This is a genomic window from Mycobacterium sp. NGS45, assembly GCF_059812645.1.
The window spans coordinates 1-41,218 of sequence record NZ_JCALDB010000031.1 but is presented as its reverse complement, the minus strand read 5'-3'; the positions used below and the strand labels follow the sequence as shown (position 1 = coordinate 41,218).

The following is a 41,218-nucleotide window of genomic DNA, read 5'->3' as shown; positions in this document are numbered from 1 at the left end:
AGCCACCGACCCCGACCGCGACCACCTCAACGAACTCATGCAAATCACCCCCACCCGATAACACGAGACGTGACGAGGGGCGCTGGTCAGGCGCGTCAGTCGTTGGATTTCACCGTCACTGCACCGTTGCCCGAACGCGCGGTGATGGTGGCAACCGCCTCGGCCTGGTCGGTGGTCTGGGGGACCCGCACCCGTGAATTGCCATGCTCGCCACCGGCGCTGGCGTTCACCAGGAACGGCCCGGACCCGGGCAAACCAACCGTCACGCTGCCAGTTTCGCTGCTGACGTCCACGCGTTCCGGCGCGAAATCCCGGAACTCGACATCCACCTCGCCGTGAACCGTGCTCGCCGTGAACGATTCTCGGACCGCCACCGGGTTGAGCGAGCGCACGGTGCCATGGCGGTTGGTGGCTTCCACGGTATCCGCCGAACCGCGCAGCAGCACCGCGCCGTGGTCGGTGCGCGCCACCAAATGCCGCACATCGGTGTCGAGTTCGAACACGCCGAATCGCTGAGTGCTGTGCACGGAGAGGTCTCCGCCCAGGCCCGGCGGCAACACGATGTGCAAATCACCCGCGCGAGCCCAGCGCATCCACCTCGGACGTTCACCGGCGACGTTGATCTGCGCGCCATCGGCGTCCGACGTCACCTCCAGTGAGCGTCGAGAACTCGGAGCCATGCTGACGAAGCGCAGTTCGGCGCGTGGGCTCGCCGCTGCAGAGTCGGTGCTGATCCGGATGCGCATCGGAACGTCGCCGACGTCGATCGTGAGCTTTCGGACCGAACCCGGCAGCTCCACGGAGTCGGCCACCATCCTGGTGTTGCCGACCCCGATGGCCAGGGCCGTCAGACCAGTCAGTGTCAGCACGCCGAGCAATGCGGCGATCACCACCACCGCGACCCGAATCACCGTACTTCCGGCCGGAGATGGCGTAAGTCCGGTGGGAGATGGCGTACGCCCGACCGGAGACGGCGTGTGCCCACCCGGAGATGGCAACGACCTACCCGGGGCGGGCGTGGCTGCGCCCTGGTCTGGAATCGGTGCGGTCATGTCAGTTTCTCCTCACGAGTCCAAATAGCGCAGCACTGCCAGCACCCGGCGGTTCTCGCTCTCGTCGGGGGCAAGGTCGAACTTGGTGAAGATGGAGGCGATGTGCTTTTCGGCCGACCCGGTCGATATCGACAGTTGCGCCGCGATCGCCGAGTTGGTCTTCCCTTCGGCCATCAGTTGCAGCACATCGCGTTCGCGCGGTGTCAGATCGGCCAGCGCACTCCGTCGTTGCGAACGAACCAGCATCTGTGCCACCACCTCAGGGTCGAGCACAGTGCCGCCGGCCCCGACGGTCGCCACCGCATCGAGGAAGGCCGGCACGTCGGCCACCCGGTCCTTGAGCAGATAGCCGAAACCCCGACTGTCGGTGGCGATCAGTTCGGCGGCGTAGCGCTCCTCGACGTAGTGCGACAGCACCAGCACCGGCGACTCCGGGTTCTGGCTGCGCAGCACGGCTGCCGCGCGGATGCCCTCGTCGGTGAACGTCGGCGGCATCCGGACGTCGACGATCACCAAGTCTGGTCGCATGTCGTTGACCACCCGCAACAGTCCGGTGGCGTCCTGCACGCCGGCGAGCACTTCGTGCTCGGCATCGGCCAAGATCCGTTCCAGCCCGGCGCGCAGCAGCGCAGAGTCCTCGGCGATCACGATCCGCATGGCAGCACCGCACTCACGATGGTGGGGCCGGTGACTGGGCTCGACACCGTGAAGGTTCCGCCGGCCGCGCGCACCCGGTCGGCCAGCCCGCGCAGCCCGGTGTTGTCGGTGCCCTCGCAGATCTGCGCGCCACCGCGGCCGTCGTCGAACACCGATACGTGCAGTTGGTTGCTGGCGTCGTCGTTGCGCACCGTGACGACGGCCCGGGCCGCTTCGGCGTGCCGGGCGACGTTGGTCAGCGCCTCGGCGACGACGAAGTAGGCGACGGCTTCGATCTCCTCGGGCAGCCGGCGGGTCAGTTGAATGTCGAGATCGGTCGGCACGCCCGATGTGTCGCTGCGTTGCACGACGGCGGACAGCGCGGCGTCCAAACCGCGATCGGCCAGGATGGTGGGCGCGATTCCGCGCACCACGTTGCGCAGTTCGGCCAACGCCTGCTTGGCCTCGTCGTGCGCCTCGGCGATGAGGGTTCGAGCAGCCGGCGGATCGGACTCGAGTTTGGTCTGCGCCAACCCGATAGTCATGGCCAGGGAGACCAGCCGGGGCTGCACGCTGTCGTGCAGGTCGCGTTCGATGCGTTGGCGTTCGGTCTGTGCGGAGGACACCGCACCCTGGCGAGCTTCGGCCAGCGTGCCCACCTGGCGCTCCAACGTGTCCGTGCGCGACGGTGCCAGCAGCCACCTGTCGATCCGGGCATCCAGTGCCGGCGCGAAGATCAGCAGGGCGATGGCGGCGATCAGGGCGCTGATGGCCAGCAGCCAGGCCAGCCACGGCGGCAGGAAGGTCAACCCGGCCTCGGCGTCACTGCGACGAACCGCGATCGCCGCAGCCGGTCCGAGAAATGCGACAGCCAACAGCGCCAACACGGTCAGGGTGACCACCAAGTCGTAGAACATGCGCAGGTAGTGGTGGCCGAGGGCCTTCCAGAACCAGACGCTGCTGACATCGAGCCACAGCTGGTGCAGCCAACCCTGAAAGCCGGTATGACGCGTTCGGTTCCGCACCGGCGCGGTGATCCCGAGACCGAAGACTGCCTCACTGCGTGCCCGTTCGAAGACATCGATCCCGCGGATCAGGGAGATGAAGACCACCGCAGCCAACACCGAGCCGACCACCGACGGTAACGACGAGACACCAATGATCATGATCGACAACGGAATCCAGAACCAGACCGTGGCTACTGCGCCGTTGGCGAGCATCGACGCGGTGGCGACCACGCCGCGGTGTGACTGGACGGAGCCGGCCGGCGAGCGGGTCAGAAGAGCGTCGGTTGCAACTGCCATGTCTTCAACCTAGGGATCATCGGCGCGCAGCGACACGGCGTTTTCCGGACAACTAACCGGGGGATAACCCCCAGTCACCCGGTGCTAGTAGCGTCCTGGTGATGGTTTCCGGCTCGCCCTCTGATACTCCCGCCCTGCGTCGGCGGGTGGAGGTGCTCGGCAACATCGGCCCAAACTGGTTCGCTTCGGTGATGGGCACCGGGATCGTCGCGATCGCCGGAGCGACGTTGCCACTGCAGCTACCGGGACTGCGTGGCTTCACCGAGGTGGTATGGGTCATCGCGGCCGTTCTGCTGGCGGTGTTGAGCGTCGTCGTCGGCGGACATTGGTTGCGCCACCCGACAGTGGTGCGCGGCCACGCCCGCAACAGCCAGATGGCGCACTTCTACGGCGCTGCACCGATGGCGTTCACCGCGGTGGGTTCGGGCGCGTTGCTGGTCGGCATCGACCTGATCGGTGAAACCGCCGCGGTCAATCTGGCCTGGGTGCTGTGGTGGGTGGGCACCTGCAGCGGCCTGTTCACCGCGGTCAGCATTCCGTACCTGATGTTCACCCAATACCGGGTGGAACCGGACGCCGCGTTCGGCGGTTGGTTGATGCCGGTGGTTCCGCCCATGGTGTCGGCGGCCGGCGGAGCCATGCTGTTGACGCACATGGCACCCGGCACCGGGCGCACCACGATGCTGTACGGCTGCTACGCGATGTTCGGGTTGTCGCTGGTGGCCTCGCTGATCATCATCACGATGATCTGGTCGCGGCTGGCGCTCTACGGCACGTCGGGCACCGCGCGGGTGCCGACGTTGTGGATCGTGCTGGGGCCGTTGGGTCAGTCGATCACTGTGGCCGGGCTGCTGGGGACGTACGCGTCGCTGGCCGTCGATGAGCCGATCGCGACCGCGATGAACGCTTTTGCGGTGCTGTTCGGGGTTCCGGTGTGGGGCTTCGCGGTGTTGTGGATCGGCTTGGCCATGTCGTTGACCATCCGCACCCTGCGCAACGGTATGCCCTTCGCGCTGACCTGGTGGAGTCTGACCTTCCCGGTCGGCACCTTCGTCACCGGAACCGCCCAGTTGGCGTTGCACACCGGGCTGCCGGCCTTCGAAGTCGCCGCCGTGGTCGCCTACGTCGGCCTGCTCGGGACCTGGGTTCTGGTGGCGATCCGGACCGCGGGTGGCAGCATGAGCGGCAGCCTGTTGCAGCTACCGCCCAGCGCCGACCCGGTCCGGGCCTACAAGAGCGACCCCAAGCAGCGACCCAAGGCCGAGCCCGCGCCCGAACCCGATCCGACCGGCGCGCCGGGCTGATCCGGTCCACCCAAGCGACCGGCAAGTCATCCTGGATACCAGCGCAATACGAAAGGGACGACGACGATGACGGTTCCATACGGTGCCTACCAGTACGAGATCTACTTTCAAGGGCTCACCGGTGTGCTGCCCAATCTGCCGATGAGCTACGCCGAACTCGCGCGACGTGCCGAACAGGCGTTGTCGCCGTCGCTGTGGTCCTATGTGGCGGGCGGGGCCGGGGACGAGGCCACCCAGGACGGCAACGTCGCAGCGTTCCGACGTTGGGGGTTGATGCCGCGCATGCTGGTCGGCGCGACCGAACGTGACCTCACCGTCGAACTGTGGGGAAAGCGTTGGCCCGCACCGATCTTCATGGCTCCGGTTGGAGTGCTCGCGTTGTGCAGCCAGGACGGGCACGGGGACCTCGCCGGTGCGCGGGCGGCCGCCCGCACCGGTATCCCGATGTGCGCGTCGACCCTGGTGGAAGATCCACTTGAAGACATCGCCGCCGAATTCGGTGAGACACCGGGCTTCTTCCAGCTGTACTGTCCGAACGACCGTGAGCTGGCCGAGTCGCTGGTGCATCGCGCAGAAGCAGCCGGGTACGCCGGGATCATCGTCACGCTGGATACCTGGATCCCGGGTTGGCGTCCGCGGGATTTGGCGATGTCGAACTTCCCGCAGTTGCGCGGCAAGTGCTTGGCCAATTACACCAGCGACGCGATTTTCCGGGACAAGGCCGGTCTGGCCGCGGGCGCTGATCCACGCGAGGCGGTGACCTACTTCGCGGGCATCTTCGGACATTCGCTGACCTGGGACGACCTCACCTGGTTGCGCTCGTTGACGGATCTGCCGCTGATCCTCAAAGGCATCTGTCATCCCGAGGATGCCCGGCGCGCAATCGATTACGGCGTCGACGGCATCTACTGCAGCAACCACGGTGGCCGCCAGGCCAACGGCGGGTTGCCGGCACTCGATTGTCTGCCCGAGGTGGTTGCCGCGGCCGGTGAGGTGCCGGTGTTGTTCGACTCCGGGGTGCGTTCGGGCGCCGACGTCATCAAGGCGCTCGCGCTGGGTGCGAGTGCAGTCGGGATCGGCCGGCCCTACATCTACGGTTTGGCGCTCGGCGGCGTCGACGGCATCGTGCACGTGCTGCGTTCCGTGCTCGCTGAAGCGGACTTGATCATGGCGGTCGATGGGTACCGCACACGCGCCGACCTGACACCCGACGCGCTGCGTCGGGTGGCGGGGTGAGCTGGTGCAGTGGTGGGAGTCCGCGGTCGTCTACCAGGTCTACATCCGTAGTTTCGCCGACGACGACGGTGACGGCGCCGGTGACATCGCGGGGTTGCGCTCACGGCTGCCATACCTTGCCGAGTTGGGTGTGGACGCGCTGTGGATCAACCCGTGGTATCCGTCGCCGATGGCCGACGGTGGCTACGACGTCGCCGACTATCGAGACATCGAACCGATTTTCGGCACCCTGCAGGATGCCGAAGCGTTCATCGCTGATGCGCACGCGTTGGGACTCGCGGTGTTGTTGGACATCGTGCCCAACCACACCTCAGACCAGCACCGCTGGTTCCAGGCCGCACTGCGCGACGAGTCCGGCGCCCGCGAGCGCTACGTGTTCGCACCCGGGCGCAAGGGGAAGCCACCGAACAACTGGCGCAGCATCTTTGGTGGCCCGGCCTGGACGCAGGTGCCCGACGGCTCCTGGTATCTGCACCTGTTCGCACCCGCCCAACCGGACCTGAACTGGGACCACCCGCAGGTGCGCGCCGAGTTCGAGGACGTCCTGGCGTTCTGGTTCGACAAGGGCGTGGACGGGTTCCGCATCGACGTGGCGCACGGTCTGGTGAAGCAGGCGGGCCTGCCGAACCTGGTCCGCGGCTCCGACACCCACCCGGCCTTCGACCAGGACGGCGTGCACGAGATCTACCGCGGCTGGCGCGCGGTTGCCAACCGATATGCGCCACAACGCATCTTCATCGCCGAGGCGTGGGTGCCCACCGATCGACTGGCCGCCTACCTGCGTCCCGACGAGCTGCACACCGCGTTCCAGTTCGACTTCCTGCGCGCCCCGTGGCACGCGGCGCTGCTGCGCAGCGTGATCGATGACGCGATCAGCAGCGCGGCCACGGTGGGTGCTCCACCCACCTGGGTGCTGTCCAACCATGACGTTCCGCGCGCGGTGACCCGCTATTCACGTTCGCAGCCAACTGGATTGGTGTCCTCGGAGTGGGACCGCAAGCGTTGGGCCGATGAGCCGGCCGACCACGAACTCGGCCGCCGTCGGGCCCGGGCTGCCGCGCTGCTGCAATTGGCGCTGCCGGGTACGGCGTATCTGTATCAGGGCGAGGAACTCGGCCTCGAGGAGGTCGAGGATTTACCCGATGACGTGCGCCAAGATCCGGCTTGGCGGCAGTCCGGGTTCACCGAGATCGGCCGTGACGGCTGCCGGGTGCCGCTGCCGTGGACCGAATCCCGCCCGTCATACGGCTTTTCGCCACCGGATGCTGCGGACAGCTGGTTGCCGCAACCGTCGCATTGGGGGGCCATGTCGGTGGCCGCCCAACAGCGCGACCCGGCCTCGACCTGGCAGCTGTACCGCGCTGCGCTGCGGCTGCGTCGCCGGTTGTGGGTGGACGCCGGTCCGCTGCAGTGGTTGCACAGCTCGGATTCGGTGCTCGCTTTCGCCCGCGGCGACATCCAGTGTTGGGTGAACACCGGTGATCACGCTGTTGCCCTGCCCGACGGGGCCGTCGTGCTGCTGGGTTCGGTGCCCGGCCTGGACGAGAACCTGCCGGCGGACACCGCGGCATGGGTGCGCCTGCCGGACTCGCAGATCACGCGTTGACGAAGCCGGCGTGGGCCTGCGCGGCGCGCGGGATCATCCTGTCGTAGTGGGACGGATCATTGGGCTGCGGTGCCGGCGGTGCCTTCGCTGCCGTTGGGCAGGGCGTCGAGCACGGCTTGCCCGTCGGGGCGAAAGTGCAGGAGAAGAAACACTGCGGAGGAAGTGCGACGAAAGTTGAGGAATGAGAACCGGGAAGTAAGAAGAAAACTGGACGGGGTGAAAAACCCCGTCGGGGCGTGCTGCGTGTGCTGGCTCAGCGGCCGTGCGAACGGCGATGCGCGAAGCGGAACTTCAACCAGCGAACGTCGAGCAACATCTTCGACCACCCCTTACCTGGTTCCGCGCCGACCCATGTCGGCGCAACGTGCCTTTGAAGTTACGGGCGGCGAATAAGGCCACCGGTAGCGATCGATAATGCTTCGCTAAGACTTTTTGCTGAGCGCCACGAACGCTGTCCGGATGTGATGCGCCGGTCCGGTCGGTCCGGCGTGTTGTGGATATGGGACGACTTGCAAGACCTTTTCCGAGCGCCGGAAAACAGTCCGGACTGCAACTGTCCCGAGGCGAATTGGCGCATCCACAGCAATCGTGATGAACGTCACTGAAATGACTGGATGTCTGTTGCGTCTCCAGTCGGCCATGCGTGGGGCTTGCGGGCGCCCGGATTGGTGAGTACTGAGCGGTATTTGCTTCACCGGCCACCGGATGAGACGACGCAGACGCTATAACCGCAGATGAACTGCGGTTATATTGTGCTCGTCATGAGTCTTTGTCGCGCGACGACGAAGCGCCGATTAGCTGCGTCATCTGCCGTTCAGATCCACTTCGCCGCCCGGTAACTCTGCGGTCCGGGGTTCGACGAGGTTCCGGAGCTGGCCACACCAGCAAACATTTGTGAGGCGCGTCGAGGAACCTCGGCAAAGAGCTCTCGGTGGGGTTAGCCTAATTCGCGAACCGGCCATTTGGCGGCCGTCAAAGTCAGGGGACACTTCATGATCAAGGCCAAGCTGATCGCGGCGGCCATTGCAGCGGGCACCATCGGTAGCGCTATTGGATTGGCTGCACCGGCCTCGGCTGACCCGGTGAGCACCATTGGCTGCTCGCCGTGCGAACGCGTGCTCGACGGCGTTGCCAAGGAAATCGTCGAGCAGGTGACCGCGCAGAGCAAGGCCGCCGCTGACGAAGAGACCAGCTTCGCGCAGGAGACGGTCGACAAGTGGACTCAGTTCCCCAGTAAGACCGCGGAGAAGTGGACCAGCTTCCCGAGTAAGACCGCCGAGAAGTGGGGCGGCTTCCCAGGCAAGGTGCTCAAGAAGTGGTCCGGCCTGGGCTGAGTGCCCGGTAGCAAGACAGCGCCCGCGAAACCGTGAGGTTCCGCGGGCGCTGTGCTGTTGATCCGCTGGGTGCTATCCCTCGTCCTCGGCGCCAGTCCACTTGCCGACGACCTTGTCCGGGAAGCCGGTCCACTTGTCGGCCACCTTGCCTGGGGCCTCACCCCACTTGGTGGCCGTCTGCTCCGGGAAGTTCGTCCACTTGTTGACGGTGTCGGCCGGGAGGGTCTCCCACTTGTCCTTCTGGATTTCTGCTGCGCAGGTCCATTTCTCGGTCGTGGTCGGGGCGTAACCGTCCTCGGAGTTGATGGCCGCGACCACTTCGGAGCAATTCGGCGCCGCGATCGCCGATGCCGGGAATGCGATTCCGGCGCAGGCGATTGCAGCCGCAACAGCTGCCGCGATAACTTTGCTCATTTCCCCTCAACTTCCACCCTGGGCTGGTCTTACTGCAATTTTACGCCGCGCGCAGGGTTTGCTGCAAAGGATGGTGAGGCTACCTTTAGAACGTCCTCATTCCAAGCCCATGCCGGTCCATTTCTTGGCCAGTTTGCCCGGGAAGCCGGTCCACTTCTCAACTGTGCGCTGCGGGAAGTTCACCCATTTGTCGGCGGTCTTCCCCGGGAACTGCGCCCACTTCTCCCCGGTGCGCTGTGGGAAACCGGTCCACTTCTCCGCGGTGCGTTGTGGGAAGCCGGTCCACTTCTCAGCAGTCCGGCTCGGGAAGTTCACCCATTTGTCGGCCTGGATGGCGGCTGCGCAGGTCCACTTCTCGGTGGTGGTCGGCGCATAACCTTCTTCGGAGTTGATCGCGTCAACGACCTTTTCGCAATCTGGTGCGGCGGTGGCTGTGGGCGCCAGGACAAGACCTGCACTGAGAGCGCCCGTGGCCAGGGCTGCAGCAATGATTTCTTTCATCATGTGCCCCTGTGACGTACTGCCGTTCCGAGTCTAGACCTCGCCGGCTCTGCTGCCCAGGCCTGAAATCGCAGTTCGGGCGCCGTTTGACGCGCCGCTCGCGCTGATCTCGGAGCCGGGCCGTGCGGATGCCAGAATCGACGGTGTGCAGCTGGGTATGACGATGCCGGTGATGGAGCCCGACCTGGACGCGTCGATCTTGCGAACGTGGGCCAAAACCATTGATGACGGCCCCTTTTCGGCGCTGTGCTGGGGTGAGCGGATTGCCTTCGACAACCCGGACTGCTTGACGCTGCTGGGTGCCCTTGCGGCCTGGACCGAACGGGTCCAGCTGGTCACCACCGTCGTGGTGCCGCAATTGCACGACCCGGTGCTGTGTGCGAAGGCGCTGGCCACCGGTGATCTGCTGTCGAACGGTCGGCTCACGGTCGGCTTCGGCGTCGGGGGCAGGCATGAGGACTATCGGGCGGTCGGTGCGGACCCGGCCACGCAGACCATGCGGGAGATGGCCGAGCGGGTTGGCGTCATCCGCCGGGTCTGGGCGGGAGAGCCGGTCGACACGACGCGATCGATCGGTCCGGCCCCGGTGCAGGCCGGTGGACCGCGGTTGCTGGTGGGGACCATGGGGCCCAAAACCATCCGCAGCTCGGCGGTATGGGCCGACGGATTGGCGGGCACCACATTGGATCTCGACGTCGACCAGCAAGGAGATCTGTTCGACGTGGCGCGCACCGCCTGGGATCGCGCCGGACGCAGCGCACCGCACCTGGCCACGTCGTTCTGGTTCGCGTTGGGACCGCCGGAGGACGCCCGCCGGCAGATACACGAGCATTTGCGGCGTTACCTGACCTGGATCCCGGCGCGATATGTGGACGCGATGGCGCCCACGACGGGCTTCGCCGGCGACGAGGATGCGCTCGCTGCGGTGCTGCAGCGGTTCGCGGCAATCGGCACCGACGAGGTGCATCTGATCCCGACCAGTACCGATCTCGACCAACTGCGGCGCGCGGCCGAGGTGGCCGCAGATTGGCGGTGACGACGACGGGTGAAGCGCTGCTCGGCTAGGTGTCTGACTCCGAGCGGATCGTGCCGGCCTGATCGTCGGCTGAACTGACCCTCACGACGGCGTCGACGACGGCACGAGGATCATCCAGTGGCACAAATGTTCTCGCGCCGGGCACCGCTGTGAACGAGCCGGCCGGGAACAGTGCGGCCAGTCGCCGACCCAGTTGCGGGGTGAAGAACCGGTCCTGGTCACCCCACACCAGGTGGACCGGCTTGCCGAACCGGTGCAACCGCGGCGCGGTGTCGGTCAGGTCGGTGCCGCCGACGCCCCGGCACATGGCCGCCAGATCGCCGGCGATCCGGGCGTTGGTGCGCGCCGGTGTCAACCACGATGCGGTCAGTTCGGGATCGGGACGGTGGGCCAGCATCCCGTAACCCGCGGGGCAGTGTCGCAGCGGTTTGGCGCGCATCAGGGTGAGCAACGTCTTGATCGTGAGCGGACCGCGCAGGATCGCGAAGACCGCGTTGAACGGGAACGGCGGAAACTGGTCGAAGGCGTCGCAGTTGGTCAGCACCACCCGACCGATCCGGCTGGGATCGGCGTCGATCAGGAACTGGCACAGTCCGCCGCCGGTGTCGTTGCCCACCAGGGTGACGTCGGCGAGATCCAGTTCGGTCAGGAACTCGCCGATCAGGCCGGCGAGGCCCTGCGGGGTCAACACCGCGCGGTTGTTCACCGGTGTGGTGTGCGAACCCAGCGGCAACCGCGGCAGCACGCACCGGTAACCGAGGGCCGCCAACGATTCCGCGACCTTGGTCCACAGTCGTTCGTCGACGATCATGCCGTGGATGAACACCACCGGCGGGTACGCGGAACTCGTCGGACCGAGTTCGACGTAGTCGAGTGTCGCGTCGGGCAGTCTGACCTGTGGCATTTCGGTATCCTCTGCGATGGACGCACTTACGGACAGCTAGTATGAAAGTTACGTACAGACAGTATGGAAGTCAAGGGGTCAAATCTGCCGGCCCGCCGTGAGCAGCCTGGCCCGCCGCACGCGGCCGAACCTGCCGCAGTTCGCCGCGCCGGATCCGGTGGCCGCGACGGTGCTGCTCGCACGCGCCGAACGCAGCAGGAACGCACCGCCGCCACCCGGGCGCAGCTGCTCGGTGCAGCCCGAAAACTGTTCGCAGCCAACGGCTTCAGTGCGGTATCAACGCAGGCCATCGTGTCGGCGGCCGGCGTGACCCGGGGTGCGCTCTACCACCAGTTCACCGACAAGGCCGAGTTGTTCGCGGCGCTCTACGAGCTGGTGGAGGCCGAACTGGTGGCCGATGTCGCCGCGATGATCGCCGATGCGCAACCCGACGGGGCGCTGGAGAGCATGCGGTACGGCGCCCGGGCGTTCCTGGAGCGCTGTTCGGCGCCTGATGTGCAGCGCATCGTCCTGGTGGACGCGCCCGCGGTGCTGGGCTGGGATCGGTGGCGCGCGGTGGGCGCCAAGTACGGACTGGGCGTCATCGAAACCATGCTGGCGCAGGCGATCAGCGCGGGGGAGATACCTGATCAGCCGCTGCGGGCCACCGCGCACGTACTGCTCGGCGCGCTCGACGAGGCCGCGCTGTACGTGTCGCGCGCGCCCGACCCGGAGGCCGCGCGAGCCGACATGGGCGTGGTGTGCGACCGGATCATCGCCGGGATCGCGGGGCAGCCCTCAGGGCCAGCCGGCAGTTGAGCTGACGTCGTCGTCGACCGTCGAGGTGCGGGTCTGCCAGCAGCCGGCGACCACGTCGAGCACCACGAACGCAGCCAGGCTGATGCCGAGCAGCGGAATGAACCAGCCGATCGCCGCGGCCGCGACGACGACGGCGGCCGCACTGCCGGTCGGCAGCTCGGTGAGCGCACCGCGCCCTGGTGGGCGGCCCCCTCGTGGTTCGGTTGGTCGGCGGCGCCACCACATCAGATAGCCCCGCACGATCACGGTGCTCAGCGCCACCGCGAGGGTGAGCAACGCCAACTGGTTGACCAGGCCGAACAGCAGCCCCATGTGCAGCTGAATGCCCCACGCGGTCAGCTTGGCGGCCAGCGGCCAGTCCGGGAACCACGATGCGTCGGTCACCACGCCGGTGGCGCCGTCGACCGCGACCGAGTTGTTCGACATCACCCACGGCTGTCGGGTCTGCGTCACCACGAACGCGGTGTCGGGATCGGCGGGAATGGCGATCTCGACGCGGCCGTCGACCCCGGCGGCGTGCGCGGCCGTCAGGACACGATCGAGCTCGTTGACCCGCGGGGCCGTCGCCGGCGCTGTCGAGGGTGCCGATTCGTGGTGTGCGTGCACCGAAGCCGGCGTCTGGTCGGTTGGGCCGGGGGCACCGGGCAGCGTCTTGGAGACGGCGGGCGTGGCCCAGGACAGCGCGGCCCGCAACTCGTCGACGTTCTCGCCGGCGTATTTCGACCAGGTGAGGCCGGTTGCCGAGAGGAACACCAGGCCGACTGCGATCCAAATGCCGGTCACGCCATGCCAACTCAGGGTGCGGCCCCGCCCGCGTGCGCGCGGGTCGAGGCGGAACAGGCGGGCCCGACCGGACCCGTTCGTCTTCATCCGGCGGTACCGGCCAACCCACAGCACCAGGCCACCGAGTGCCACCAGCCATAGCCAGGACGCGGCCAACTCGCTGTAGACACGACCGGCATCGCCGAGGTGCAGACCGCGGTGCAGCTGATCGATCCAGGTGCGTACCGGCAGTGCGCCGGCGTTGCCGTACACGGTGAGTTCGCCCAGGGAACCTGCGGTGGCCGGGTCGATGAACACGGCGTGCCGCTCGGATGGACCCAGCGTGGGGTCCGAGAACATGACCCGGGTGGTCTCGCCCGGTGCGGCGGCGGGGCGCACCGCGGTGACGGTGAGATCGGGCCGAACCGCCTGGGCCGAGCGCACCTGATCGGACAGCGGCAGCGCGACGTCGGTGGCCGGGACCTGCAGCTGATCCCGGTATACCCACTGCTCCAGCGTCGGCGCCACGGCGTACAGCCCACCGGTCACCGCAGCGATCAGTAGGAAGGGGCCCACCAGCAGTCCGGCGTAGAAGTGCAGACGCAGGAAGAAGGCGCGATGGCGCGGCGCCCTGGGGGCAGGGCGCGCGACGTGTTCGGACTCGGTGAGGGACATCGCCGCTGACCGTCGCATACCGGTGCTGGCCTGCGCAAACTCGAATTCTCGGGAACTTTCTCGGCTGCCATCCGACGCTGTGTCAGGTCCGGGCGGGAGTCCCAGCCCGCACTACCGTCTAGGGTCACCGCTGGATGAGTCATCGGGGCTGAATCGTCGGGGTGGTGACAATGCTGGAGATCGAGCTGGGGGACTGGGCGACCTGGGTGGGTTCGCTCGGCACCATCGGGGCGTTCGTGGTGGCGTTCTGGCAGATCCGGCGGGAGCGGGTGGAGCGCCAGAAGCGCGAGCACCGTGAATGGTGGGAGCGCCGCCGGGTGCATGCCGATCGGATCTCGGCCTGGGCCAACGCCGGTGCAATCCAGATCCGCAACGATTCCGGCCACCCCATCCATGACGTGCTGGTGATCTGCAGCAACGACAGCGAACATCGGATTGATCTGGTGCCGCCCGGCGATCACGAGCGAACCGAATCAGGCCTGAGCGTCGGGCCGGTGGTCATCGAGTTCACCGATCAGCGCGGTGAGCGGTGGCGGCGAGAACCCGGGCGCCCGCCGCATCTGGTCTCCGAGACACCTTGATCCAGGCTCCGGCGCGGGCTACAACGAACGTGCGGACTACCGCGAATACGGCTATGACCTGCGTAAAGAGTGCCCCCGGCAGGATTCGAACCTGCGGCCTTCTGCTCCGGAGGCAGACGCTCTATCCCCTGAGCTACGGGGGCGCATGTGCGCCATGTGGGCTTGCACAGAGTAGCGCATCAGAGCCGCAGTTCTGACATCGCCAAACTGATTCGGGGCCCGAGCACCCCAGAACATAGGATGAACCCCCGTGACCCCCGCCGATCTGGCCGACCTGCTCAAGACCACCGCTGCCGCGGTGTTGGCCGCCCACGACCTCGATTCCGCCGCGTTGCCCGAAACCGTGACCGTCGAGCGTCCGCGCAACCCCGAGCACGGCGACTACGCCACCAACTTGGCGTTGCAGCTGGGCAAGAAGGTGGGCGCCAACCCGCGTGAGCTGGCCGGCTGGCTGGCCGAGGCGCTGGCCACGGCCGACGGCATCGCCGCGGCCGAGATCGCCGGTCCGGGTTTCGTCAACCTGCGCCTGGACGCCGACGCGCAGGGCGCCATCGTCGAGAACATCATCGGCGCCGGCGCCGGCTACGGCAGCTCGACCGAACTCGCCGACACCCGGATCAACCTGGAGTTCGTCTCGGCCAACCCCACCGGTCCGATCCACATCGGCGGCACCCGCTGGGCCGCGGTCGGCGACGCGCTGGGCCGGTTGCTCAGCACCCAGGGCGCCGAGGTGGTGCGCGAGTACTACTTCAACGACCACGGCACCCAGATCGACCGCTTCGCGCGGTCCCTGATGGCAGCCGCGCACGGTGAGCCGCCGCCGGAGGACGGGTACGCCGGCGCCTACATCGACGACATCGCTGCCAAGGTGGTCGCGCAGGTACCCGGCATCGCCGAGCTGCCGGCCGCCGAGCAGCAGGAGAAGTTCCGCGAGCTCGGCGTGGACATGATGTTCGGCCACATCAAGGCCTCGCTGCATGAGTTCCGCACCGATTTCGACGTCTTCACCCACGAGGACTCAATGCACACCTCGGGCCGGGTGGAGCAGGCCATCGGCCGGCTACGCGAACAGGGCGCGATCTACGAGAAGGACGGCGCCACCTGGCTGCGCACCACCGAACACGGTGACGACAAGGACCGGGTGGTGATCAAGAGCGACGGGGACCCGGCCTACATCGCCGGTGACATCGCCTATTACGTCGACAAGCGCGAGCGCGGTTTCGACCTGTGCATCTACATGCTCGGCGCCGACCACCACGGCTACATCGCCCGGCTCAAGGCGGTCGCGGCCTCGCTGGGTGAGGACCCGGCCACCGTCGAGGTGCTGATCGGTCAGATGGTCAACCTGGTGCGCGACGGCAAACCGGTCCGGATGAGCAAGCGGGCCGGCACCGTGATCACGCTCGACGACCTGGTCGAGGCCATCGGCGTGGACGCCGCCCGCTACGCGCTGACCCGCTCGTCGGTGGACACCCCGATCGACATCGATCTCGAACTGTGGTCGAGTGCCTCCAACGAAAACCCGGTCTACTACGTGCAATACGCGCACGCCCGGCTCTCGGCGCTGGCCCGCAACGCCGCCGAACTCGGCTTGGTCCCGGACACCGGTCACCTCGGTCTGCTCACCCACGACAAGGAAGGTGCGTTGATCCGCACCCTGGGCGAGTATCCGCGAGTGCTCGAGACCGCAGCCACGTTGCGCGAACCGCATCGGGTATGCCGCTACCTGGAGGATCTGGCCGGCGATTATCACCGGTTCTACGACGCCTGCAGGGTGCTGCCTCAGGGTGACGAACCCGCCGGCGATCTGCATGCAGCCCGCGCCGCGCTGTGCCAGGCCACCCGGCAGGTCATCGCCAACGGTCTGCAGATCCTGGGTGTCACCGCACCGGAGCGGATGTGAACGCGCACCCGGCCGGACCCCGGCACGCCGAAGAGATCCACCACACCGAAGCGCCCGAGCGGCCCGCTTCGGCCGATGACGTGATGCTGCTGGCCCCGAACGTGTGGCCGCGCAACCTGATTCGCGGCCCAGGCGGGGAAGTGAGCATTGCCGGGGTCTCGGTCGGTGAATTGGCCCGCGAGTTCGGTACGCCGCTGTTCGTCATCGACGAGGTCGACTTCCGCTCCCGCTGCCGCGAGATCGCCGACGCCTTCGGCGGTGGGCACAACGTGCACTACGCGTCGAAGGCGTTCCTGTGCACCGAGATTGCCCGCTGGGTCGACGAAGAAGGTTTGGCGTTGGACGTCGCCACCGGCGGCGAGCTGGCGGTGGCGCTGCACGCTGGGTTCCCGCCGGAACGAATTGCCTTGCACGGCAACAACAAGTCGGTCGCCGAGCTGACCACCGCCGTGCAGGCCGGCGTGGGTCACGTGGTGCTGGACTCGATGGTCGAGATCGAACGGCTGGACGCCATCGCCGGTGCCGCCGGTGTGGTTCAGGACGTCTTCCTGCGGGTCACCGTGGGGGTGGAGGCGCACACCCACGAATTCATCTCCACCGCGCACGAGGATCAGAAGTTCGGCCTGTCGCTGGCCAGTGGCGCCGCGATGGCCGGGGTGCGCCGCGTCTTCGAAACCGACAACCTGCGGCTGGTCGGCCTGCACAGTCACATCGGTTCGCAGATCTTCGACGTGGCCGGCTTCGAGATTGCCGCGCATCGGGTGGTCGGTCTGCTGCGTGACGTGGTTGCCGAGTTCGGCGTGCCCAAGACCGCACAGATCTCCACCGTCGATCTGGGTGGCGGACTGGGTATTTCCTATTTGCCGCACCATGACCCGCCGCCGATGGCCGAACTCGCCGGCAAACTGCAGGCCATCATCGAGGCCGAAGCGGCCGCCGTCGGCCTGCCGACGCCGCGGCTGGTGGTCGAACCGGGCCGGGCCATCGCCGGACCCGGAACCATCACGCTCTACGAAGTGGGCACCGTCAAGGACGTCGCGATCAGCGCGTCGGCGCAGCGCCGTTACGTCAGCGTCGACGGCGGCATGAGCGACAACATCCGGACCTCGCTGTACGCCGCGGAGTACGACGCTCGCCTGGTGTCGCGCACCAGCGCGGCCGAGCCGAAGCTGGCGCGCATCGTCGGTAAGCATTGTGAGAGCGGCGATATCGTGGTTCGGGACACCTGGGTTCCGGACGACCTCGAGCCCGGTGATCTGTTGGCCGTCGCCGCCACCGGCGCCTACTGCTATTCCATGTCGAGCCGTTACAACCTGCTGTGTCGTCCTGCCGTGGTGGCCGTGCGCGACGGGCAAGCCCGGCTGATCCTGCGCCGCGAGACCGTCGACGATCTACTGAGTTTGGAAGTGAGGTAGCACCCGTGGCTGATGACGACAAGGCAATCGGCGTAGCCGTATTGGGGCTGGGGAACGTCGGCAGCGAGGTGGTCCGGATTCTCGAGCAGAGCGCCGAGGATCTGGAGGCGCGCATCGGTGCGCCGCTGGTGCTACGCGGTGTCGGGGTGCGTCGGGTCGGTGCGGATCGCGGCGTCCCGGTCGAACTGCTCACCGATGACGTGGAAGCGCTGGTCGCCCGCGACGACGTCGACATCGTGGTCGAATTGATGGGCCCGATCGAGCCCGCGCGCAAGGCCATCCTGGCCGCCCTGGAGGGCGGTAAGTCGGTCGTCACCGCGAACAAGGCGCTGCTGGCCGAATCCGCCGGGAAGCTCGCCGAGGCCGCCGAAAAGGCGCGGGTGGACTTGTATTTCGAGGCGGCCGTGGCCGGCGCGATTCCGGTGATCCGGCCGCTGACCCAGTCGCTGGCCGGGGACACCGTGCTGCGGGTGGCCGGCATCGTCAACGGCACCACCAACTACATCCTGTCGGCCATGCACGACACCGGCGCGGACTACGAGAGCGCGTTGGCCGACGCCAGCGCGCTGGGTTACGCCGAGGCGGACCCGACCGCCGACGTCGAGGGCTACGACGCCGCGGCCAAGGCCGCGATCCTGGCCTCGATCGCCTTCCACACCCGGGTCAGTGACACGGACGTCTACCGCGAGGGCATCACCAAGGTCACCGCCGAGGACTTCGAGTCGGCCAAGGCGCTGGGCTGCACCATCAAACTGTTGGCCATCTGCGAACGACTGAGCACCGCAAAGGGCAAGCAGCGCATCTCGGCCCGGGTCTACCCGGCGTTGGTGCCGTTGGAGCATCCGCTGGCCTCGGTGGGCGGGGCCTTCAACGCCGTGGTGGTGGAATCCGAAGCGGCCGGCCGGCTGATGTTCTACGGCCAGGGCGCCGGTGGCGCTCCGACGGCCTCCGCGGTGCTCGGTGACCTGGTGATGGCCGCCCGCAACCGGGTCCAGGGCGGCCGCGGACCGCGCGAGTCGAAGTACGCCAAGCTGCCCATCGCGCCGATCGGTGTGATCCCGACCCGCTACTACGTCAGCCTCCACGTCGACGATCGGCCCGGCGTGCTCTCGGCGGTGGCCGCCGAGTTCGCCCAGCACGATGTCAGTATCGCCGAGGTACGCCAGGAAGGCGTGGTCAGCGACGAAGGTGAGCGGATCGGTGCCCGTATCGCGGTGCTCACGCACCTGGCCACCGATGCCGCGTTGAGCGAAACCATCAGTGCGCTGGCCGATTTGGACGTGGTGTCCGAGGTGACCAGCGTGCTGCGGATGGAAGGAGCGGGGGAATGACCTCCTCACAAAACCCGGTGCACCGGGTCTGGCCGGGTTTGATCGAGGCCTACCGGCACCGGCTGCCGGCTGCCGCCGACTGGACCGCGGTGACCTTGCTGGAAGGCGGCACGCCGCTGGTGCACGCCAAGCGACTGTCCGAAAAGACCGGTGGCACTGTCCATCTGAAGGTCGAAGGACTCAACCCGACCGGTTCGTTCAAGGACCGCGGGATGACGATGGCGGTCACCGACGCGGTGGCGCGCGGGCAGCAGGCCGTACTGTGCGCGTCCACCGGCAACACCTCGGCGTCGGCTGCGGCGTATGCCGCCCGAGCCGGGATCACCTGCGCGGTGCTGATTCCGCAGGGCAAGATCGCGATGGGCAAGTTGGCCCAGGCCGTCATGCACGGCGCCAAGATCATCCAGATCGACGGCAACTTCGATGATTGTCTTGAGCTGGCCCGCAAGCTGACCGCCGACTACCCGACCATCTCGCTGGTCAACAGCGTGAACCCGGTGCGGATCGAGGGCCAGAAGACCGCAGCGTTCGAGATCGTCGACGTGCTGGGCCGGGCTCCGGATGTGCACTCGTTGCCGGTCGGCAACGCAGGGAACATCACCGCCTACTGGCGCGGTTACTCGGAGTACCACCGCGACGGGGTCTGCGAGCAACTGCCCCGGATGTTGGGCACCCAGGCCGCCGGTGCGGCGCCGCTGGTGCACGGCGCTCCGGTGAAGGACCCCGAAACCATCGCCACCGCAATCCGGATCGGATCGCCGGCGTCGTGGTCGTCGGCGGTGGAAGCCCAGCAGCAGTCCGGCGGACGGTTCCTGGCCGCCACCGACGAGGAGATCCTGGCCGCCTACCACCTGGTGGCCCAATCCGAGGGTGTCTTCGTCGAACCGGCATCGGCGGCCAGCATCGCGGGTCTGCTCAAGTCGGTCGAAGATGGTTGGGTGGCCAAGGGTTCCACTGTGGTGTGCACCGTGACCGGCAACGGTCTCAAGGATCCGGACACCGCGTTGAAGAACATGCCGTCGGTGGCCGCGGTTCCCGTCGACCCGGCGGCCGTGGTCGCCGAGCTCGGACTGGGTTGAGGATGACCCGACTGCTGCCTGCCGGACTGTCGGCTGGTTCTTCGGTTGCCGCCTCCAGCGCAAACCTGGGCCCCGGCTTCGACAGCCTCGGTATTGCCGTCGGCCTCTACGACGAGATCGACGTGCAGACAACCGATTCCGGCCTGAGTGTGGATGTGGTCGGGGAGGGCGCCGGTGAGGTTTCGGTCGGGCCGGATCACCTCGTGGTGCGGGCCGTCGAGGCCGGATTGGCCGCCCTCGGGCTCTCGGCGGCCGGGCTGACCGTGCGCTGCCGCAACGCCATCCCGCATTCGCGTGGTCTGGGTTCCTCGGCAGCGGCCGTGGTCGGCGGCCTGGCTGCCGCCAATGGGCTTGCGGTGCAAGTAGATTCGGAGCCACTGTCACAAGCCCAGCTGGTTCAGTTGGCCTCGGAGTTCGAAGGGCACCCGGACAACGCTGCCGCTTCGGTACTCGGTGGCGCGGTGGTGTCGTGGACCGAGGGCGACGACACCGGGACCCGCTATGCCGCCGCACCGATTCGGGTGCATCCGGACATCCACGTCTTCGCGGCCATCCCGCAGGTGCAGTCCTCCACCGCCGAGACTCGGGTGCTGTTGCCCGAACAGGTCAGTCATCGCGATGCCCGGTTCAACCTGAGTCGCGCAGCGCTGCTGGTGGTTGCGCTGTCGGAGCGGCCGGACCTGCTGATGGTGGCCACCGAAGACGTGCTGCACCAGCCCCAGCGGGCTCCGGCCATGCCGGCTTCGGCGGAATACCTGCGCTTGCTGCGCTGTTGTGGCATTGCAGCGGTGCTTTCCGGGGCCGGACCCTCGGTACTGGCATTGAGTACCGAACCGGAACTGCCGGAAAACGTCACCGCACTGGGCGCCGAGCACGGTTTCAGTGTTCGCCGGCTACCAGTGGGTAGGTCGGTGCGCTGGACCGCGGGCGTGACCGCCGGAGTTTGACAACCGGCACCACGCCGTACCGGGCTTTCTTGCTTCCCAAACCGATGCGAGATATCCTCGGTCCCGTCCCGGCAATCGCAGGCTCTTCTGCGCCGACATTAGGACGACCACTTACTCTTCGTATCTTGTTCGTGCTATCGACGGTTCTGCACCCAGCCGCGAATCCCGGCGATCACCGTTGCTGAGACGACGGTGGGACTTGGTGTCCAGAGGTAACTGGACACACCGACCCCTCGCACGCACACAGGGCGGGGGAAGAAAGGAAATCCGTGACTGATACGGACCTCATCACGGCCGGCGAGAGCGCGCCCTCTGCGACGCTGTCTGACTCGGTGACCTCGAATGTCACCCGCCCGGCCGCCGACGCCAAAGCCGGCAATCTGGCCTCGATGGTGCTTCCCGAATTGCGGGCGCTGGCCAGCCAGGTAGGCGTCAAGGGCACCTCCGGTATGCGCAAAGGCGACCTGATCGCCGCGATTCGCGCCCGCCAGAGTGGGTCGGACACCGAGACTAAAGCCGTGGACACGGCCAACGATCGCACCGATACGCCTGCCCCGGCCGCCAAGGCCGCCGACGCGGACGCTGCCGGCGACGCCGAAACCGGCGGTCAGGAGGCGCCCCGACGCGAGCGGCGCACCGCGTCCCGCCAGGCCGGTGCTCCGGCCGGTGATGCTTCGGCGTCCGCCAACGAGGGCAAGGATCGCGAGTCGAAGGCTGACGCCGGCGACGGCGAGGCCAAGGGTGGCGAATCCAAGAACGACGAGTCCAAGGCCGGCGAGTCCAAGCGCAACGGCGGCAAGGACGGCGGGGGCAAGGACGGCTCCGCCAACGACGATGCCAAGCGCGAAGACGCCAAGAAGGACCGCGACGAGTCCAACAAGGACCGCGGTCAGGGCAACCAGAACCAGAGCAACCAGAACCAGAACAACTCCGACGACGACGGCGACGGCCGGCAGGGTCGGCGCGGCCGGCGCTTCCGGGACCGTCGTCGGCGGGAACGCGGCGGCGACGGCGGCGGTGGTGGCGACACCGAACTGCGCGAAGACGACGTCGTACAGCCGGTGGCCGGCATCCTCGACGTGCTGGACAACTACGCGTTCGTCCGCACCTCGGGTTACCTGGCCGGCCCCAACGACGTCTACGTGTCGATGAACATGGTGCGCAAGAACGGTCTGCGCCGCGGCGACGCCGTCACCGGTGCGGTGCGGGTGCCCAAGGAAGGCGAGCAGACCAACCAGCGGCAGAAGTTCAACCCGCTGGTGCGCCTCGACACCGTCAACGGTGGGCCCGTCGAGAACGCCAAGAACCGGCCGGACTTCACCAAGCTGACCCCGCTCTACCCGAACCAGCGGCTGCGCCTGGAGACCAGCCCGGAGAAGCTGACCACCCGGGTGATCGACCTGATCATGCCCATCGGTAAGGGCCAGCGCGCCCTGATCGTGTCACCGCCCAAGGCCGGTAAGACCACGATCATGCAGGACATCGCCAACGCGATCACCCGCAACAACCCGGAATGCCACCTCATGGTGGTGCTCGTCGACGAGCGCCCGGAAGAGGTCACCGACATGCAGCGCTCGGTCAAGGGTGAGGTCATCGCCTCGACCTTCGACCGTCCGCCGTCCGATCACACCCAGGCCGCCGAACTGGCCATCGAGCGGGCCAAGCGCCTGGTCGAACAGGGCAAGGACGTCGTGGTGCTGCTCGACTCGATCACCCGGCTGGGCCGCGCCTACAACAACGCCTCGCCGGCCTCGGGCCGGATCCTGTCCGGTGGTGTGGACTCCACCGCGCTCTATCCGCCCAAGCGTTTCCTGGGCGCCGCCCGCAACATCGAAGAGGGCGGCTCGCTGACCATCGTCGCCACCGCCATGGTGGAAACCGGCTCGACCGGTGACACCGTGATCTTCGAGGAGTTCAAGGGCACCGGTAACGCCGAACTCAAGCTGGACCGCAAGATCGCCGAGCGGCGGGTGTTCCCGGCTGTCGACGTCAACCCGTCCGGCACCCGCAAGGACGAGTTGCTGCTCGGCCCCGACGAGTTCGCGATCGTGCACAAGTTGCGTCGGGTGCTCAGCGGCCTGGACAGCCATCAGGCCATCGATCTGCTGATGAGCCAGCTGCGCAAGACCAAGACCAACTACGAGTTCCTGGTCCAGGTCTCCAAGACCGCTCCGGGCGGATCGGACGACTTCGACTGACCCTGCCGTGTCACAGGCCCCCACTGCGGTGGGGGCCTGTTGCATTTGCGGACGGCAAAGCTGCTTGTGCCGGACCGAGATTCAGCGTGGTGCGGCCTGCAGGCCCGGCATGACGTAGCGGTTCAGATGCGCCAGTATGGCGTCGAAATCCGCGGTGTCGAGCACGTCTCCGGGCAGCGTCGCAAGCGAAAGCAGAATGCGGGCAACCCATTCCGACGCCTCGGCAATGTCGGTGCCGGAGTGGATCTCGCCGGACTCCTGGGCGATTTCAACGTAGCGCGACCAAAACGCGGCCAGGTCGGGTACCAGGCCGGCCACCCCGGCGCCGGCGCAGGCCGCGAACTCGGCCGGTTCCTCGGTGCGCAGTTTCATCAGTACCGCGCCCGGGTCGTCATAGGCGGTGCGGCCGTGTCGGACACCGGCGGCAATCCGCTCGGCCAGGCTGTCGTACTGCGCGAGCATGGCGTGTGCTTCCGACCAGTACGCCTCGTTGAGCCGCACGATGGCCGCGCCGATCAGCGTCATCTTGTCCGGGAAATGCCGGTACAGCCAACCCCGCGAGACGCCGGCCGCCTCGGCAACCTCGGAGACCGTGGTGGCGCGGATGCCCTTGGCCCGCAGACATTGCTCGGCGGCGTCGATCAGGCGCTCGCGTACCGGCAAGGCGACATTGCGCTGCAGGTTTTCCCCATCGGTCACGCTTGTTGCTTTCCTCCCCGTTGCCGGTGTTTCGGCCATCTTCGCAGAATCGGCCGAAATCCCCGGCTCGGCCCGGACCGAATCGCCGGATCCGGACCGCACTCCCGCCCCGACACGAGGGTCGGCGGACAGCTCATCGACCACAATGGTAGACAGGCTTACAATTTTGTTCACACCTCGATCCTGACGAAGAACGGTGCACCCCCTTGGCCGAAACCATCCAGCAGCTGCTTCGCGAACGCCTCGACGATCCGCACCTGGCGCTCATCCACCAGGACCGGCGCTGGACCTGGCGCGAGCACTTGGCCGAGGCGTCCGCGGTGGCCGCGGCACTGCTCGACCTCGCCGATCCGGCGCGGCCGCTGCACATCGGAACGCTGCTGGGCAACACTCCCGAGATGTTGACCGCGATGGCTGCCGCCGGACTGGGTGGCTTCGTGCTGTGCGGTGTCAACGACACCCGGCGTGGGGCCGCCCTGGCCGCCGATGTGCTGCGCGCCGATTGCCAGATCCTGCTCACCGATGCCGCCCACGCCGAGCTGCTCGACGGGCTGGAGCTGCCCGGCGTCCAGGTCATCGACGTCTCGGCGCCCGAGTGGAAACGACTGCTGGACAACAACTTGGACGGCGGCGCTGCGTTGCAGGACGCGCGGGAGGTGGCGCCCACCGACACGTTCATGATGGTGTTCACCTCCGGGACCAGCGGTGAACCCAAGGCCGTCCAGATCGCGCATCTGACCGTGCTGTTCGCCGGTTCGGCCCTGATCGAGCGGTTCGGCATCACCACCGACGATGTGTGCTACCTGTCGATGCCGTTGTTCCACTCCAATGCGCTGTTGGCCGGATGGAGCGTCGCGGTGGGTGCCGGTGCCGCCATGGCACCTGCCACCTTCTCGGCTTCAGGCTTCCTGGATGACATACGACGTTGTGGTGCAACATATCTGAACTATGTCGGCAAACCGCTGGCATATGTGTTGGCCACCCCGGAACGGCCCGACGACGCCGACAACCCGTTGCGGGTGGCGTTCGGCAACGAAGCCGGCGACCGTGACATCGCCGAATTCGGCCGCCGCTTCGGCTGCACGGTCTGGGACGGTTTCGGCTCGTCGGAGGGGGCGATCATCATCACCCGCGAGGACGGCTGTCCGCCCGGGTCGGTGGGCAAGGGCTTTCCGGCTGTGGCGATCTACGATCCCGACACCGTGACCGAATGCGCGGTCGCCGAATTCGACTCGGCCGGCCGACTCGTCAACGCCGATCAGGCCGTTGGCGAATTGGTCAACACCACCGGAGCCGGGTTGTTCCGCGGCTACTACAACGACGATGACGCCACCTCGGACCGGATGCGGCACGACATGTACTGGTCCGGCGACCTGGCCTATCGCGACGCCGACGGCTGGATCTACCTGGCCGGGCGCACCGCAGACTGGTTGCGGGTGGATGGCGAGAACATGGCGGCCGCGCCGATCGAGCGAATCCTGTTGCGCTATCGGCCGATCAGCCAAGTATCCGTTTATGCGGTGCCCGACGACGTGGTCGGCGACCAGTTGATGGCCGCGATCGTGTTGCACACCGGGACGACGTTCGAGCCGGACGAGTTCGCCGAGTTCCTGGCCGGCCAAACCGATCTGTCGCCGAAGGCCTGGCCGCGCCGGGTCTGCGTGCTCGACGATCTGCCGACGACGGCGACCAACAAGGTGCTCAAACGCGAACTCATCGCCCGGGGTCCGAACCCCGAAGTGCGCGAACTGTGGGTGCGCCCGGCGCGTGAACGCCGCTACCGCAAAGACGATCGCCGTGCCGCTGGCGATAGCGGCACGGCGATCGAGGTCGGGGACCGGGTGATCTAGCCCACGTTCACATTCGGCACGGTCGGGATCACCACGTTGGGCGCATCCGGCACCGGCGGAATGTCGACGTTGACGTCCGGGGCATCCGGAATCACCACGTCAGGGGCGTCGGGCACCGGCGGAATGTCGACGTTGACGTCGGGCGCATCCGGAATCACCACGTCGGGGGCGTCGGGCACCGGCGGCGTTGTGACGTCCACGGTCGGGTCAGCCTGTGCAAAGCCCGCACTGAGGCCGATGGCCGCCACCGTTGCGCCAGCGGCGATTCCGCTAGTGGCCAGTAGCTGCTTCAGGTTCATGTGCGCGTCTCCTCATCGGTTGGGAACCGGCCGTGCTGCCGTGTTCCTTCAATGACGGCGTACCCCGGCATCCGGCATCCGACACATGCCGGCCCGGGGCCGACGTCGACAGCGCTGGTCAGCGCGCGAAAATCAACGAGATCGAAAGGGGCCGACGCGGACGGCGCCGGCCGTGCTGCCGAATCGACTCGGCCGGGGAATGCCGGCAGGCAACTCCGCGTTTGGGAAGGTGGCGGCTGACCTGGCATAATGGACCGCCGACCACCTCAGGTTCCGGTTCACGCCCGAACGTCCCTGGTCAGGGGAGTGGGCGACCCGGCGGCCAACGATTGAAGAGGACCAAATGAAATCCGGCATTCACCCTGCCTACGTCGAGACCACCGTGGTCTGCGGTTGTGGCAACAGCTTCGTCACCCGTAGCACCAAGGAGAGCGGCCACATCGTGGTCGAGGTGTGCTCGCAGTGCCACCCGTTCTACACCGGCAAGCAGAAGATTCTGGACAGCGGCGGCCGTGTGGCGCGCTTCGAGAAGCGCTACGGCAAGCGCAAGGCCGGCGCCGACAAGCCGGCCGAGAACGCTGCAGCCGACAGCTAGCTGAGCCCCGGGCGCCCGCCCCGTCGTGCCGTGTGCGCGACGGTCGCGGGCGCCGATTTCTGTCCCCAAACGATGCGGCGGGTTAGGAGGCTCGAGTGACCGCCAGTGCGATCGACGCGCTGCTCGCCGAGCACGCTGATCTCGAGCGGCAGCTGGCTGATCCGGAACTGCACGCCAACGCCGCCAACGCCCGCAAGGTCGGGCGCCGGTTCGCGCAGGTGGCACCGATCGTGTCCACCTACCGCAAGCTCGAGGCCGCCCGCGGTGACCTCGAGGCCGCGCGCGAACTCGCGGGCGAGGACGAGTCCTTCGCTGCGGAAGTGCCGGTGCTGGAAGCCAAGGTCGCAGAGCTGGACACCCAGCTGACCGACATGCTGGCCCCGCGGGATCCGCATGACGCCGACGACATCGTGCTCGAGGTGAAATCCGGTGAGGGCGGCGAAGAGTCGGCGTTGTTCGCCGCGGATCTGGCCCGGATGTACATCCGCTACGCCGAACGGCACGGCTGGACCGTCACCGTGCTCGACGAAACCACCTCCGACCTCGGCGGCTACAAGGACGCGACGCTGTCCATCGCCAGCAAGGGTGACAGCGCCGACGGTGTCTGGTCGCGGTTGAAGTGGGAAGGCGGCGTGCATCGCGTGCAGCGCGTGCCGGTCACCGAATCCCAAGGCCGAGTGCACACTTCGGCGGCCGGTGTCCTGGTGTACCCGGAACCCGACGAAGTCGAGGAAGTGCAGATCGACGAATCGGATCTGCGCATCGATGTGTACCGCTCGTCGGGCAAGGGCGGCCAGGGGGTCAACACCACCGACTCGGCGGTGCGGATCACCCACCTGCCCACCGGAATCGTGGTGACCTGCCAGAACGAACGTTCACAGCTGCAGAACAAGGCCCGGGCCATGCAGGTGCTCGCGGCGCGGCTGCAGGCGCTGGCCGAAGAGCAGGCGCTGGCCGACGCCTCGGCGGATCGAGCCAGCCAGATCCGCACCGTGGACCGCAGCGAACGCATTCGCACGTACAACTTTCCGGAGAACCGGATCGCCGATCACCGGATCAACTTCAAGGCCCACAACCTCGATCAGGTGCTTGACGGCGACCTCGACGCCCTGCTCGACGCGCTGGCCGGCGCCGACAAACAAGCCCGGCTGCAACAGGGCTGATGACGGCCCCGGCCGGCTTGCGGGCAGCCGTAGCGGCGGCCACCGCCACGCTGGCGGCCGCCGGCGTGGCGACCGCCCGTACCGACGCCGAACTGTTGGCCGCACACGTCGCCGGCGTCGACCGGGGACGGTTGGGCTTCATCGACGAGCCCGATCAAGACTTCTTGAGCCGCTACCGCGAACTGGTCGCCGCCCGGGCCCGACGCATCCCGTTGCAGCACCTCACCGGTGTGGCGGCCTTCGGTCCGCTGCTGTTGCAGGTCGGGCCGGGTGTCTTCATCCCGCGCCCGGAGACCGAGTCGCTGCTGGAGTGGGCGCAGCACGTCGTCGCGGACAGATCGGAACCGGTGATCGTCGACTTGTGCACCGGTTCGGGCGCTTTGGCCTGCGCGTTGGCGCACTACCGCCCGCGCGCCCGGGTGATCGCCGTCGACGACTCGACGGCCGCCCTGCGCTACGCGCGCCGCAACGTCGAGGGCAGCGCAGTCGAGCTGATCCAGGCTGACGTGACCGCATCCGGGCTGCTGCCGGACCTCGACGGTGGGGTCGACCTGGTGGTCTCCAACCCGCCCTACATTCCCGCCGACGCGGTGTTGGAACCCGAAGTGGCCGAACATGATCCGCACCATGCGCTGTTCGGCGGGCCGGACGGTATGCAGGTGGTCGCGGCCGTGGTCGAGATGGCGGTCCGGTGGTTGCGCCCGGGTGGCGCGTTGGCCGTCGAACACGACGATTCGACGTCGGCGGCTACCGTCGATCTGGTGAGAGCTGCTTCGGTGTTCGAACAGGTGACGCCCAGAACCGATTTGGCGGGCCGACCCCGTTTCGTCACTGCCGTGCGAGCCGGAACCCCGGAGGACCGATGAGCCAGACGTTCGACTGCGCCTACCCCGACCAGCGGACCGCCGGGATCGCTGCCGCGGTCGCGGCTGCCAAGGGCGGCCAGTTGGTGGTGCTGCCCACCGACACGGTCTACGGCATCGGCGCCGACGCGTTCGATGCGACGGCGGTGGCCGCACTGCTGGCCGCCAAGCGCCGCGGTCGGGACATGCCGGTTCCGGTGCTGGTCGGCTCCTGGCACACCATCGAGGGCCTGGTCTACACCGTGCCGAACGCGGCTCGGGAACTGATCCGGGCGTTCTGGCCGGGCGCGCTGAGCCTGGTGGTGCAGCAGGCGCCGTCGCTGATGTGGGATCTGGGCGACTCGGCCGGCAGCGTGATGCTGCGGATGCCACTGCACCCGGTGGCCATCGAATTGCTGCGTGAGGTCGGCCCGATGGCGGTGTCGAGTGCCAATGTGTCCGGCCAACCCCCGGCGGTGACCGCCGCCGACGCCCGCGCGCAGCTCGGCGAGTCGGTGCAGGTCTACCTGGACGGCGGGCCGGCCGCGCAGCAGGCCGCCTCGACCATCGTCGACCTCACCGGGCCGAGCCCCAAGATTTTGCGCGAGGGGCCGATTGCGGCGCAGGCCATCGCCGAGGTGCTGGGCGTGGAACCGGACACCCTGGCGCCGTGATCCGGGGACGTCGCGGCGCGCCCGGTCAAGTACGGTGCATGCAGTGGTGAGCGGAGGTTTCTACCTGGCCGACGGGCTGCTCGCATTGTCCGATCGCGGCGCGGGCGTCCCGGTGCGCGAACTTGCCCTGGTCGGGCTGACCGCGGCGATCGTCACCTACTTCGGTACCGGGGGAGTCCGGTTGCTGGCCACCCGGATCGGTGCGGTGGCCTATCCGCGCGAACGCGATGTGCACGTCAAACCGACGCCCCGGATGGGCGGTCTGGCGATGTACGTCGGGGTGATCGCCGCGGTCTTCCTGGCCTCCCAATTGCCGGCCCTGACACGCGGGTTCGTCTATTCCACCGGCATGCCCGCGGTGGTGGTGGCCGGCGGGCTGATCATGCTGATCGGGTTGATCGACGACCGGTGGGGTCTGGACGCGCTGACCAAGTTCGCCGGCCAGATCACCGCGGCCAGCGTGCTGGTCACCATGGGCGTGGCCTGGAGCGTGCTCTACATACCGATCGGTGGCGTCGGCACGATCGTGCTCGACCAGACCGCCTCGATCCTGCTCACGCTGGCCCTGACGGTGTCGATCGTCAACGCGATGAACTTCGTCGACGGCCTGGACGGGTTGGCCGCCGGTCTGGGTCTGATCACCGCCTCGGCCATCTGTCTGTTCTCGGTCGGTCTGCTGCACGACCACGGCGGCGATGTGCTGTTCTACCCGCCGGCGGTGATCTCGGTGGTGCTGGCCGGCGCGTGCCTGGGTTTCCTGCCGCATAACTTCCACCGCGCCAAGATCTTCATGGGTGACTCCGGTTCGATGCTGATCGGGCTGATGCTGGCTGCGGCGTCCACCACGGCGGCCGGGCCGATCTCGCAGAACGCCTATGGCGCGCGCGACGTGTTCGTGCTGCTCTCACCGTTCTTGCTGGTGATCGCGGTGATGTTCGTACCGGCGCTGGACATGCTGCTGGCCATCGTGCGGCGCACCCGAGCCGGGCGCAGCCCGTTCAGCCCGGACAAGATGCATCTGCACCACCGACTGCTGCAGATCGGGCATTCGCACCGGCGGGTGGTGCTGTTGATCTACCTGTGGGTCGGCATCGTCGCGTTCGGCGCGGCCAGCACGATCTTCGTCGATCCGCGTTACACCGGCGCGGTGATGTTGGCTGCCATCGTGGTGGCCGGCGTGGTCACGGTGATCCCGCTACTGCGCCGCGGTGGCGGTTTGGACGCCGATTCGGCACACCGTGATGACGGCTTCGACGACTACTTCGCGGGCCGTTTGGACGGGCTGTACGACGACAAGTAGTAGGCCCCGTTTTCGGCGTCCTACCATGTGGTACCTTTTTGGCAGAACCCGAAGAACCTCGCGGGTTGACGGCCCGGCCCACCGGTCATTTCCAGATCGTTCGGCGCCGCTGGACGAGCGACAGACTGATAGGCAGGCAGCTAGTTCCTGGGTGCGTTCAGCGTGCCCGAGGACCCTCCGATACGCTTCGGCGGGATGTAGCTACCGCGAGATATGAGGAGAGGCAGTGACGACACCAGCGCACGACGCGCCGTTGGTGTTTCCGTCAGTTGCGTTCAGGCCTGTTCGCCTGGCCGTGATCTGCGTTGCATTGACCGCGCTTGCGGTAGCGGCATCGGCGTTCATCGGCAACTTCGGCTTCGGTCTCTTCTTCGGTCTCGGTCTGGCAATGGGCCTGGTGAACGCACTGTTGGTGCGGCACGCGGTGGAATCGATCACCGCCGAGGAGCATCCGCTGAAGAAGAAGATGGCCGTGAACTCCGCCATGCGGTTGCTGGTCATCTCGGTCGCGGCTCTGCTCGTTGCATACTTCTGCAAGGACATCGGTGGTCTCGGTGTGCTGTTCGGGTTGGCGATCTTCCAGGCCCTGCTGGTGATGAGCACCAGCATCCCGGTGCTGCGCAAGATCCGCGCCAACGGTCTGGACGTCTTGGATACGGAATCGAAGGGTTGAGCTGAACTCGATGACTCACATGCTGCCGGCATCGGCGACTGAGACCATCCTGGCTGCCGAAGAGGGCGGACCCGCCATTCACGTCGGTCACCACACCATGGTGTTCGAGCTGTTTGGCATGACGTTCAACGGCGACACCATCATGGCCACCGCGATCACCGCGGTGATCGTGCTCGGGCTGGCCTTTTACCTGCGCGCCAAGGTGACCTCCACCGGCGTGCCCGGCGGCGTCCAACTGTTCTGGGAAGCCATCACCATCCAGGCCCGGCAGCAGATCGAGAATGCGATCGGCATGCGCGTCGCGCCGTTCGTGCTGCCGCTCGCGGTGACCATCTTCATCTTCATTCTCACTTCCAACTGGCTTGCGGTGCTACCGCTGCAGTTCGGCAACCCGGACGGCAGCGCCGGCGAGCTGTACAAGGCCCCGGCCTCGGACATCAACTTCGTGTTGGCCCTGGCTCTGTTCGTCTTCATCTGCTACCACGCCGCCGGCGTGTGGCGGCGCGGCATCATCGGCCACCCGATCCGGGTGCTCAAGGGTCACGTGTCGTTCCTGGCGCCGATCAACCTGGTCGAGGAACTGGCCAAGCCGATCTCGTTGGCGCTGCGACTCTTCGGCAACATCTTCGCCGGCGGCATCCTGGTCGCGCTGATCGCGATGTTCCCCTGGTACATCCAGTGGTTCCCGAACGCCGTGTGGAAGACCTTCGACCTGTTCGTCGGCCTGATCCAGGCCTTCATCTTCGCGCTGTTGACCATCCTGTACTTCAGCCAGGCGATGGAGCTGGAGCACGACGAAGAACACTGAGCGAATACCAGACGAGTAGCACCGAGCACGACGCAAGCAGTACCGAAGGAACCCCTACCGAGACCGGTAGGGCCACACGAACTCTGGCGGCATCCCAAGTGACGTCACCAGTTACCTAGGAGGATAAAAGGAATGGAAATCGATCCCAACGCCCTCATCACCGCCGGCGCACTGATCGGTGGCGGCATCATCATGGGCGGCGGTGCCATCGGCGCCGGTATCGGTGACGGTATCGCGGGTAACGCGCTGATCTCGGGTATCGCCCGGCAGCCCGAGGCCCAGGGCCGGCTGTTCACGCCGTTCTTCATCACCGTTGGTCTGGTGGAGGCCGCGTACTTCATCAACCTGGCCTTCATGGCGCTGTTCGTCTTCGCCACCCCGGGCCTGCAGTAATCCGTCGGCATGGGTGACTTGACCGGGTTTGTGCTGGCTACCAGCCTTGCCGCCGCCGAAGAGGGCGGGGGTCAGAGCAACTTTCTGATCCCCAACGGAACCTTCTTCGTGGTGCTGCTGATCTTCTTGATCGTGCTGGGCGTCATCGCCAAGTGGGTGGTGCCGCCGATCAGCAAGGTGCTTGCGGAACGTGAGGCAATGCTGGCCAAGACCGCCGCAGACAACCGCAAATCGGCTGAGCAGGTCGCTGCTGCACAGGCCGATTACGACGCGAAGATGGCCGCCGCCCGCTCGGAAGCCTCCGGCATCCGGGACGAGGCCCGCAACGCGGGTCGCCAGGTGGTCGAGGCGCAGCGCGACAAGGCCAACGCCGAGGTCGCCGAAACCGTGCAGGCCGCTGACACGGAATTGGCCCAGAAGCGGTCGGCAACCGAGTCGGAGCTGCAGGCTTCGGTCGACGGACTGTCGGCCACCCTGGCCAGCCGCATCCTCGGCGTCGATGTGAAATCAGGTGGGAGCCGCTAAATGTCGATCTTCATCGGCCAGCTGATCGGATTCGCGATCATCGCTTTCGTGATGGTCAAGTGGGTGTTTCCGCTGGTCCGCCGTCTGATGGCGGCGCAGCAGGCGCAGATCAAGGCAGCCCTGGACGAAAGTGCCGCGGCCGCCAAGAAGCTCGCCGACGCTGACGCCATGCATGCCAAGGCGCTGGCCGACGCACAGGCCGAGGCCCAGCACGTCACTGACGAGGCACGGCAGGATTCCGAGCGGATTGCCGCGTCGCTCGGTGAACAGGCCGGCCTGGAAGCCGAGCGGATCAAGGGCCAGGGCGCCGCGCAGATCCAGCTGATGCGTCAGCAGCTGGTTCGCCAGTTGCGCAGCGGACTGGGCCAGGAGTCGGTGCAGAAGGCCGACGAACTGGTGCGCGCCCACCTCGCCGATCCGGCGGCGCAGTCCGCCACGGTGGACCGCTTCCTGACCGAACTGGACGAGATGGCTCCGTCATCGGTGGTCATCGACACCCGGGAATCGGCCGGGCTGCGAGCATCCAGCCGGGCTGCCCTGGCCGCGCTGACCGAGTCCTTCGACAGCACCGCGGGCAACCTGGACGCCAACGGTTTGACCACGCTGGCCGATGAACTGGTCGCGGTGGTCGGGCTGCTGGAGACCGAAGGCACACTGGCCAAGCATCTGGGCGAGCCGACCGATGACGCCGACGCCAAGTCTGCTCTGGTGGATCGCTTGCTGTCCGGCAAGGTGTCCGCCCCCACGTTGGCAGTGCTGAAGTCCGCGGTGGGCCAGCGCTGGTCGGCCGAAGCCGATCTGGTGGCCGGTATCGAACACACCGCCCGGTTGGCACTGCTGCAGCGGGCAGCCGCGGCCAACGAGGTCGATGACGTCGAGGACCAGCTGTTCAAGTTCGGCCGACTGCTCGATTCCGAGCCCCGGTTGGTTTCGGTGCTCTCCGATGCCGGCACCCCGGCCGATGGTCGCATCGCCCTGCTGGACAAGGTGCTCGCCGGTCAGAGCGTCAACGCCACCGCAAAAGCCCTGCTGGTCCAGACCATCCGGTTGGGCCGCGGCCAGCGGGTGGACGAAGCCGTCACCGATTTGGCCGAGCTCGCGGTGGCCCGGCGCGGCGAGGTCGTCGCGCACGTGACCGCCGCTGCCGATCTCACCGATCCGCAGCGGAGCAGGCTGACCGAGGTGCTGACCCGCATCTACGGCCGTCCGGTGTACGTGCAACTGCATGTCGAGCCCGAGTTGCTCGGCGGACTGTCCATCGCCGTCGGCGACGAGGTGATCGACGGTTCCATCGCTTCGCGACTGGCCGCGGCCAGGAGCGGGCTGCCGGACTGATCCGGGCCCACCCCCAAGACCACCCCTGTAAGAGCTAGGTAGGAAGACGAGAAACCATGGCAGAGTTGACAATCTCCGCTGCTGACATCGAAGGAGCGATCGAGGACTACGTATCCTCGTTTTCCGCCGACTCAGGGCGTGAAGAAATCGGTACCGTGGTCGACGCCGGTGACGGCATCGCCCACGTCGAGGGCCTGCCCTCGGTGATGACCCAAGAGCTGCTGGAATTCCCCGGTGGCGTGCTGGGCGTCGCGCTGAACCTCGATGAGCACAGCGTCGGCACCGTGATCCTGGGCAACTTCGAGAACATCGAAGAGGGCCAGCAGGTCAAGCGCACCGGTGAGGTGCTCTCGGTGCCGGTCGGTGACGCGTTCCTGGGTCGCGTCGTCAACCCGCTCGGTGAGCCGATCGACGGCCAGGGCGAGATCAAGACCGACATCCGTCGTCCGCTGGAACTGCAGGCGCCCTCGGTGGTGCAGCGTCAGTCCGTCAGCGAGCCGCTGCAGACCGGCATCAAGGCCATCGACAGCCAGACCCCGATCGGCCGCGGCCAGCGCCAGCTGATCATCGGTGACCGCAAGACCGGCAAGACCGCCGTCTGTGTGGACACCATCCTGAACCAGCGCGAGAACTGGGAATCCGGCGACCCGAAGAAGCAGGTTCGCTGCGTCTACGTGGCGGTGGGCCAGAAGGGCACCACGATCGCCAGCGTGAAGCGCGCGCTCGAAGAGGGCGGCGCCATGGAGTACACCACCATCGTGGCGGCGCCGGCGTCCGATTCGGCCGGCTTCAAGTGGCTGGCCCCGTACACCGGTTCGGCCATCGGCCAGCAGTGGATGTACGACGGCAAGCACGTGCTGATCGTGTTCGACGACCTGACCAAGCAGGCCGAGGCCTACCGCGCCATCTCGCTGCTGCTGCGCCGCCCGCCGGGTCGTGAGGCCTACCCGGGTGACGTCTTCTACCTGCACTCCCGGTTGCTGGAACGCTGCGCCAAGCTGTCCGACGAGCTCGGCGGCGGTTCGATGACCGGCTTGCCGATCATCGAGACCAAGGCCAACGACATCTCGGCCTACATCCCGACCAACGTCATCTCGATCACCGACGGCCAGTGCTTCCTGGAGTCCGACCTGTTCAACCAGGGTGTGCGACCGGCCATCAACGTCGGTGTGTCGGTGTCTCGCGTCGGTGGCGCCGCCCAGATCAAGGCCATGAAAGAGGTGGCCGGTTCGCTGCGTCTGGACCTGTCGCAGTACCGCGAGCTGGAAGCCTTCGCCGCGTTCGCGTCCGACCTGGACGCAGCCTCCAAGGCTCAGCTGGAGCGTGGTGCCCGCCTGGTCGAGTTGCTCAAGCAGCCGCAGTACGCACCGCTGCCGGTCGAGGAGCAGGTGGTGGCGATCTTCCTGGGCACCAAGGGCCACCTGGACTCGGTGCCGGTCGAGGACGTGCAGCGGTTCGAGGCCGACTTCCTCGAGCACGTCAAGGCCAGCCACGGCGACGTCCTCGGTGAGATCCGGGACAGCCAGAAGCTGACCGAGGAAACCGAAGAGAAGCTCGTGACCATCGTCAACGACTTCAAGAAGGGCTTCCAGGCCACCGACGGCAGCTCGGTCGTCGTCGACGAGCACGTCGAGGCACTGTCCGAAGATGACGTCGAGAAGGAATCGGTCAAGGTCCGCAAGCCCGCTCCGCCGAAGAAGAAGTAGGTCTGGTTAACCGATGGCAGCCACACTGCGCGAGTTGCGCGGCCGCATCCGCTCCGCCGGGTCGATCAAGAAGATCACCAAGGCCCAGGAGCTGATTGCGACCTCGCGGATCGCCAAGGCGCAGGCCCGGGTCGAAGCGGCCCGGCCGTACGCCGACGAGATCACCAACATGCTGACCAACCTGGCCGGCGCCAGTGCGTTGGATCATCCGCTGCTTGTGGAACGCGAGAACCCGAAGCGCGCAGCCGTGCTCGTGGTGTCTTCGGATCGCGGTCTGTGCGGGGCCTACAACGCCAACGTGCTGCGTCGGTCCGAGGAGTTGCTGGCCCTGCTGCGCGACGAGGGCAAGGAGCCCGAGCTGTACGTCGTGGGTCGTAAGGCCCTGGGCTACTTCAACTTCCGGAACCGTCCGATCACCAAGTCCTGGGCCGGCTTCTCCGAGCGTCCGACCTATGAGGACGCCAGGGAGATCGCCGACACCCTGGTCGAGGTGTTCATGGCCGGTGCCGACGACGAAGGTGACGACCCCGGCGCCGACGGCATCCTCGGCGTCGACGAACTGCACATCGTCTTCACCGAGTTCCGTTCGATGCTCTCGCAGACCGCGGAAGCCCGGCGGATCGCGCCGATGGTGGTCGAGTACGTCGGCGAGGAGGCGAGCGGGCCACACACCCTGTTCTCCTTCGAGCCCGACGCCGAGACCCTGTTCGGTGCGCTGTTGCCGCGCTACGTCGCGACCCGGGTGTATGCGGCGCTGCTGGAAGCCGCCGCATCGGAGTCGGCGTCACGCCGGCGGGCCATGAAGGCAGCCAGTGACAATGCCGACGAGCTGATCAAGGCCCTGACCCTGGAAGCCAACCGCGAGCGGCAGGCCCAGATCACCCAGGAAATCAGCGAGATCGTCGGCGGCGCCAACGCCCTGGCCGATGCGAAATAGACCAGACCTCACAACCACGCCTCAGGAAAGCGAAGAGATATGACTGCCCCCGCAGAAACCAAGAAGGAAACCACCGGGCGCGTGGTCCGCATCACGGGCCCGGTTGTGGACGTCGAGTTCCCCCGCGGCTCGGTCCCCGAGCTGTTCAACGCCCTGCACGCGGAGATCTCCTTCAAGGAGCTGTCCAAGACGCTGACCCTGGAGGTGGCTCAGCACCTCGGTGACAACCTGGTGCGCACCATCTCCATGCAGCCCACCGACGGCCTGGTCCGCGGTGTCGAGGTGGTCGACACCGGCGCCTCGATCTCGGTGCCGGTCGGCGACGGCGTCAAGGGCCACGTGTTCAACGCGCTGGGCGACTGCCTCGACGAGCCCGGCTACGGCAAGGACTTCGAGCACTGGTCGATCCACCGCAAGCCGCCGGCATTCTCCGAGCTGGAACCCCGCACCGAGATGCTGGAGACCGGCCTGAAGGTCGTCGACCTGCTCACCCCGTACGTGCGTGGTGGCAAGGTCGCGCTGTTCGGTGGCGCCGGTGTGGGCAAGACCGTGCTGATCCAGGAGATGATCAACCGTATCGCCCGGAACTTCGGTGGTACCTCGGTGTTCGCCGGCGTGGGTGAGCGCACCCGCGAGGGCAACGACCTGTGGGTCGAGCTCGCCGACGCCAACGTGCTCAAGGACACCGCGTTGGTGTTCGGTCAGATGGACGAGCCGCCGGGCACCCGTATGCGCGTCGCGCTGTCGGCCCTGACCATGGCCGAGTTCTTCCGTGACGAGCAGGGCCAGGACGTGCTGCTGTTCATCGACAACATCTTCCGGTTCACCCAGGCCGGTTCCGAGGTGTCGACCCTGCTGGGCCGGATGCCTTCGGCGGTGGGTTACCAGCCCACGCTGGCCGACGAGATGGGCGAGCTGCAGGAGCGCATCACCTCGACCCGTGGTCGTTCGATCACCTCGATGCAGGCCGTGTACGTGCCCGCCGACGACTACACCGACCCGGCTCCGGCCACCACCTTCGCCCACTTGGACGCCACCACCGAGCTTTCTCGTGCGGTGTTCTCCAAGGGCATCTTCCCGGCGGTGGACCCGCTGGCGTCCAGCTCGACCATCCTGCACCCCAGCGTGGTCGGCGACGAGCACTACCGGGTGGCCCAGGAAGTCATTCGAATCCTGCAGCGCTACAAGGACCTTCAGGACATCATCGCGATCCTCGGTATCGACGAGCTGTCCGAAGAGGACAAGGTGCTGGTGTACCGGGCGCGTCGGATCGAGCGCTTCCTGAGCCAGAACATGATGGCCGCCGAGCAGTTCACCGGCCAGCCGGGTTCGACCGTGCCGCTCAAGGAGACCATCGAGGCCTTCGACAAGCTGTGCAAGGGCGAGTTCGACCACCTGCCCGAGCAGGCGTTCTTCCTCATCGGTGGTCTCGACGACCTCGCCAAGAAGGCCGAGAGCCTCGGCGCAAAGCTGTGAGTTCGGTGAGCACGAGTCAACGAAAGGCGGTGTCCGGTGGCTGAACTGGATGTCGACATCGTCGCCGTCGAACGCAGCGTGTGGTCGGGTAAGGCCACCTTCGTGTTCACCCGCACCACCGCGGGTGAGATCGGCGTGCTGCCACGGCACATTCCGTTGGTGGCCCAACTGGTCGACGACGCGATGGTCCGGGTGGAACGCGAGGGCGAGGACGATCTGCGCATCGCGGTCGACGGCGGATTCCTGTCGGTGACCGAAGAGGGCGTCATCATCCTGGCCGAGTCCGCGGAGTTCGAGTCCGAGGTCGACGTCGACGCCGCCAAGGCCGACGCCGAATCCGAGGACCCAGCGGTCGCGGCCCGCGGCCGCGCCCGGCTGCGCGCCGTCGGGCAACTCGACTAGGCCGCCATGCGCACGCCCATGATCGTCATGGTCGTGCTGGTGGCCGTGCTGCTGCTGTTGCTGGCAGCACTGGTTTACCGCTTGTGGAAGTTGCGCCAGGGTGGCACCGCAGCCATCCTGCGCGACATCCCGGCCGTGGGTGGCCACGGGTGGCGCCACGGTGTGGTGCGCTACCGCGGTAGCGAAGCCGTGTTCTATCGGCTGTCCAGTGTGCGCTGGTGGCCGGACCGCAGACTGAGCCGTCCCGGGATCGACATCGTGTCGCGCCGCGGCCCCCGCGGCGACGAATTCGACATCATGACCGCCGAGATCGTCGTCCTCGAATTGCGTGACAACACCGCCGAACGGCCGGAGGAACGCAGCGGCTATGAGATCGCGCTGGATCGCGGCGCGTTGACGGCGTTCCTGTCCTGGTTCGAATCGCGGCCCTCACCGCGCTCCCGGCGCCGCAGCCGGTAGCGCGCTAGTTTCGGCGCGCCGGCCGGGCTACTCGGCCGACTCTTGCGCGGTGGGGCCACCCGGCACCCACAGCACGTCGCCGTCCGGGTTGGCCAGCCGGGACAGGATGAACAGCAGATCCGAGAGCCGGTTGAGGTACTTCGCCGGCAATACACTGACCGCGTCACCGTGCTGGTCCACCGCGGCCCAGGCCGAGCGTTCGGCACGCCGGGTCACCGTGCGGGCCACGTGCAGCAACGCCGAGAGCGCGGTTCCGCCCGGCAGGATGAACGAGTTCAGCGGGGCCAGCGTCTCGTTGAACTCGTCGCACCAGGACTCGAGTCGATCGATGTAGTCCTGGGCGATGCGCAACGGCGGGTACTTGGGGTTCTCCTCCAGCGGCGTGGACAGATCCGCGCCGGCGTCGAACAGATCGTTTTGGATCTGGCGCAGCACCGTGGTGATCCGGGCATCGGGGTTACCGAGCGCGATCGCGGTGCCGATGGCCGCGTTGGCTTCGTCGCAGTCCGCATAGGCGGTCAACCTGACATCGTTCTTGGACACCCGGGAGAAGTCGCTCAGTCCCGTGGTGCCGTCGTCTCCGGTGCGGGTGTAGATGCGAGTCAAGTGCACGGCCATGGCCAAAACGGTACCCGGGTGCTGTTGCCGGCTGACTGACACCGCTGCCTGCGCTGTTTACACTGACCGCGTGAGCGAGCGTTTCGTGGTGACCGGCGGTAACCGGTTGTCGGGCGAGGTGGCCGTCGGTGGAGCGAAGAACAGCGTGCTCAAACTGATGGCTGCCAGCCTGTTGGCCGAGGGCACCACAACCATCACCAACTGCCCGGACATTCTCGACGTCCCGCTGATGGCCGAGGTGTTGCGCGGCCTGGGTGCCACCGTCGAGCTGGACGGTGACGTGGTGCGGATCACCTCGCCGGACGAACCCAAGTACGACGCCGACTTCGCGGCGGTCCGTCAGTTCCGCGCGTCGGTGTGCGTGCTGGGTCCGCTGGTCGGCCGGTGCAAACGCGCCCGGGTGGCGCTACCCGGTGGGGACGCGATCGGGTCCCGGCCGCTGGACATGCATCAGGCCGGACTGCGCAAACTCGGTGCGGAATGCCGGATCGAGCACGGCTGCGTGGTCGCCGAGGCCGAGTCGTTGCACGGCGCCGAGATCCAGCTGGAGTTCCCGTCGGTGGGCGCCACCGAGAACATCCTGATGGCCGCGGTGCTGGCCGAGGGCGTGACCGTGATCCACAACGCGGCCCGCGAGCCCGACGTGGTCGACCTGTGCGACATGCTCAACCAGATGGGGGCCCAGGTCGAAGGGGCCGGCACGTCCACCCTGACCATTACCGGCGTCGACAAGCTGCACCCGACCGAACACCGCGTGATCGGCGACCGGATCGTGGCCGCCACCTGGGGGATCGCGGCCGCAATGACGCGCGGCGACGTCACCGTCACCGGGGTCGACCCCGCGCACCTGCAACTCGTGCTGCACAAGTTGCACGACGTCGGCGCGACCGTCACCCAGACCGACGACGGCTTCCGGATCGTGCAGTACGAGCGGCCCAAGGCCGTCAACGTCGCGACCCTGCCGTTCCCGGGGTTCCCGACCGACCTGCAGCCGATGGCCATCGGTTTGGCGTCGATCGCCGAGGGCACCTCGATGATCACCGAGAACGTGTTCGAGGCCCGGTTCCGGTTCGTCGAGGAGATGATCCGGCTGGGCGCCGACGCCCGCACCGACGGCCACCACGCGGTGGTGCGCGGGATCCCGCAGCTGTCCAGTGCACCGGTCTGGTCATCGGACATCCGTGCTGGTGCCGGCCTGGTGTTGGCCGGCCTGGTGGCCGACGGCGAGACCGAGGTGCACGACGTGTTCCACATCGATCGGGGCTACCCACGGTTCGTGGAAAACCTGGCCGATTTGGGCGCAGAGATTGAGCGTGTAAGCTAGGGTCAACAGCCCAGGCGCGTGGCGCAGATCACACCAGATTTGCTCCGGCCCGGACTTGACTCTCAGCGGGACTCCGGTCTAAGCTGGCAGGGTTGCCCCAAACAAGGGGAAAACAAAAGCAAGT

General features: G+C 67.1%; 41 protein-coding genes and 1 tRNA gene. 30 read left to right on the top strand and 12 right to left on the bottom strand.

The features are described 5' to 3' along the window. Nucleotides 1–95: 95 nt before the first annotated feature. From AC5Y3P_RS21065 to AC5Y3P_RS21055, 3 genes are all read right to left on the bottom strand, one after another. On the bottom strand, nt 96–911 hold the full coding sequence (locus tag AC5Y3P_RS21065) for a DUF4097 family beta strand repeat-containing protein (RefSeq protein WP_500047883.1): 816 nt from the start codon (nt 909–911) through the stop codon (nt 96–98). 153 nt (nt 912–1,064) lie between these two features. Then, nucleotides 1,065–1,709, bottom strand: coding sequence for a response regulator (locus AC5Y3P_RS21060; RefSeq protein WP_500047882.1), 645 nt, complete (start codon nt 1,707–1,709; stop codon nt 1,065–1,067). Beyond that, complete coding sequence (locus AC5Y3P_RS21055; RefSeq protein ID WP_500047881.1) at nt 1,697–2,992, bottom strand: sensor histidine kinase; 1,296 nt, start codon at nt 2,990–2,992, stop codon at nt 1,697–1,699. The genes AC5Y3P_RS21060 and AC5Y3P_RS21055 overlap by 13 nt, the downstream gene beginning before the upstream one ends. A 101-nt stretch (nt 2,993–3,093) precedes the next feature. Here AC5Y3P_RS21055 and AC5Y3P_RS21050 point away from each other — a divergent pair, with 101 nt between their 5' ends. The 3 genes from AC5Y3P_RS21050 to AC5Y3P_RS21040 all read left to right on the top strand — a co-directional run bounded on the left by AC5Y3P_RS21050 (nt 3,094) and on the right by AC5Y3P_RS21040 (nt 7,138). Continuing rightward, on the top strand, nt 3,094–4,296 hold the full coding sequence (locus AC5Y3P_RS21050) for a TDT family transporter (RefSeq protein WP_500047880.1): 1,203 nt from the start codon (nt 3,094–3,096) through the stop codon (nt 4,294–4,296). 66 nt (nt 4,297–4,362) lie between these two features. Then, nucleotides 4,363–5,532, top strand: a complete 1,170-nt coding sequence (locus AC5Y3P_RS21045; RefSeq protein WP_500047879.1) for an alpha-hydroxy-acid oxidizing protein — start codon at nt 4,363–4,365, stop codon at nt 5,530–5,532. A 1-nt stretch (nt 5,533) separates the two neighbouring features. Then, on the top strand, nt 5,534–7,138 hold the full coding sequence (locus AC5Y3P_RS21040) for an alpha-amylase family glycosyl hydrolase (RefSeq protein ID WP_500047888.1): 1,605 nt from the start codon (nt 5,534–5,536) through the stop codon (nt 7,136–7,138). Nucleotides 7,139–7,194: 56 nt separating this feature from the next. Here AC5Y3P_RS21040 and AC5Y3P_RS21035 read toward each other — a convergent pair whose 3' ends face one another. Next, nucleotides 7,195–7,464 (bottom strand): hypothetical protein, encoded by a 270-nt coding sequence (locus AC5Y3P_RS21035; protein ID WP_500047878.1) that lies wholly within the window; start codon nt 7,462–7,464, stop codon nt 7,195–7,197. A 666-nt stretch (nt 7,465–8,130) separates the two neighbouring features. Between AC5Y3P_RS21035 and AC5Y3P_RS21030 the strand changes: the two genes are divergently transcribed. Further along, complete coding sequence (locus AC5Y3P_RS21030) at nt 8,131–8,472, top strand: hypothetical protein (protein ID WP_500047877.1); 342 nt, start codon at nt 8,131–8,133, stop codon at nt 8,470–8,472. 72 nt (nt 8,473–8,544) lie between these two features. Here AC5Y3P_RS21030 and AC5Y3P_RS21025 read toward each other — a convergent pair whose 3' ends face one another. Next, nucleotides 8,545–8,886 carry a hypothetical protein gene (locus tag AC5Y3P_RS21025; RefSeq protein WP_500047876.1) on the bottom strand — a complete coding sequence of 114 codons (342 nt, stop codon included), beginning with the start codon at nt 8,884–8,886 and terminating at the stop codon, nt 8,545–8,547. Nucleotides 8,887–8,982: 96 nt separating this feature from the next. Next, complete coding sequence (locus AC5Y3P_RS21020; RefSeq protein WP_500047875.1) at nt 8,983–9,387, bottom strand: hypothetical protein; 405 nt, start codon at nt 9,385–9,387, stop codon at nt 8,983–8,985. Nucleotides 9,388–9,544: 157 nt separating this feature from the next. Here AC5Y3P_RS21020 and AC5Y3P_RS21015 point away from each other — a divergent pair, with 157 nt between their 5' ends. Continuing rightward, complete coding sequence (locus AC5Y3P_RS21015; RefSeq protein WP_500047887.1) at nt 9,545–10,423, top strand: LLM class flavin-dependent oxidoreductase; 879 nt, start codon at nt 9,545–9,547, stop codon at nt 10,421–10,423. A 25-nt stretch (nt 10,424–10,448) separates the two neighbouring features. Here AC5Y3P_RS21015 and AC5Y3P_RS21010 read toward each other — a convergent pair whose 3' ends face one another. Beyond that, a complete protein-coding gene (locus tag AC5Y3P_RS21010) occupies nt 10,449–11,327 on the bottom strand; it encodes an alpha/beta fold hydrolase (RefSeq protein ID WP_500047874.1) in 879 nt (292 codons plus the stop codon). 63 nt (nt 11,328–11,390) lie between these two features. Between AC5Y3P_RS21010 and AC5Y3P_RS21005 the strand changes: the two genes are divergently transcribed. Beyond that, the gene (locus AC5Y3P_RS21005; RefSeq protein ID WP_500047873.1) at nt 11,391–12,125 is read left to right on the top strand and encodes a TetR/AcrR family transcriptional regulator; all 735 of its coding nucleotides are present in this window, start codon (nt 11,391–11,393) and stop codon (nt 12,123–12,125) included. Here the strand turns inward: AC5Y3P_RS21005 and AC5Y3P_RS21000 are convergent. Beyond that, nucleotides 12,105–13,562 (bottom strand): PepSY-associated TM helix domain-containing protein, encoded by a 1,458-nt coding sequence (locus AC5Y3P_RS21000; RefSeq protein WP_500047872.1) that lies wholly within the window; start codon nt 13,560–13,562, stop codon nt 12,105–12,107. The genes AC5Y3P_RS21005 and AC5Y3P_RS21000 overlap by 21 nt on opposite strands. A 170-nt stretch (nt 13,563–13,732) precedes the next feature. On the opposite strand from AC5Y3P_RS21000, the gene AC5Y3P_RS20995 reads away from it, so the two are divergent. Next, a complete protein-coding gene (locus tag AC5Y3P_RS20995) occupies nt 13,733–14,143 on the top strand; it encodes a hypothetical protein (protein ID WP_500047871.1) in 411 nt (136 codons plus the stop codon). Nucleotides 14,144–14,213: 70 nt separating this feature from the next. Here AC5Y3P_RS20995 and AC5Y3P_RS20990 read toward each other — a convergent pair. Beyond that, nucleotides 14,214–14,286, bottom strand: a tRNA-Arg gene (locus tag AC5Y3P_RS20990). Between the two features lie 107 nt (nt 14,287–14,393). Between AC5Y3P_RS20990 and argS the strand changes: the two genes are divergently transcribed. The 6 genes from argS to rho all read left to right on the top strand — a co-directional run bounded on the left by argS (nt 14,394) and on the right by rho (nt 23,016). Beyond that, a complete protein-coding gene (argS, locus tag AC5Y3P_RS20985; RefSeq protein ID WP_500047870.1) occupies nt 14,394–16,046 on the top strand; it encodes an arginine--tRNA ligase in 1,653 nt (550 codons plus the stop codon). Between the two features lie 83 nt (nt 16,047–16,129). After that, on the top strand, nt 16,130–17,461 hold the full coding sequence (lysA, locus tag AC5Y3P_RS20980; protein ID WP_500047886.1) for a diaminopimelate decarboxylase: 1,332 nt from the start codon (nt 16,130–16,132) through the stop codon (nt 17,459–17,461). Between the two features lie 5 nt (nt 17,462–17,466). Continuing rightward, a complete protein-coding gene (locus tag AC5Y3P_RS20975) occupies nt 17,467–18,792 on the top strand; it encodes a homoserine dehydrogenase (RefSeq protein WP_500047869.1) in 1,326 nt (441 codons plus the stop codon). After that, on the top strand, nt 18,789–19,871 hold the full coding sequence (gene thrC, locus AC5Y3P_RS20970; RefSeq protein ID WP_500047868.1) for a threonine synthase: 1,083 nt from the start codon (nt 18,789–18,791) through the stop codon (nt 19,869–19,871). The genes AC5Y3P_RS20975 and thrC overlap by 4 nt, the downstream gene beginning before the upstream one ends. A 2-nt stretch (nt 19,872–19,873) precedes the next feature. After that, complete coding sequence (thrB, locus tag AC5Y3P_RS20965; protein WP_500047867.1) at nt 19,874–20,818, top strand: homoserine kinase; 945 nt, start codon at nt 19,874–19,876, stop codon at nt 20,816–20,818. 269 nt (nt 20,819–21,087) lie between these two features. Further along, complete coding sequence (gene rho / locus AC5Y3P_RS20960; protein WP_500047866.1) at nt 21,088–23,016, top strand: transcription termination factor Rho; 1,929 nt, start codon at nt 21,088–21,090, stop codon at nt 23,014–23,016. 81 nt (nt 23,017–23,097) lie between these two features. Here the strand turns inward: rho and AC5Y3P_RS20955 are convergent, their stop codons facing one another. Continuing rightward, complete coding sequence (locus AC5Y3P_RS20955) at nt 23,098–23,754, bottom strand: TetR/AcrR family transcriptional regulator (RefSeq protein ID WP_500047865.1); 657 nt, start codon at nt 23,752–23,754, stop codon at nt 23,098–23,100. 167 nt (nt 23,755–23,921) lie between these two features. On the opposite strand from AC5Y3P_RS20955, the gene fadD1 reads away from it, so the two are divergent. Then, entirely contained in the window at nt 23,922–25,565 is a 1,644-nt protein-coding gene (gene fadD1, locus AC5Y3P_RS20950; RefSeq protein ID WP_500047864.1) for a fatty-acid--CoA ligase FadD1, read from the top strand. Here the strand turns inward: fadD1 and AC5Y3P_RS20945 are convergent. Then, nucleotides 25,562–25,864 carry a hypothetical protein gene (locus AC5Y3P_RS20945; protein ID WP_500047863.1) on the bottom strand — a complete coding sequence of 101 codons (303 nt, stop codon included), beginning with the start codon at nt 25,862–25,864 and terminating at the stop codon, nt 25,562–25,564. The two genes, fadD1 and AC5Y3P_RS20945, sit on opposite strands and share 4 nt — an antisense overlap. A gap of 343 nt (nt 25,865–26,207) precedes the next feature. Here AC5Y3P_RS20945 and rpmE point away from each other — a divergent pair, with 343 nt between their 5' ends. From rpmE to AC5Y3P_RS20870, 15 genes are all read left to right on the top strand, one after another. After that, the gene (rpmE, locus tag AC5Y3P_RS20940) at nt 26,208–26,459 is read left to right on the top strand and encodes a 50S ribosomal protein L31 (RefSeq protein WP_500047862.1); all 252 of its coding nucleotides are present in this window, start codon (nt 26,208–26,210) and stop codon (nt 26,457–26,459) included. Nucleotides 26,460–26,554: 95 nt separating this feature from the next. Continuing rightward, entirely contained in the window at nt 26,555–27,622 is a 1,068-nt protein-coding gene (gene prfA, locus AC5Y3P_RS20935) for a peptide chain release factor 1 (RefSeq protein WP_500047861.1), read from the top strand. Further along, nucleotides 27,622–28,488: a peptide chain release factor N(5)-glutamine methyltransferase gene (prmC, locus tag AC5Y3P_RS20930; RefSeq protein WP_500047860.1), complete on the top strand. Its 867-nt coding sequence runs from the start codon at nt 27,622–27,624 to the stop codon at nt 28,486–28,488. Before prfA ends, prmC begins: the two co-directional genes overlap by 1 nt. Next, nucleotides 28,485–29,138, top strand: coding sequence for an L-threonylcarbamoyladenylate synthase (locus tag AC5Y3P_RS20925; RefSeq protein WP_500047859.1), 654 nt, complete (start codon nt 28,485–28,487; stop codon nt 29,136–29,138). The genes prmC and AC5Y3P_RS20925 overlap by 4 nt, the downstream gene beginning before the upstream one ends. A 34-nt stretch (nt 29,139–29,172) precedes the next feature. Further along, complete coding sequence (locus AC5Y3P_RS20920) at nt 29,173–30,438, top strand: glycosyltransferase family 4 protein (protein WP_500047858.1); 1,266 nt, start codon at nt 29,173–29,175, stop codon at nt 30,436–30,438. A 226-nt stretch (nt 30,439–30,664) separates the two neighbouring features. After that, entirely contained in the window at nt 30,665–31,111 is a 447-nt protein-coding gene (locus tag AC5Y3P_RS20915) for an ATP synthase subunit I (protein WP_500047857.1), read from the top strand. A 19-nt stretch (nt 31,112–31,130) separates the two neighbouring features. Beyond that, nucleotides 31,131–31,919: a F0F1 ATP synthase subunit A gene (atpB, locus tag AC5Y3P_RS20910; protein ID WP_500047885.1), complete on the top strand. Its 789-nt coding sequence runs from the start codon at nt 31,131–31,133 to the stop codon at nt 31,917–31,919. A 138-nt stretch (nt 31,920–32,057) separates the two neighbouring features. Continuing rightward, complete coding sequence (locus tag AC5Y3P_RS20905; protein ID WP_500047884.1) at nt 32,058–32,312, top strand: F0F1 ATP synthase subunit C; 255 nt, start codon at nt 32,058–32,060, stop codon at nt 32,310–32,312. Between the two features lie 9 nt (nt 32,313–32,321). Next, nucleotides 32,322–32,837, top strand: a complete 516-nt coding sequence (locus AC5Y3P_RS20900; RefSeq protein ID WP_500047856.1) for a F0F1 ATP synthase subunit B — start codon at nt 32,322–32,324, stop codon at nt 32,835–32,837. Then, the gene (locus tag AC5Y3P_RS20895; protein ID WP_500047855.1) at nt 32,838–34,172 is read left to right on the top strand and encodes a F0F1 ATP synthase subunit B/delta; all 1,335 of its coding nucleotides are present in this window, start codon (nt 32,838–32,840) and stop codon (nt 34,170–34,172) included. It begins immediately after the preceding gene. A 56-nt stretch (nt 34,173–34,228) separates the two neighbouring features. Continuing rightward, complete coding sequence (gene atpA / locus AC5Y3P_RS20890) at nt 34,229–35,878, top strand: F0F1 ATP synthase subunit alpha (RefSeq protein WP_500047854.1); 1,650 nt, start codon at nt 34,229–34,231, stop codon at nt 35,876–35,878. 13 nt (nt 35,879–35,891) lie between these two features. Further along, a complete protein-coding gene (locus AC5Y3P_RS20885) occupies nt 35,892–36,815 on the top strand; it encodes a F0F1 ATP synthase subunit gamma (RefSeq protein ID WP_500047853.1) in 924 nt (307 codons plus the stop codon). Between the two features lie 39 nt (nt 36,816–36,854). Then, a complete protein-coding gene (gene atpD / locus AC5Y3P_RS20880) occupies nt 36,855–38,291 on the top strand; it encodes a F0F1 ATP synthase subunit beta (RefSeq protein ID WP_500047852.1) in 1,437 nt (478 codons plus the stop codon). A 36-nt stretch (nt 38,292–38,327) separates the two neighbouring features. Continuing rightward, nucleotides 38,328–38,693: a F0F1 ATP synthase subunit epsilon gene (locus AC5Y3P_RS20875; protein WP_500047851.1), complete on the top strand. Its 366-nt coding sequence runs from the start codon at nt 38,328–38,330 to the stop codon at nt 38,691–38,693. A 6-nt stretch (nt 38,694–38,699) separates the two neighbouring features. Next, the gene (locus AC5Y3P_RS20870) at nt 38,700–39,152 is read left to right on the top strand and encodes a DUF2550 domain-containing protein (RefSeq protein WP_500047850.1); all 453 of its coding nucleotides are present in this window, start codon (nt 38,700–38,702) and stop codon (nt 39,150–39,152) included. A gap of 27 nt (nt 39,153–39,179) precedes the next feature. Here AC5Y3P_RS20870 and AC5Y3P_RS20865 read toward each other — a convergent pair whose 3' ends face one another. After that, nucleotides 39,180–39,770 carry a cob(I)yrinic acid a,c-diamide adenosyltransferase gene (locus AC5Y3P_RS20865; protein WP_500047849.1) on the bottom strand — a complete coding sequence of 197 codons (591 nt, stop codon included), beginning with the start codon at nt 39,768–39,770 and terminating at the stop codon, nt 39,180–39,182. Nucleotides 39,771–39,840: 70 nt separating this feature from the next. Between AC5Y3P_RS20865 and murA the strand changes: the two genes are divergently transcribed. Next, nucleotides 39,841–41,094 carry a UDP-N-acetylglucosamine 1-carboxyvinyltransferase gene (murA, locus tag AC5Y3P_RS20860; RefSeq protein ID WP_500047848.1) on the top strand — a complete coding sequence of 418 codons (1,254 nt, stop codon included), beginning with the start codon at nt 39,841–39,843 and terminating at the stop codon, nt 41,092–41,094. Nucleotides 41,095–41,218: the final 124 nt, after the last annotated feature.

Excerpts from the sequence above, each read along its gene's own strand:
- AC5Y3P_RS21060 (WP_500047882.1), bottom strand. The coding sequence starts at position 1,709 with ATGCGGATCGTGATCGCCGAGGACTCTGCGCTGCTGCGCGCCGGGCTG.
- AC5Y3P_RS21055 (WP_500047881.1), bottom strand. The coding sequence starts at position 2,992 with ATGGCAGTTGCAACCGACGCTCTTCTGACCCGCTCGCCGGCCGGCTCC.
- AC5Y3P_RS21050 (WP_500047880.1), top strand. The coding sequence starts at position 3,094 with ATGGTTTCCGGCTCGCCCTCTGATACTCCCGCCCTGCGTCGGCGGGTG.
- AC5Y3P_RS21045 (WP_500047879.1), top strand. The coding sequence starts at position 4,363 with ATGACGGTTCCATACGGTGCCTACCAGTACGAGATCTACTTTCAAGGG.
- AC5Y3P_RS21030 (WP_500047877.1), top strand. The coding sequence starts at position 8,131 with ATGATCAAGGCCAAGCTGATCGCGGCGGCCATTGCAGCGGGCACCATC.
- AC5Y3P_RS21025 (WP_500047876.1), bottom strand. The coding sequence starts at position 8,886 with ATGAGCAAAGTTATCGCGGCAGCTGTTGCGGCTGCAATCGCCTGCGCC.
- AC5Y3P_RS21020 (WP_500047875.1), bottom strand. The coding sequence starts at position 9,387 with ATGAAAGAAATCATTGCTGCAGCCCTGGCCACGGGCGCTCTCAGTGCA.
- AC5Y3P_RS21015 (WP_500047887.1), top strand. The coding sequence starts at position 9,545 with ATGACGATGCCGGTGATGGAGCCCGACCTGGACGCGTCGATCTTGCGA.
- AC5Y3P_RS21010 (WP_500047874.1), bottom strand. The coding sequence starts at position 11,327 with ATGCCACAGGTCAGACTGCCCGACGCGACACTCGACTACGTCGAACTC.
- AC5Y3P_RS21005 (WP_500047873.1), top strand. The coding sequence starts at position 11,391 with ATGGAAGTCAAGGGGTCAAATCTGCCGGCCCGCCGTGAGCAGCCTGGC.
- AC5Y3P_RS21000 (WP_500047872.1), bottom strand. The coding sequence starts at position 13,562 with ATGTCCCTCACCGAGTCCGAACACGTCGCGCGCCCTGCCCCCAGGGCG.
- AC5Y3P_RS20995 (WP_500047871.1), top strand. The coding sequence starts at position 13,733 with ATGCTGGAGATCGAGCTGGGGGACTGGGCGACCTGGGTGGGTTCGCTC.
- lysA (WP_500047886.1), top strand. The coding sequence starts at position 16,130 with ATGCTGCTGGCCCCGAACGTGTGGCCGCGCAACCTGATTCGCGGCCCA.
- thrC (WP_500047868.1), top strand. The coding sequence starts at position 18,789 with ATGACCTCCTCACAAAACCCGGTGCACCGGGTCTGGCCGGGTTTGATC.
- thrB (WP_500047867.1), top strand. The coding sequence starts at position 19,874 with ATGACCCGACTGCTGCCTGCCGGACTGTCGGCTGGTTCTTCGGTTGCC.
- AC5Y3P_RS20955 (WP_500047865.1), bottom strand. The coding sequence starts at position 23,754 with ATGGCCGAAACACCGGCAACGGGGAGGAAAGCAACAAGCGTGACCGAT.
- AC5Y3P_RS20945 (WP_500047863.1), bottom strand. The coding sequence starts at position 25,864 with ATGAACCTGAAGCAGCTACTGGCCACTAGCGGAATCGCCGCTGGCGCA.
- rpmE (WP_500047862.1), top strand. The coding sequence starts at position 26,208 with ATGAAATCCGGCATTCACCCTGCCTACGTCGAGACCACCGTGGTCTGC.
- prmC (WP_500047860.1), top strand. The coding sequence starts at position 27,622 with ATGACGGCCCCGGCCGGCTTGCGGGCAGCCGTAGCGGCGGCCACCGCC.
- AC5Y3P_RS20925 (WP_500047859.1), top strand. The coding sequence starts at position 28,485 with ATGAGCCAGACGTTCGACTGCGCCTACCCCGACCAGCGGACCGCCGGG.
- atpB (WP_500047885.1), top strand. The coding sequence starts at position 31,131 with ATGCTGCCGGCATCGGCGACTGAGACCATCCTGGCTGCCGAAGAGGGC.
- AC5Y3P_RS20900 (WP_500047856.1), top strand. The coding sequence starts at position 32,322 with ATGGGTGACTTGACCGGGTTTGTGCTGGCTACCAGCCTTGCCGCCGCC.
- AC5Y3P_RS20895 (WP_500047855.1), top strand. The coding sequence starts at position 32,838 with ATGTCGATCTTCATCGGCCAGCTGATCGGATTCGCGATCATCGCTTTC.
- atpA (WP_500047854.1), top strand. The coding sequence starts at position 34,229 with ATGGCAGAGTTGACAATCTCCGCTGCTGACATCGAAGGAGCGATCGAG.
- AC5Y3P_RS20885 (WP_500047853.1), top strand. The coding sequence starts at position 35,892 with ATGGCAGCCACACTGCGCGAGTTGCGCGGCCGCATCCGCTCCGCCGGG.
- atpD (WP_500047852.1), top strand. The coding sequence starts at position 36,855 with ATGACTGCCCCCGCAGAAACCAAGAAGGAAACCACCGGGCGCGTGGTC.
- AC5Y3P_RS20870 (WP_500047850.1), top strand. The coding sequence starts at position 38,700 with ATGCGCACGCCCATGATCGTCATGGTCGTGCTGGTGGCCGTGCTGCTG.
- AC5Y3P_RS20865 (WP_500047849.1), bottom strand. The coding sequence starts at position 39,770 with ATGGCCGTGCACTTGACTCGCATCTACACCCGCACCGGAGACGACGGC.